This is a genomic window from Nocardioides perillae, from assembly GCF_013409425.1.
Lineage (GTDB): Bacteria > Actinomycetota > Actinomycetes > Propionibacteriales > Nocardioidaceae > Nocardioides > Nocardioides perillae.
Window position 1 is genome coordinate 2,001,174 of sequence record NZ_JACCAC010000001.1, and the last position, 57,671, is coordinate 2,058,844.

A 57,671-nucleotide genomic window follows, 5' to 3' on the forward strand; every position below is an offset into this window, starting at 1 on the left:
GGCCGGCACGGTCGAGGTGGCGCCGCTGGCCTACATGCGCGGACGCACGCTCAACGACGCCTTCATCATCCTCGACGAGGCGCAGAACACCTCGCCGGAGCAGATGAAGATGTTCCTGACCCGCCTCGGCTTCGGCTCCAAGATCGTGGTGACGGGCGACGTCACGCAGGTCGACCTGCCCGGCGGGGTGCGCTCCGGGCTGCGCGTGGTCGAGCAGATCCTCGACGGCGTCGACGACGTCAGCTTCAACCGGCTGACCGCGACCGACGTCGTGCGCCACCGCCTCGTCGGCCGCATCGTCGAGGCCTACGACCAGTTCGACGCGCGAGACGAGCGCGGCGACCGGGGCGGGCACGGCGGTCGCGGCGAGCGCGGCGAGCGGGTCCGCTCGTGAGCATCGAGGTCCTCGACGAGTCCGGCCAGGGCCTCGACGTCGGCCACCTCGCCCGGCTGTCGCGCTTCGTGATGGACCGGATGCGGGTGCACCCGATGGCCGAGCTGTGCCTCAAGGCCGTCGACGAGCAGACGATCGCCGGCCTCAACGAGCAGTGGATGGGCAAGGAGGGGCCGACCGACGTGCTCGCCTTCCCGATGGACGAGCTGCGACCCGGCACCGCCGGCGAGGAGCCCGAGGAGGGGGTGCTGGGCGACCTCGTGCTCTGCCCGGCCGTCGCCGACCGCCAGGGCACCGAGGCCGGCCACGGCCGCGACGCCGAGCTCGAGCTGCTGACCGTGCACGGGATCCTCCACCTGCTGGGCTACGACCACGCGGAGCCCGAGGAGCACCGCGTGATGTTCGGCCTGCAGGACGACCTGCTTGCCGCCTGGCGTGCCGGTGGGTGAGGTCGCGCTGGCGAGCGGCGTCGCGCTGCTCGTGGTGCTGGCCGGGCTGTTCTCGGCCGCCGACGCGGCGCTCGGCGGCTTCTCGGCGGCCCGCGCCTCCGAGCTCGCGGTCGAGGGCCGCGCCGGCGCCCGGCCGCTGGTGCGGCTGCTGGCCGACCGCCCGCGCTACCTCAACACCGCCCTGCTGCTGCGCCTGGCCTGCGAGGTCGGCGCGATCGTGCTCGCGGTGCGCGGCTTCCACGACCTCTACGAGGGCGCGTGGACCCCGACGCTGCTCTCCGCGGTCCCCGTCATGCTGCTGGTCTCCTTCGTCGTCATCGGCGTCGCGCCGCGCACCCTCGGTCGCCAGCACTCCGAGATGGTCGCGCTGGCCTCCGCCGCGCCGGTCTCGGCCATCACCACCGTGCTCGGCCCGCTGCCGCAGCTGCTGATCCTGCTGGGCAACGCCCTCACCCCCGGCCGCGGCTTCCGCGAGGGGCCGTTCTCCACCGAGACCGAGCTGCGCGAGCTCGTCGACCTCGCCGAGGCCAGTGCCGTCATCGAGTCCGGTGAGCGCCGCATGATCCACTCCGTCTTCGAGCTCGGCGACACCATCGTGCGCGAGGTGATGGTGCCGCGCGGCGACGTCGTCTACGTCGAGCGCCACAAGAACCTCCGCCAGGCGCGCTCGCTCTTCCTGCGCAGCGGTTTCAGCCGGGTCCCGGTGATCGGCGAGAACCTCGACGAGGTCGTGGGCTTCGCCTACCTCAAGGACGTCGCGCGGCGCGACTTCGAGGACGCCGACGCCGAGCTCACCGAGCGCATCGACACCGTCATGCGGCCCGCCTACTTCGTGCCCGACTCCAAGCCCGTCGACGGCTTGCTCTCCGAGATGCAGGCGCGCCGGCAGCACGTCGCGGTCGTCGTCGACGAGTACGGCGGGACCGCCGGCCTCGTCACCATCGAGGACGTCCTCGAGGAGATCGTCGGCGAGATCACCGACGAGTACGACGAGGCGGAGGTCGAGGTGGAGCGTCTCGAGGGCGGTGCCGTGCGGGTGTCCTCGCGCTTCCCCGTCGACGACCTCGAGGAGCTGGTGGGCGTCGCGGTGGAGGACGACGACGTCGACAGCGTCGGCGGCCTCATGGCCAAGCACCTCGGGCGGGTCCCCATCCCGGGCTCCCACGTCGAGACCCACGGGCTCCGGCTGGAGGCCGAGCGCCCCACCGGTCGACGCAACCGGATCGCCACCGTGCTGGTGCGCCCGGTCGACCCTGCCCCGGTGGACGCCGGAGCCGACGGCGAGCCGGACGACGTGGTCGTGGGTGACTACGCTGACCGGCATGCCTGATCCCGCCCCCGGAGACTCCCGCGAGCTGTCGGCCGAGGACGCCAAGCTCGTCACCCTTGCCCGGGCCACCCGGGCCCGCACCGGTGCGGCCGAGGGCGCGGCCGTGCGCGACCAGGACGGCCGCACCTACGCCGCGGCCACGGTCGACCTGCCCTCGCTGCAGCTGTCGGCGGTGCACGTCTGCGTCGCGATGGCGGTCGCCAGCGGCTCCCGCGGCCTCGAGGCCGTCGTCGTGCTGACGGAGGCCGACGACCTCGACCCGCGCGACCGTGCCGCGGTGCGCGACCTCGGCGGCGACGACGTCGCGCTCTACCGCGGCGACGTCCGCGGCGCCGTGGTCGTGCCGGGCTGACCGCGACCGGCACACGCGCGCGGGGTCGACCCGGACCTGAGCGGAACCGGGTGATCTTGCGGTTCCTTGAGGATTCCTTGCGGATTCCTCTCAGGCGCCTCGGGGTGGGGCCGATGGAGAGGACATGCGCCGCCCCGCCGACCCCGCAGGCACCCCCGCCGTCCGCGCCCGCCGCGGCCCGCTGCCCGGTCTGCTGCCCCGTCTGCTGCCCCGTCTGCTGGCAGGCCTGCTCGCGCCGCTGCTCGTGCTCGGCCTGCTCGCCCTCGGCACCGGCGCGGCCTCGGCCGCCGGCGGCGCGTCGGCGCAGGCCGCCACGGGCAAGGTGCGTGCGGTGAAGACCACCGCCCGCGCGACGAAGCCGAGGAAGCCCGGCACGACGACCACCCCCACGAGCACCGCTCCCACGACGACCACGTCCACGACGTCCTCCCCGGCCGGCCCGCGCGCGACCTGGGTGTGGGGCCGCCCGTCGACCTCGGCCCTCGTCTCCTTCGCCACCGGCCAGGGCGTGCGCGACCTCTTCGTCTCCGTGCCGTGGCGCGTGACCGGCCAGCCGACGGAGATGACCTGGCTGCGCGACCTGCGCGCGCGGGCCACCGCGGCCGGCATCCGACTCCACGCGCTCGGCAGTGAGACCAGCTGGGTCGACGACCACGCGAGCGCCCTCACCTGGCAGCGCGAAGCGCTCTCCACCGGCCTCTTCGACGGCGTCCACCTCGACGTCGAGCCGTGGCTGCACGCCGACTGGTCGGGCGACCGCACGGCCCTGCTGCGCCGCTACCTCGGCCTGCTCGCGACCCTCGCCGGCGACACGACCGCGCGGGTCGAGGCCGACATCTCCTTCTGGCTCGACCAGCACGTGGTCGACGGGCAGCGGGTCGACGAGGCGGTGCTGGCCCGGGTCGACGCGGTCACCGTCATGACCTACCGCGACACCGTCAGCGGCGAGGACAGCATCACCGCGCTCGGCGAGGCGGCGCTCGCCGCCGCGGACCGGGCCGGCAAGCCCGCGCGGCTCGCGGTCGAGACCCACCACCTCGGCACCGACCCGATCGCGGAGAAGCAGACCTTCGCCGGCGCCACCCGCGCGGTGCTCACCTCGGCGATGGCCGCGGTCGACGCGGCGGTGCGGCACCACCCGTCGTACGCCGGGATCGCGGTGCACGACGTCGCCGGCTGGCAGGCCCTCCGCACCTCCTGAGGCGACCGCGTCGCTAGCCTGGGCCGGTGAGCACCCGCGCCCAGCAGTACGCCGCCACCGTGCTGCGTCGCGAGCAGCTCTCGGAGCACCTCGTGCGCCTCGAGCTCGGCGGGCCCGGGCTGGCCGGGTGGCGCAGCACCGACGTCCCCGACGAGTGGGTGGCGCTCGTCGTGCCCGGGCAGTTCCAGAGCCGCTACTACACCGTGCGCGAGCACGGCCCCGCGAGGCTCGTCGTCGACGTGGTGGTGCACGAGGAGGGGCTGGTCACCGAGTGGGCGCGGCGCGACTGCGTCGGCGAGACCGTGACGGTGAGCGAGCCCAAGGCCTCCTTCGCGCTGCCCGCCGAGGCGGCGTGGCTGCTCCTGGTGGGCGACCTCACCGCCCTGCCCGCGATCGCGCGCATCACCGAGACCGTCGCCGCGGCCCGGCCCGAGGTGGCGGTGCGCTCCTGGGTCGAGGTGTCCGACGACCCCGCGGCCTTCGCCGCCTACCTGCCGGCGGGCGCCGACGTGCGGTGGTCGCCGCCGCCGGCCGACGCTCCGAGTGCGCTGGCCGACGTGGTGGAGGCGATCGAGTGGCCTGCGGGCGAGGGCTACTTCTGGATGGCGGGGGAGTCCGCGCAGATGCGGGCTATCCGCAAGCACCTGATGCGCGAGCGCGGCCTGCCCAGCGCGGCGTACGACGTCATGGGCTACTGGCGCGGCGGGGCCAAGCGGCAGCCGCGGGCCGTCGACCCGGGGCCCATCTGGCGCGCGGGCAAGGCGGCCGGCCACACCGACGAGCAGATCTGGGCGGCCTACGACGCGGCCCGCGAGCAGCAGGAGCAGCGATGACCGGCGCCACCCCCAGCGAGCCGGGCTTCCGCAGCGGCTTCGCCTCCTTCGTCGGGCGGCCCAACGCCGGCAAGTCGACGCTGACCAACGCCCTGGTCGGGCAGAAGGTCGCGATCACCTCCGACAAGCCGCAGACGACCCGCACGGTGGTGCGCGGCATCGTCCACCGCCCCGACGGCCAGCTCGTCCTGGTGGACACCCCGGGCCTGCACCGCCCCCGCACGCTCCTCGGCGAGCGGCTCAACGACCTGGTGACCAGCACCTGGGCCGAGGTCGACGTGGTCGCGGTGTGCTTCCCCTGCGACGAGAAGATCGGGCCCGGCGACCGGTTCATCGTCTCCGAGCTGGCCAAGGTGAAGCGCACCCAGCGCATCGCGGTCGCGACCAAGACCGACCTCGCCTCGCCCGACCGCATCGGCGAGCACCTGCTCGCGATCCACGCGCTGGGCGAGGAGGTGGGCACCCCCTTCGCCGAGATCGTGCCGGTCTCGGCCACGGCCGGCGACCAGGTCGGGCTGCTGGCCGACCTGCTACTCGGGATGCTCCCGGAGGGGCCGGCGCTCTACCCCGACGGGGAGCTCACCGACACCCCGGAGGAGGCGATCGTCGCCGACCTCATCCGCGAGGCGGCGCTCGACGGCGTGCGCGACGAGCTGCCGCACTCGATCGCGGTCGTCGTCGAGGAGATGGGGCTGCGCGAGGGGCGCTCGGCGGACCGACCGCTGCTCGACGTGCACGCCAACCTCTTCGTCGAGCGGTCCTCGCAGAAGGGCATCGTCATCGGCCACCGTGGTGCCCGCCTGCGCGACGTCGGCACCCGCGCCCGGAAGTCCATCGAGGCCATGCTCGGGACCCCGGTCTACCTCGACCTGCACGTCAAGATCGCCAAGGACTGGCAGCGCGACCCACGCCAGCTCCGCCGCCTCGGCTTCTGAGCCCTCAGGCAGGGTCCGGGACCCAGCACAGGCCCCAGGTCGTGCCGGCCTCCCACTGCGCGCGGGTGGGCCACTCCCACCCCCACCGGAAGTCGAGCGGGTCGGCGGCCTCCGCCCGCCCGGCCGCCTCGCAGGGCGCCTGCCCGGCCTCGCGCACCGCGGCCTCGCCGGGGTAGCGCCGGCCGTCGAGCTCGACGACCGACACGGCGCGCCAGCGGTGCGGCCGGGAGCAGACCACGCGCTCGAAGCCGGCGGTGCCCGGCTCCGCGGTCCCGCAGACGGCGTACGCCGCGCCCGCCGGCCGCGCCAGCACGCCCGCGAGGCGCCCCTCGAGGGGGGCCAGCTGCTCGTCCCCGGCCAGGGCCACGACGTCGCAGCGGAACCAGTCGGCGCCGCGGTCGGCCTGCGCCAGGGTCGGGCTGAACCACACCGCGCGCAGCATGCTCAGCCGCAGGTCGTCGCGCGAGCCGCCGAGGAAGTCGGCGACCCGGTCCGGGCAGCGCTGCGCGGGTGCGGCCCGGGCGCGCGCGCTGTCGACCGCGAGCAGGTGGCCGTCGACGACCAGGGGCAGGGCGCCGACCGCGACCGTGCGTGCCGTGTGGTCGCCCCGGCAGGCGACGGGCGCGGCCTCCGTGGTCGCGGCGACGGCCTCGGCGTAGGTCAGGGCGTAGCAGGCGCCGGTCGCGGGGCGGGGCGCGACGGGCGCGTCCCCGGTCGCGGCCGACCCGGCCGCGCCTGCGTCCCCGGCCTCCGGCGAGGCCCCGCTCGGGCTCGCGCCGCTGCCGGCGGACCCGCCGTCGGGGGCGTCGGTGCCGGCGCCGCCGCCCGAGAGCGCGATGGCGCCGAGGACCACTGCGGCGACTGCGGCGACCGCGGCGAGCGCGAGCAGCGCCCGGAGCACGACCGAGCGGCTCGGCCGGGTGCGCGTCGCGACGTCGGCCCGGCGTCGGCCGGGCCGCGACGCGGCGGGGCGCTGCGGGGTGCTCACCGCGGCGTCTTCGCCCAGCAGATGGAGCGTCGGTTGCCGGCCTCCCACTCGCCCTGGCCGAACCAGGTGTAGCCGAAGTCGAAGTCGAGGGGGTAGCCCAGGAAGGCGCCCACCGAGTCGGAGCAGAAGTCGCGGGTGCGCACCTCGACCAGGCGGTCACCGGGGTAGTCGTCGTCGGCGTCGCCCAGCTTCACCGTCGTGACGGCGCGCCAGTCGTGCGGCTCGGAGCAGGCGACCTTCTCCGAGCCCGCGACGACCGGTCCCGCCGCGCACACGGTCCACCGGTCGTCGGGGCGCTGGCCGCGCAGCAGCCCGCGCGCCGTCGTGGGCAGCGGGGCGTAGCGGTCGGTGCCGTCGGGTCCGCCGACGACGTCGCAGCGGTACCACCGCGCGCCGTCCTCCCACGCCTGCGGCGAGGGCCGGAACCACGCCCAGCTCAGCACGGAGCGCAGGACGGCGCTCTCGTCGCCGCCGAGGAAGGCGGTGAAGGCCTTCCCGCAGGTGTCGTAGGCGAACTGCCCGAGCCGCCGGTCGTCGTACGCCGCGTCGGCCAGCGTGCCGGGCAGCGGCCCGACCGCGAAGGTCTCCGCGGTGTGGGTCTCGCTGCACGGCACCGTGCGGGTCGCGTCGGAGGGGCGCTGCACGTCGTCGGGGGTGAGCACGCGGCAGGCGCCCAGCTCCGGCACCTCGACCGCGTCGACCTGCGCGGGGTCGACGTCGGGGTCGGCGGTCTCCTCGCCCGCGCCGGCGAGCGCGCCGCACGCGCTCAGGCCGACGGCGGCCACGGCGCAGGCGAGCAGGAGCGCGGCGGCTCGCACGGTGCGCGCGGTGCGCACGACGAGCGCCCGAGCGGCGCGGAGCCTCACGCGCCCTCCCACGATCAGCCGGTCAGCAGTGCGGCGATCGTACCGCCGAGCTCGTAGGCCCGCTGCGCTTCGGCCTCACCCACCTCGCCGAGCACCTCGACGACCTCCGCGGCCTGCCGCCAGGGGAGGGCCCCGGTGATGGCGAGGACGGCGCGCACCGCGCCGGCGGTGTCGTAGCGCCCGTGCACCAGCAGCCCGAACGGCCGCGCCCGCCCGCCGCCGGACGGCGCCCCGGAGCCGTCACGGCCGAGGGCCCCGCCGACCTCGAGGAAGACGGTGTCGAAGAAGTGCTTGAGCGCGCCCGACATGTAGCCGAAGTTGGCGGGTGTCACCAGGACGAGGCCGTCGGCGGCGAGCACGTCGGCCGCGGTCGCCTCGAGCGCGGGCCGCAGCACGACCTCGACGCCCTCGAGCGCGTCGTCGCGCCCGCCCGACACCACCGCGTCGAGCAGCCGCCTCACGCCCGGTGACGGGGCGTGCCCGACCACCAGCAGCCGCGCGGGAGGGGGCGCTGCGGAAGTGTCCACGCCGCGACCCTAGACCGCCCACCGCGCCGCAGGCTGGTCTACAGTGACCGGGTCATGACGCGCACCCTCCTCCTTCGCTGCCGCAGCGAGGCCTGAAGCCGGTCTCCTCGCTGCGGAGGTCCTGGCGCGCCGGCCCCACCTCGACCCCAGCGGGAGACCACCCATGACCGACCACACCTCGAGCCCCTCCGGCGAGGCCCCGACCACCTCCGGCGAGGCGCGCGCGCTGCGCCTGGCGCCCGGCACGCACGTGCAGCAGCCCTCCGGCATGCCGGTGCAGCGCTACACCCCCTTCGTGCCGATCGACCTGCCCGACCGCACGTGGCCCACCAAGAAGGTCACCCACGCGCCGCGGTGGCTCTCCACCGACCTGCGCGACGGCAACCAGGCGCTCATCGACCCGATGACCCCGGCCCGCAAGCTGACGATGTTCGACCTGCTCGTGCGGATGGGCTACAAGGAGATCGAGGTCGGCTTCCCGAGCGCGAGCCAGACCGACTTCGACTTCGTGCGGCGCCTCGTCGAGGAGGACCGCATCCCCGACGACGTGCGCATCTCGGTGCTGACCCAGGCCCGCGAGGACCTCATCGAGCGCACCGTGCAGAGCCTGGTCGGCGCCGACCGCGCCACCGTGCACCTCTACAACGCCACCGCCCCGCTCTTCCGCCGGGTCGTCTTCGGCGTCACGAAGGACGAGTGCCGCGCCATCGCGACCCGCGGCACCGAGCTGGTCGTGAAGCACGCCGAGGAGCTGCTCGGCGACATGGTCTCCCGCGGCGACTTCGGCTACCAGTACAGCCCCGAGATCTTCACCCAGTCCGAGACCGACTTCGCCCTCGACGTCTGCGAGGCGGTCTCCGACGTGTGGCAGCCGGAGGCGGGCCGCGAGATCGTCCTCAACCTGCCCGCGACCGTCGAGATGTCGACCCCCAACACCTACGCCGACCAGGTCGAGTGGTTCTCGCGCGGGCTGACGCGGCGCGAGCACAGCACCATCAGCCTGCACCCCCACAACGACCGCGGCACCGCGGTGGCGGCGACCGAGCTCGGCCTCATGGCCGGTGCCGACCGCGTCGAGGGCTGCCTCTTCGGCCACGGCGAGCGCACCGGCAACGTCTGCCTGGTCACCCTGGGCATGAACCTCTTCAGCCAGGGCATCGACCCGCAGGTCGACTTCTCCGACATCGACGAGGTGCGCCGCACCGTCGAGTACTGCACCCAGCTGCCGGTGCACCCCCGCCACCCCTACGCCGGCGACCTCGTCTACACCGCCTTCTCCGGCTCCCACCAGGACGCCATCAAGAAGGGCCTCGAGGACCTCGAGCGGCAGGCCGCGGCGCAGGGCGTCGACGTGCGCGAGGTCGCCTGGGAGGCGCCGTACCTCCCGATCGACCCCAAGGACGTCGGGCGCACCTACGAGGCGGTCATCCGCGTCAACAGCCAGTCCGGCAAGGGCGGCGTGGCCTACCTGCTCAAGGCCGAGCACAAGCTCGACCTGCCGCGGCGCGCCCAGATCGAGTTCAGCCGCGTGGTGCAGGAGCGCACCGACGCCGCCGGCGGCGAGATGACGGCCGAGGCGATCTGGGAGGTCTTCTCCTCCGAGTACCTCCACCGCACCGCGCCGCTGCGCCTCGACTCCGTCCACACCTCCTCCGCGGCCGGTGAGCGCGACTCGCTGACCGTCGGGGTCTACGTCGACGGCGAGCTGCGCACGCTGGAGGGCTCGGGCAACGGCCCGATCGCAGCCTTCGTCGACGCGCTCAACGGGCTCGAGCAGGGCTACGACGTGCGCGTCCTGGACTACGCCGAGCACGCCCTCAGCGCGGGCGGCGACGCCATCGCCGCGGCGTACGTCGAGTGCGCGGTCGGCGAGAAGGTCCTGTGGGGCGTCGGCCTCGACGCCAACATCGTCACCGCCTCCCTCAAGGCCGTGACGAGCGCGGTCAACCGCGCCTGAGCGGCGGGCCCCGGAGGCTCAGGCGACCGTCTCGGGCTCGCGCCCGAGGCGGTCGCCGCTGCCGGCGTGCAGCGGCAGCGACACGGTGAAGCGGGTGCCCTCGTCGACCACGGAGTCGACCTCGACGCGGCCGCCGTGCGACTCGAGGATCGAGGCGACGATCGACAGGCCGAGGCCGGTGCCCTGGATGGCCCGCTCCTGGGCGGCGGTCGCGCGGTAGAACTTCGAGAACAGCGACGCCTGCTCGGCGAGCGGCACGCCGATGCCGGTGTCGGAGACGACGAGGCGCGCCTCCGCGTCCACGACCTGCAGCGCGCAGCCGACGGAGCCGCCGTCCTCGGTGAACTTCACGGCGTTGCTCAGCAGGTTGAGCAGCACCCGGTCGAGCTGCGCGACGTCGCCGCGCACGGGCACCGGCTGGTCGGGCACGTCCAAGGCGAGGTCGAGCCAGCGGCCGCTGAGCAGCGGTCGCAGCGCGGTCTCCGCGCTGCGCACGGTGTCGCGGAGGTCGAGCGGGACGAGGTCGACGGCCTGCGTGCCCGACTCGAGGCGGGAGAGGGTCAGCAGGTCGTCGGCGAGGGCGATCAGGCGCTGGCCGTTGCGCTCGATCGCGGCCAGCATCGAGGCCTGCAGCGCGTCGAGCTCGCCGGCGCCACCGTCGCTGAGCATCTCGGCGTAGCCGACGATGCTGGTGACCGGGGTGCGCAGCTCGTGGCTGACGGTGGAGACGAAGTCGTTCTTGGCCGCGTCGAGCTCGCGGAGGCGGTCGGAGGCGTGCCGCTCCTTCTCCAGGGCCGCGACGAGCAGCTCGTGGCTGCGGCGGGAGGCGGTGACGTCGCGGCCGACGCAGAACCACCCGACCTCCTGCGTCGTCGTGTCGCGCACGACGCTGAGCGCCGTCGAGACCGTCGCCGCGGGCCCGTCGCCGAGGCGCCAGGTCCACTCGCGGGTGGCCCCGCAGCCCGCTGCGGCTGCCCACTCGGCGACGGTCTCGAAGCCGGGGGTGCCGCCGCGACCCCGCGCCCAGGTCGCGAGCTCGCCCGCGTCGAGCAGGTCGGTGAAGGCGCGGCCCGCGAGCTCCTCGGCGGGCACGCCGAGCAGCCGGGCCGCGCCGCGGTTGGCCTGCGTCACCACGCCGTCGTGGTCGAGGGCGAGCAGCACGGTCCCGAGGTCGGAGTCCATCACCCGCGACATCAGGCCGGCGGCGGCGCGCTCGGCCGTCACGTCGGCGCCGGTGAGCACGACGTGCGTCGGCCGGTCGTCGGCGTCGCGCACGACGTCGGTGCTCCACGCGACGTGCAGCGTGCGGCCCTCGGCGGTGCGCAGGACGGTCTCCGCCCCGGCGCTCGCCCCGGCGCTCGTCCCGGCGCCCGCTCCGGCCCCTGGTCCGGCCGCGGCCGGGACCGCCGTGCCGTCGCCGCCACCGGCGACCTCACGCAGCCAGGCGTCGGTGCCCGGGAGCGTCAGGTGGGTCCAGACGGGGTGGCCGAGCAGCTCCTCCTCGGGCACGCCGGTGGCGCGCACGGTCGCGGCGTTGACCCGCACGACCGTGCCCTCGGTGTCGGTGACGACGATGAGCGCCCCGGTCGCGGCGAGGGTGGCGCGCAGCAGCTCGCGCTCCGCGCGCAGCCGCTGCCGGCTGCGGTGCTCCTCGGTGACGTCGCGCAGCTGGGCGGCGAAGCAGAGGCCGTCGTCGTCGTCGAGGATCGGGGCGAGGTGCAGGCGCACCCGCCCGCCACCGGGGCTGGTCGTGTCGGACTCCGCCGACCAGCTCGCCAGGTCACCCCGGGCGAGCCGGGGGAGCGCCTCGGCGAGCCGGCCGGTGTCGCGCAGCAGGTCGGGCAGCGCGCGTCCGACGACGCCGGCGGGCCCCGGGGCGCCGAGCATCTGCACGGCGGCGTCGTTGGCCTCGTGCACCGTCAGGCCGCGCTCGTCCTCGCGCAGCAGCACCATGCCGACGACGGCACCCGTGAAGTTGCTGCGGAAGAGCGTCTCGCTCGCCCGCACCTGCTCGAGGAGCCGCCCGCGCTGCGCGACGGTGAGGGCGAGCGGCAGCGCGGTGACGGCCGTGCAGAGCAGGAAGGTCTGCACCAGCGTGCCGGTGAGCGCCGGCGTGAGGTCGGGGTGCCCCTCGTGGGCGACGAAGGGCCCGGCGCCCTGGGCGGTCGCCCAGGTGCTGCCGGCGGCCAGCACCGCGAGCTGCAGGGACGTGACGCGCGTCCCGAGCCGCAGGCCGGCCCAGACCAGCAGCGGCAGCGGGGCGTAGGCGAGGCCGTGGTGCTGGTCCGGCGCGAAGACCAGCGCGGTGACCACGACGAGCGCCGAGGACTGCAGCAGCAGCTCGCCGGCCCGGTCGCGCGGGGGCCAGCGGTGGCGCCAGGTCAGGGCGACCGGCACGAGCACGAGCAGGGCCGCGCTGTGGGCGGCCAGCACCGAGCGCCACGCGGCGACGGGGTCGCCCGGGCCGACGGCGGCGACCGCTGCGGCCACCCCGAGGGCGGTGACCGACACACCGGCGAGGCAGGCCCCGAGCAGGCGGAAGAGGTCGTCGAGGGTCTCGAGTCGGGCCCGGCCGCCGCGGCCGCGGCGCAGCAGCGAGCCCGCGATCAGCGCCTCGGCGCCGTTGCACAGCCCGAAGAGCGAGGCGAGCAGGAGCTCACGTCCCGCGATCGCGTTGGCCGCGCCCGCAGCGACGACGACCCCCAGCACCGCCGGCAGCACCCAGGCGCGCGGCACGACGGCGACCAGCGCGACGGCGATGCCCGCGGCCGGCCACCAGGTGGCGACTGCGCTGCCGGCCGGGGCCCAGTGCACGGCGCTGGCGCCGGTCAGGACGACGGCGACGAGCGCGAGCGCGACTGCGCCTGCGGGCGCGAGCCGCTCCCTCCTCATGCGTCCAGTGTCTGCCCTGAGCCTCCCGCGCGCAGGCGAAGCAGCGATCTTGCAGAAGTCGAGGAGATCTTGAGGAACCCTCCCGACAACGCTGCAGCGCCGCTGGGAGGCTGGGGGCCGTGAGCGCCCCGCACGCGGGTCCGATCCCCGTGCGGGAGGAGACCTACCCCCGCCTGCTGCAGGCCGGCTTCGCCGCCCTGGTCGTGCCCGACCTCCTGGTGCGCCTCCTCGCCGGGCAGGGGTACGCCGTGCAGTCCTGGCCGGCCCTCGGCCTGCTGCTGGTGGCCCTCGCCACGGTCGCCACGGCGGTCGCCTCCTGGGTCCGCCGCTGCGCGCCGTGGCTGCTGGTCGTGCCGCTGCTCGACCTGGCGGGCCTCGGGCTGCTGCGCCTCGACCCCGACGGGAGCGGCCTGCCGGCCCTGGTGGTGCTGCCGGCGCTGTGGCTGGGGCGTCGCCACGGCAGGGGCGGGGCGGTCACGGCCCTCGTGGCCACGGCCGTGCTGGTCTCCGCGCCCTCGCTGCTGGTGCTGGGTGCCGAGCGCCCGGCGGACCTCTCGCGCGCCCTCGTGCTGCCGGTGGTCGCCGGCCTCGCCGCCGCCGCCGTCGCCCTCGCGCTCGAGGCCGTGCGGGCGCGCACGGCGGAGGCGGAGGAGCGCGGCCTGATGCTCGAGGCGGCGCTGGGGGAGCTGCGCCGCGAGGCACGTCGCAGCTCCACGGTCCTCGACGCCGCGGTCGTCGGGATGGTGCTGCTCGACGCAGACGGCACCTACCGTGCGGTCAACCGGCGCCACCGCGAGTTCTTGGCGCTGGCCTATCCCGAGGGCCACGCCGGTCGAGCCGGGCAGGAGGGCGACGTCTTCGGCGCGGACCGCGCGACCCGCCTGCGGCGCGAGGAGCTGCCGTCGTGGCGGGCGAGCCACGGCGAGGAGTTCGACGACCTGCTGGTCTGGGTGGGACGCGACCCCGCCCGCCGTCGCGCCCTGTCGGTGACCGCCCGCGCGGTGCGCGACGCCGGCGGCGGCCTCGACGGCTCGGTGGTGTCCTACCTCGACGTCACCGACCTGGTGCGCGCGTTGGAGGTGAAGGACGACTTCGTCGCGACGGTGTCGCACGAGCTGCGCACGCCGCTCACGTCGATCATCGGCTACCTCGACGTCGTGCAGGACCGGCCCGACCTCGACGACCAGGTGCGCTCGCACCTCGACGTGGTCGGGCGCAACGCCACCCGGCTCCTCACGCTGGTGACCGAGCTGCTCCACCCCGCGGCGCAGGGCGCTGACGGTGTGGTGCTGCGCCGGCTGCCCGAAGACGTCGCGGCCCTCGCCCGCGACGCGGTGCGGGCCGCGGGCCGCGCTGCGCGGGAGGCCGGGCTGCACCTGGAGGCGCGCTGCTCCGAGCCCGTGGTGGCGCTGGTCGACCGCGAGCGGCTCCTCGAGGTGCTCGGCCACCTCGTCGGCAACGCCGTGCGCTACAACCGCCAGGGTGGCAGCGTCGTCGTGTCGGTCAGGGCCGCAGAGGCGGGGTCCGACGCGCCCCGGGAGGCGGTGGTCGAGGTCCGGGACACGGGGGTGGGCATCCCGGCCGCCGAGCGCGACCAGGTGTTCGAGCCCTTCGTGCGGGGCGAGCACGCCCGCGAGCAGGCGGTGCAGGGGGTGGGGCTCGGACTGACCATCTCCCGCTCGGTCGTCGCGGCCCACGGCGGTCGCATCACCGTGCACAGCGTCGCCGGCGAGGGCACCACCGTGCGCGCCCACCTGCCCGTGCCCGGGCTCGACCGCGCGCCCGAGGTCCACCCCGCCGCCCCCGTGGCGGGCTAGCCTCGGCCCATGCTGGTCTCCGAGCGCGTCGGTCAGGTCTTCGTCGAGGACGCCGCTGGCCACCGCGAGCGGCTGGAGTTCACCGAGCACGGCAGCGGCGAGGCCTGGGTGGTGCTGCTGCCGGCGCCCCTGCTGTCGCGCCGCTCGCTCGAGCCGCTCGCCCGGCACCTCGCCGCCGGCGGCCTCCACGTCGTCACCCTCGACCCGCTGGGGCAGGGCCGCTCCGACCGACCGGCCGACCCGCTCGCCTACTCCGTGGCGGCCGCCGCCCGCCACGTGGTGTCGCTGCTCGACCACCTCGGCGCCGGGCAGGCCGTCGTGGGCGGCACGTCGCTCGGCTCCGCGGTGGCCCTCACCGTGGCGGCCGAGGCACCGGAGCGCGTGCGCGGGCTGGTCCTCGACGCGCCGCTGCTCGACAACGGCTTCGCCGCCGCCCTGGTCACGCTGGGCCCGCTCATGCTGACGGCGCGCCACGCGCCCCTGCCGCTGACCCTCCTGCGGCTCGTCACCCGCCCGGTGCCGCGCGGCCCGCTGCCGCACTGGCTGGGCGTGGCCCTCGACGGTGCCGACCAGCGCCCCCGCGCCCTCGCCGCGATGCTCCACGGCGTGCTCGCCACCGGTCTCGCGCCCGACCCGGGCCGCCGGCGCCGCGTCACCGCGCCGACCCTGGTCGTCGCCCACCCCGGCGACCCGTGGCACCGCACGTCCGACGCGCGGCTCCTCGGCGAGGAGCTGCCCCACGCGACGGTGACCACGGCCGGCCGGCGGGTGCCACGCCGCGGCGGCACCGACCCGGCCGCGATGGAGGTGCTCGACTTCTGCCGCCGCTCGTGGAAGGTCTCGCGCCGCCGGCGCCGCGCCGGCGCCTGACCAGCACGCGCCGGCGGCCCGCTGCCGCCGTGGGCGCACCCACGACGGCACAATGGGGGAGTGCTCTACCGGGACGAGGCCGTCGTGCTCCGCACGCACAAGCTGGGCGAGGCGGACCGCATCGTCACGCTGCTGACGCGTCAGCACGGGCTCGTGCGCGCGGTCGCGCGCGGCGTGCGTCGCACGTCCTCGCGCTGGGGCTCGCGCCTCGAGCCCTTCACCCACGTCGACCTGCAGCTGGCCGAGGGCCGCAGCCTCGACGTCGTGACCCAGGCCGAGACGCTGACGCCCTTCTCGGCCCACCTCGGCGCCGACTACGAGCGCTACACCGCCGGCACCGTGATGCTCGAGACCGCCGAGCGGCTCGTGGTCGAGGAGCGCGAGCCGGCCGTGCAGCAGTTCTTGCTGCTGGTGGGCGGGCTGCGGGCCATGGCCGGCGGTCACCGGGGGCCGACGCAGGTGCTCGACTCCTACCTGCTGCGCAGCCTCGCCGTCGCCGGGTACGCCGCGTCCTTCGACGCGTGCGCCCGCTGCGGGCTCGAGGGTCCCCACCGCTGGTTCAACCCCGCCTCGGGCGGCATGCTCTGCAGCACCTGCCGGCTGCCGGGCTCGGCCTCGCCGGCGCCGCAGACCGTCACCGTGCTGGGTGCGCTGCTGGCCGGTGACTGGGAGTGCGTCGAGGCGGCCGACCCCCGCCACCTGCGCGAGGCCGGGACGCTGGTCGCGGCGTACCTCGCCTGGCACGTGGAGCGCAGCCTGCGCTCCCTGCCCTACGTGGAGCGCTCGAGCTAGTCGCCCGCCGGGCTGGGCGGGGCGCTGTCCTCGATCCAGCGGGTGACGGTGGTGTTGAAGCGGGTGAGGGCGCGCAGGAACTCCTCACGCTCGTCCTCGGACCAGGCGCCCAGCAGCAGGTCGAGCATCTCGCGGCGGTGGGCGCGAGCGGTGCGGACGGCGTCGCGGCCCTCCGGCGTCAGGTCGAGCAGCGCGGCGCGCCGGTCCTGCGGGTCCTGCGAGCGCGCGGCGAGCCCGAGGCGCTCGACGGCCTGGACCTGGCGGGTGATCGTCGAGGGGTCCAGGTTGAAGGTCGTGGCGATCTGCCCCAACCGCATGGGGCCCTCGTCGTCGAGCAGGCACAGGATGCCGTAGCTCGAGCGCTCGAGCTCGTAGTCGCCGTGGGCGGTCGAGACGTGGATCGCGTTGGTGCGGCGCAGCATCGTGAACAGCTGCTGCTCGATCGCGTGGTTGGTGGAGGACACGCCCCGACCCTAGTGGCCGCCCGCAGGCGCGGTCGGCACGCCCACCGACGGCGCGGGCGCGCCCGTCCGCTGTGCGAGGGTGAGCGGCGTGAAGTCGACGTCCCGGTCGCGCACCGACGTGCGCGCCCCGCGCCCGCACCCCTCCGGGGCCCGCCCGCCCGCGCTGCCGCCCGAGCTGGTGCCGCACCACGTCGCCGTCGTCATGGACGGCAACGGCCGGTGGGCCAAGGAGCGCGGGCTGCCCCGCACCCGCGGCCACGAGGCGGGGGAGTCCTCGCTCTTCGACGTCGTGGAGGGCGCGATCGAGCTGGGGGTGAAGGCGGTCTCGGCCTACGCCTTCTCCACCGAGAACTGGTCGCGCTCGCCCGACGAGGTCAAGTTCCTCATGGGCTTCAACCGCGACGTCATCCGACGCCGCCGCGACGAGATGCACGCGCTCGGCGTGCGGGTGCGGTGGGCCGGCCGCGCCCCGCGGCTGTGGCGCTCGGTGGTGAGCGAGCTGCAGCGGGCGGAGGAGCTGACCCGAGACAACGACGTCCTCACCCTCACGATGTGCGTCAACTACGGCGGTCGCGCGGAGCTGGCCGACGCGGCGCGCGCGATCGCCCGCGAGGTGGCGGCCGGTCGGCTCGACCCGGAGAAGGTCACCGAGAAGGTCTTCGCCCGCCACCTCTACGTGCCGGAGCTGCCCGACGCCGACCTGGTGTGGCGCACCTCGGGCGAGCAGCGGCTCTCCAACTTCGTGCTGTGGCAGGCGGCCTACTCCGAGATGGTCTTCACCGACGTGCTGTGGCCCGACGTCGACCGCCGCCACCTGTGGCAGGCCGTCGAGACCTACGCCCGGCGCGACCGCCGCTACGGCTCCGCCTGAGGCTCACCCGAGGGCGCCGGCCACGGGCCACAGCGCCAGCGCGCAGCCGAAGGCGGCGAGGCCGAGCGTGGTCTCCATGACCGTCCAGGTCTTGAGCGTGGTCGCCTCGTCCATGCCGAAGAACCGGCTGACCAGCCAGAAGCCGGAGTCGTTGACGTGCGAGAGCACCGTCGCGCCGGCCGCGATCGCGACGACCAGGAGCACCAGCTGCAGCTCGCCCAGGCTCGCGGCCGCCGCCGCGGGGGCCAGCAGGCCGCTGGCCGTGGTGAGCGCGACGGTGGCCGAGCCCTGCGCGACGCGCAGCAGCGTCGAGACCACGAAGGCCTGGAGCACGAGCGACATGCCGAGGTCGGAGAGCGACCCGCTGAGCGCCTCGCCGATGCCGCTGAGCTCCAGCACGCCGCCGAACATGCCGCCGGCGCCGGTGATGAGGATGATCGAGCAGATCGGCGCCAGCGCCTTGTCGAGGATGGTGCCGACGTCGGAGAGCGAGCGGCCGCGCGTGCCGAGGGTGAAGATCGCGACCAGCGTGGTCAGCAGCAGCGCCACCGTGGTGTTGCCCAGCAGCCGCAGCGACGCCACCCACGTCGCCTCCTCGTCCACGACCCCGGCGGAGGCGAGGGTGGCGAGCACGGTGTCGAAGGCGATCAGCACGAAGGGCAGCAGCAGCAGGCCCACGACGGTGGCGAACGACGGGGCCGACGTCTCGCGCACCGCGGTCGCGGACCGCGCGCCGGTGCCTGCGGCGTCCTGGCCGCGCCCGGGCGAGGCTCCCCCGGTGGGCGCGGGCGAGGTGTCGGCCGGGTCGACCGCCTCGCCGAAGAGCAGCTCGGGCACGTCGACGTGGACGCGCCTGCCCAGCACCCGCGAGACCAGCATGACGCCGACGTACCAGGACACGACCGCGACCGGGGCGCCGACCAGCAGGGTCAGGCCGATGTCGGCCTCCAGCGCCTCGGCCGCCGCGACGGGCCCCGGGTGGGGCGGCACCAGCGCGTGCATGGCCGCGAAGGCGCCGGCGGCCGGCAGGGCGTAGAGCAGCAGCGAACCCCCGAAGCGGCGGGCGACGGTCAGGATGATCGGCAGGAAGACGACGAGGCCCGCGTCGAAGAAGATCGGGAAGCCGAAGAGGAGGGCGGCGACGCCGAGGGCGAGCGGCGCGCGCCGCTCGCCGAAGCGGCTGATCAGCGTGTCCGCCAGCACCTGGGCCCCGCCGGTCACCTCCAGCAGGCGTCCGATCATCACGCCGAAGCCGACGAGCAGCGCGACCGACCCGATGGTGTCGGCGAAGCCGTAGAGCAGCGCGTCGGGCACGTCGGCCACGGGGATGCCGGCGGCGACGGCGGTCAGCACGCTGACGAGGACGAGCGCCACGAAGGCGTGCAGCCTGACCACCATGATGAGCACGAGCAGCAAGGCGACGGCGGCGGCGGCGATGAGCAGCAGCGTCGCCGTGCCGTACGCCGGGGCGATGGCGTCCACGGGTCCCTCCTGAGGGGTGAGGTGTCAGGCCTCGGTGCCCACGGTGCCGTCCGTCACACCCCTGCGGGCGGTCCCCCCGCTCGGCGCCGCACCGCCGCGAGCGCGAGCTCCACGACCTCTTCCAGGGTGCCGGACACGTCGACGACGGAGCCGTCCTCGTCGGGCTCGAGCGGCTCGAGGGTGGCGAACTGCGAGCGCAGCAGCCCGGTCGGCATGAAGTGGCGCTGCCGGCGGGCCATCCGCGGCTTCAGCACCGCGTAGGGCGCGTGCAGGTGGACGAAGTGCATCGCGGGGACGCCGTCCTCCAGCCGGTCGCGGTAGGCGCGGCGCAGGGCCGAGCAGGTGATGACCGAGCTCGCGCCGGCGCGGGCCCGCTCGCGGGCGCGCGCGTTGACGAGGTCGAGCCAGGGCTCGCGGTCGGTGTCGCTGAGGGGCACGCCCTCGCGCATCTTCTCGACGTTGGCCGGGGGGTGGAGGTCGTCGCCCTCGACGAATTCCCAGCCGAGCCGCTCGGCCAGCAGCAGGGCGACGCTCGACTTGCCCGTGGCGGACACGCCCATCACCACGACCTGGAGGGGGCTCGGCCGTGCGTCGCCGGCCGAGGCGTCAGTGCTCGTCATAGTGCTCCTCGTGCGGCGCGTGGCGGTGCCCGTCGTGCACGTAGTCGACGTGGTCGCCGTGGCGGATCGCGGGGTGGCCGCAGTCGGGTCCGTGCTGGTGCGGGTGCGCCGAGGCCGCCACGACCACCTCCTCCTCGCCCGGCACCTCGGGGAAGGGGCTGCGGGCGCGCTCGCGGTGCCGCAGCCAGCTGCCGATCGGCCAGGTGAGGGCGAAGCAGGCGAGTGCCAGGAGCACGATGGTCGGTCCGGTGGCGACGGTCAGGTCCGCGGCCACCGAGAGGTAGGCCGCCAGCAGCAGGCCGCCGACGGAGGCCCCCACGCCGAGGGCGACCGCGAGGGCCATGGTGCGGCGGAAGGTGCGCATGACCTGCTGCGAGGTCGCGACCGGCACGACCATGAGGGCGGAGACGAGCAGCAGCCCCACGGTGCGCATCGCCACGGTCACGGTCACCGCGGCGAGCACGGCGACCAGCAGGTTGTAGCCGCGCACGCGCAGGCCCGCCACTCGGGCGAAGTCCTGGTCCTGGGCGACGGTGAAGAGCTGGGGCGCCAGCCCCACACCGAGCACGACGACGACCGCGGCGAGCGCGATGGTGAACCACACGTCGCCGACCGCCAGCGTGGTGAGCGAGCCGAAGAGGTACTGGTTGAGCGTGGTCGCGCTCTGCCCGGCCAGGCCGGTGATGAGGATGCCGCCGGCGATGCCACCGTAGAAGAGCAGGGCGAGCGCGACGTCGCCGCTGGTGTGGCCGCGCTCGCGGATGACCTCGATGAGCACCGCGCCGACGACCGCCACCAGCACGGCGGTCCAGGTGGGGGCGGCGCCGGTCCACAGCCCGAGCGCTACCCCGGTGACGGCGACGTGGCCGAGCCCGTCACCCATGAGCGCGAGGCGGCGCTGGACCAGGTAGGTGCCGACGACCGGGGCCGCCAGACCGGTGAACAGGGCCGCGATCAACGCTCGCTGCATGAAGGGCAGCGCGAGCAGGTCGGTCACGGTGCCTCCAGGGGAGCCGCGACGTGCGGGGCGTGGTCGTGGGCGAAGCGGCGGTCGCGCGGGTCGTCGCCCGGCAGCCCGAGGTCGTGGCAGTGCGACCCGTGCGCCTCGTGCAGCGCGACGGCCTCGTCGGCGGCCAGCGGTGCGCCGTCGTGCACCACGCGACCGCCGCGCAGCACGACGGTGCGCTGGACCAGGGGGGCCAGGGGACCGAGCTCGTGGGCCACCAGCACCACGGTCGAGCCGCGGGCGGCGAGCGCGGCGAGGGTGTCGGCCAGCGCCTGCTGGCTGCCGAGGTCGACCCCGGCGGTCGGCTCGTCGAGGAAGAACAGCTCGGGCTCCCCGGCCAGTGCCCGGGCGATGAGCACCCGTTGCTGCTGACCGCCGGAGAGGGTGGAGACCGCGTCGCGGGCGCGGTCGGCGAGGCCGACGGTCTCGAGGGCGTCGTGCACCGCGCGGCGGTCGGTCCGGCTGGCAGGCCGCAGCACCCGGCGTCGGGTCAGGCGCCCGGAGGCGACCACCTCGGCGACCGAGGCGGGCACGCCGCTCGTGGCGCCCGCGCGCTGCGGCACGAAGCCCACGCGGTGCCGGTCGGCGAAGCGCTCCACGGGGGAGCCGAAGAGGGTCGCGCGGCCCCGCGCGAGCGGGAGCAGGCCGGTCATCGCCCGCACCAGCGTCGACTTGCCGGAGCCGTTCGCGCCCATGAGCGCCACGAACTGCCCGGCCGGCACCGCGAGGTCGATGCCGCGGAGCACGGGGCGGCCGCCGAGGACGACGGCGCCGTCGTGCACCTCGGCGACCGGCGCGGTCGGGGTCGTGGGGGCTGCCGGGCTCAACAGCCGTTCGCCGCCTGGAGGGCCGAGAGGTTCGCGCGCATGAGGGAAAGGTAGTCCTCCCCGGCCGTCTCGTCGGTCAGCCCCTCGAGCGGGTCGAGCACGTCGGCCTCGATGCCCAGGTCGGAGGCGAGCGTCTCGGCGGTCTTCGGGCTGACCAGGCGCTCGCTGAAGACGGTGGTGACGCCCTCGTCGGCGATGACGTCCTGCAGCCGGGCGAGGTCGCCCGGGGTGGGCTCGCTGTCGGGGGAGAGGCCGGCGATCGGCTCGAAGTCCAGGCCGTAGCGCTCGAGGTAGGCGAAGGCGTCGTGGTTGACGACGACGGTGTCGCGCGCGCAGGAGGCCAGCCCCTCGGCGTACTCGGCGTCGAGCTGCTCGAGGCGGGTGCGCAGGTCGGCGGCGGCCGCCTCGTAGTCGGCGGCACCGTCGGGATCGACCGCGGCCAGCTCGTCCGCGACGGCGTCGCCCAGGTCGGCCATCCGCTGCGGGTCCAGCCAGAAGTGCGGGTCGAGGTCGCTGTCGCCGTGGTCGTGCCCGTCGCCCTCGGTGTGCCCGTCGCCCTCGGTGTGCTCCTCGCCCTCGTGCTCGGCGTGGTCCTCGGCGCTCTCGCCCGCGTGCTCGCCCTCGTGCTCGGCGTGGTCCTCGGCGCTCTCGCCCGCGTGCTCGCCCTCGTGCTCGCCCTCGTGGTCGTGCGGGTCGTCGGCGACGCGGAGGTCGACGACGTCGGCGGCGTCCAGCACCGAGCCCTCGGCGGACTCGGCGGCCGCCTCGTCGACGGCAGGCTGGAAGCCGTCGAGCAGCAGCACCACGTCGGCGCCGGCCACCGTCGCGGTCTCGCCGACGCCGAGCTCGAGGTCGTGCGGCTCGGCTCCGGGGGAGGTCAGCAGCTCGACCTCGGCCCGGTCGCCCGCGACCTGCTCGGCGACCCATCCCAGGGGGTAGAACGCGGCGGCCACGGTCGGGGCGTCGCCGCCGGACCCACCGGCAGCGGCGTCCCCGTCGGCGCCGAGCGCGGCGCAGGAGGAGAGGGCGAGGGCGAGGGCGGGGACGAGGGCGGAGGCACGTCGCAAACTCATGAGAACGATTCTCGTCTTCGTTCCGGACGGGTGTCAAACCGATCGGGTGCGTAGGGTGCGCCGAGTGATCGTGGTGAACCGCTTCCGGGTGCCCGTGACCGAGGCCGCGGCGTTCCGCGCCGACGTCGAGCGCGCCGCGGCGCTGCTCGCCGGCCGGCCGGGCCACCTCGGCGGCGAGGTGGGGCGCAACGTCGACGACCCCGAGCTGTGGGTGCTCACGACGCGCTGGGAGCACGTGGGCGCCTACCGGCGCGCGCTGTCGTCCTACGACGTGAAGGTCGGGGCGGTCCCGCTGCTGTCCCGGGCCCTCGACGAGCCCAGCGCCTACGAGCGCGTGGAGCCCGGTGCCGCCCTCAACGACCACGCAGCGCGGTCGCTAGGCTGACGCCTTCGTCGGGCCGGCAGCCGGTCGGTCCGCGGACCAGCCTGGAGGAGCTCCACCGTGGCCAAGCCGCCGCCGTCCACCGTCGACCACGTCGTCTCGCTCGCGAAGCGCCGCGGCTTCGTCTACCCGTGCGGCGAGATCTACGGCGGCACCCGGTCGGCGTGGGACTACGGCCCGCTCGGCGTGGAGCTCAAGGACAACATCAAGCGCCAGTGGTGGAAGGCGATGGTGCAGGCCCGCGAGGACGTCGTCGGCCTGGACTCCTCGGTGATCCTGCCGCGCGAGACCTGGGTCGCCAGCGGCCACGTCGACACCTTCAACGACCCGCTGACCGAGTGCCAGTCGTGCCACAAGCGCTACCGCGCCGACCACCTGCAGGAGGAGTACGCCGAGAAGAAGGGTCTCGACGACCCCGACGCGGTCGACCTGGCCGACGTGGCCTGCGCCAACTGCGGCACCCGCGGGGCCTGGACCGAGCCGCGGCAGTTCTCCGGCATGCTCAAGACCCACCTCGGCGTGGTCGAGGACGAGTCCGGCCTGCACTACCTGCGCCCCGAGACCGCGCAGGGCATCTTCCTCAACTTCGCCAACGTCGTGACCTCGAGCCGCCGCAAGCCGCCCTTCGGCATCGCCCAGATCGGCAAGAGCTTCCGCAACGAGATCACGCCGGGCAACTTCATCTTCCGCACCCGCGAGTTCGAGCAGATGGAGATGGAGTTCTTCGTCAAGCCGGGCGAGGACGAGGAGTGGCACCAGTACTGGATCGACGAGCGCACCCGGTGGTACACCGACCTCGGCATCGACCCCGACAACCTGCGCCACTTCGAGCACCCGCAGGAGAAGCTCAGCCACTACTCCAAGCGCACCGTCGACATCGAGTACCGCTTCCGCTTCGCCGGCTCGGAGTGGGGCGAGCTCGAGGGCGTCGCGAACCGCACCGACTTCGATCTCTCCACGCACGCGCAGCACTCCGGCCAGGACCTCAGCTACTACGACCAGGCCGCGGGGGAGCGCTACACCCCCTACGTCATCGAGCCGGCAGCCGGTCTCTCGCGCTCGCTCATGACCTTCCTGGTCGACGCGTTCACCGAGGACGAGGCGCCCAACACCAAGGGCGGCGTCGACAAGCGCACGGTGCTGCGCCTCGACCCGCGCCTCGCGCCGGTCAAGGCGGCCGTCCTGCCGCTGTCGCGCAACGCCGACCTCACACCCAAGGCGAAGGCGCTCGCCGCCGAGCTGCGCCAGCACTGGAACGTGGAGTTCGACGACTCCGGCGCCATCGGCCGCCGCTACCGGCGCCAGGACGAGATCGGCACGCCCTTCTGCGTCACCGTCGACTTCGACACCCTCGAGGACGACGCGGTCACCGTGCGCGAGCGCGACGCCATGACGCAGGAGCGCATCCCGCTCGCCGGCATCAGCCGCTGGTTCGGCGAGCGCCTGGTCGGCTGCTGAGGAGTCGGTGACCGGGCACCCGCTGGTGCAGAATGGCCCGGTGAGTTCTCCGGGGAGGGGCCTGTTCACCGTGCCGCGCGTCACGGTGGTCCTGGCCGTCCTGCTGCTGGCGGTCTCGCTGACCCTCGCGCTGCGCAGCGGGGGCGGCGAGCCGGAGGGGTCCGGCGCGGCTGCGCCCGACCCGGCCGTGTCGAGCCCCTCGTCGACGGCCACCGCGAGCCCGTCGCCCAGCCCGACGGAGACGGCGTACGCCGAGGTCCCCGGCGTGAGCCTCACCGAGCCCGGCACGGCACTGGCCTTCGGTGACGCCGCCACCGTCGCGTGGGAGCCCGACCAGAAGGTGCTGGGCGCCCTCGACGTGGAGGTGCGGGCCGTCGAGCGGGCGCCGCTGCGGGTCTTCCGCGGCTGGCAGCTGCCGCCGGAGGCCGAGTCGTCGGCCGCCTACTTCGTGCGCGCCCGGGTCGAGAACGTCGGCCGCACCGACCTGTCCGGCCGTCGCGCGCCGCTCTACCTCGTCGACGAGACCAGCACCCTGATCCAGCACTCGACCTTCGCCGACCGCTTCCGGGCCTGCCCGAGCACGCCCTTCCCGGCGAAGTTCCGTCCCGGCCGGGCGGTGGACGTCTGCCTGGTCTACCTCGTGCCCGACAAGGGCGACGCCACGGCCGTGAGCTTCCGCCCGACCCAGGACTTCGACCCGATCACGTGGACCGGTGAGGAGACGACCTACCGCCCCGGCGCAAAGCGGCGCGGTCGCGGTGCGCGCGGCCCGGGCGGGACTCAGGGCGGGGCGCAGGGCGGGGCCCAGGGCGAGCAGGGGACCGACGCCTCGTGACGACCACCCTGCTGCCCGACGGCCTGCGCCTCGGGGGGCTGCACGTCGAGACCCCCGTCGTGCTCGCCCCCATGGCAGGCATCACCAACGCGGCCTTCCGCCGGCTGTGCGCCGAGCAGGGGGCCGGGCTCTACGTCTGCGAGATGATCACCTCGCGTGGCCTGGTCGAGGGCGACCAGCACACCCGCGACATGCTCGTCTTCGACGAGGCCGAGCGGGTGCGCTCGGTCCAGCTCTACGGCACCGACCCGGTCTACGTCGGCAAGGCCGTCGAGATCCTCTGCGCCGAGCACGGGGTGGCGCACGTCGACCTCAACTTCGGCTGCCCGGTGCCCAAGGTGACCCGCAAGGGCGGCGGCGGTGCCCTGCCCTGGAAGCGGACGCTGCTGGCCGCGATCCTCGAGCACGCCGTGCGCGCCGCGACGCCCTACGGCGTGCCGGTGACCATGAAGACCCGCAAGGGCATCGACGACGACCACCTCACGTTCCTCGACGCCGGGCGCATCGCGCAGGAGAGCGGGTGCGCGGCGATCGCGCTGCACGGCCGCACGGTGGTGCAGGCCTACAGCGGCCGGGCCGACTGGGAGGCGATCGGCGAGCTGGTCGCCGCGGTCGACATCCCGGTGCTCGGCAACGGCGACGTGTGGGAGGCCGCCGACGCCGTGCGGATGGTCGAGCAGACCGGCGCCGCGGGCGTCGTCGTCGGGCGCGGGTGCCTCGGTCGGCCTTGGCTCTTCCGCGACCTCGCGGCGGCCTTCGCCGGCGAGCAGGTCGCGACGCTGCCCACGCTCGGCGAGGTGCGCGTGATGATGCGCCGCCACGCCGAGCTGCTGGCGACGCACATGGGGGAGGAGCGCGGCTGCCGCGAGTTCCGCAAGCACGTCTCGTGGTACCTCAAGGGCTTCTCCGCCGGCGGCCGGCTGCGCCACGCGCTCGCCCTCGTCGACACGCTGGCGGAGCTCGACGCGCTGCTGGCCGAGCTCGACCCGGCCGAGCCCTTCCCCGTGGGCGAGCTCGGCGCGCCGCGCGGTCGCCAGGGCTCCCCGCGCGCCAGGGTCGCGCTCCCCGACGGCTGGCTCGACAGCCGCGACGGCGTGGTCGCGGTGGCGGCCGAGGGCGCCGCGGAGCAGACCGGCGGCTGAGCCGGTGGCCCGGGGTCGGAGAGGCCCCCGCACGGGTGGGGCCGAGGGTCCCGGGTGAGCACCGACACGTCCGATCCGGGTGGCCGCGGCTAGGACTCTCCTTGCGGGTGTGTTTCACTCGTGACTTCGCGCCGAGGCCGCACCTTCCCCCCGAGGTGGCCCCGGCGTTCCCCTGAACGCGAGACGAAGGACCGACGCAGTGGCAGACATCCGCCACGAGCGGGACACCGCCGCCCGCCACGAGGACCACCCGACCGCCCCCGCCGCCGGCACCACGCCGGGCTCCGGCCGCCGGTTCCGCCGCCCCTCCCGCGCCGCCCTGGTCGCCGCGCCCGTCGCCGTCGTGGCGACCGCCGCGACCGTGGCCGTCGGCGTGGTGGGGTCCGGATCCGCCACGCCCCTGCCCGTCGCGGCCCAGGACTCCGTCGTGGTCGGCGAGCCCCTGGAGCGGGTCGTGCCCGTGAGCCGTGCCGGCCAGCGCCAGCCCGGCCTGCAGCGGGCCTACGACCGCAACGCGCGCCGGGTCGCGCGGGCCGAGGCCCGCGAGGCCGCTGCCCGGGCGACCCGCAAGGCGGTCGCCGCGGCCGACACCCGGCTGTGGACCACCGCGCCGCTCAACCTCTGGACGCTGCCGGGCGGCGACGCCCGCAAGGTGGGCACCCTCGCCGAGGGCCGCAAGGTGCTCGTGACCGGGCGCGCCGCCCAGGGTCGCGAGGAGGTCGTGGTGAAGGGGCTCTCCCGCTGGGTCACCGCGGGCTACCTGACGTCGGAGGAGCCGGCGCCGCCCGTCGAGGAGGTCGCCGCGCGCGCCGCCGCCGGCGACGCCACCTGCAGCAACGGCACGTCGGTCTCCCCGGGCGTCAGCCCCAACGTGGCCAAGGTGCACGCCGCGACCTGCGCGGCCTTCCCGCAGATCACGTCGTACGGCGACTTCCGCAGCGACGGCGAGCACAGCCAGGGCATCGCGCTCGACATCATGGTGAGCGGCGACCTCGGCTGGCAGGTCGCGGAGTACCTCCGCGCCAACCACGCCGAGCTCGGCATCAGCTATCTCATCTACGCCCAGAAGATCTGGTCGGTGGAGCGCAGCGGCGAGGGCTGGCGCGGCATGGAGGACCGCGGGTCCACCACCGCCAACCACTACGACCACGTGCACGTCACCACCTACTGACCGGCTACCGACCGGCTACTGACCGGGCGCGGAGTCGACAGGCCACGACCGTCGGGGGCGACCGCTAGGGTCGCCCCCGATGTCGTCCCCGCCCCCGTCCGCCCGCACCCGCGGCTCCCTGCCCGCCGGTGACGACGGCTACGCCCCGGCTGACCGGCAGCGCTTCGTCCCGGAGCCGCCGAAGCGGGTCGCCGCCCCCGAGCGCACGGCCTTCGAGCGCGACCGCGCGCGGGTCGTGCACGCCGCCGCCTCCCGTCGGCTGGCGGCCAAGACGCAGGTGGTCGGCCCCCAGAGCGACGACTTCGTGCGCAACCGGCTGACGCACAGCCTCGAGGTGGCCCAGGTCGCGCGCGACCTGGCGCGGGCGCTCGGCTGCAGCCCCGACGTCACCGAGACCGCGGCGCTGGCCCACGACCTGGGCCACCCGCCGTTCGGGCACAACGGCGAGCGGCTGCTCGACGAGCTGTCGCAGCCGTGCGGTGGCTTCGAGGGCAACGCGCAGACGCTGCGCATCCTCACGCGGCTGGAGGCCAAGACCTTCCAGGGCGCCCCGGGGCAGCCGGGCGGCGACGTGTCGCGCGGGCTCAACCTCACCCGGGCCACGCTCGACGCCTGCACGAAGTACCCCTGGCCCCGCGCGGTCGCGGAGCCCCCGGGCGGTGTCCACGCCGACGGCACCCGCCGCACGACGGTCAAGTTCGGCGTCTACGACGACGACCGCGAGGTCTTCGACTGGATGCGGGCCGACGTCGCGGGCAGCCGGCAGTGCGTCGAGGCGCAGGTCATGGACCTCGCCGACGACGTGGCCTACTCGGTGCACGACGTCGAGGACGGCGTCGTGGCCGGGCGCATCGACCTCACCCGGCTGCGGGACGCCGGTGAGCGGCTTGCGGTGTGGGCGACCGTGCGCGAGTGGTACCTCCCCGGCGCCGACGACGCGGCCCTGGAGGCGGCCTGGGCCGGTCTGGCCGCCGTGCCGAGCTGGCCGCAGGCGGCCTACGACGGGTCGCGGCGCGCGCTGGCCGGCCTCAAGGACGTCACCTCCGACCTGATCGGCCGCTTCTGCGGCGCCGTGCAGATGGCCACCCTCGCGGCGCACGACGGCCCGGCGGTGCGGCACCGCGCCGACCTCGTGGTCCCGACCTCGACGCTGCTCGAGGTCGCGCTGCTCAAGGGGGTGGCGGCGCACTACGTCATGCAGGCCGACGACCGGGTCGCGGCCATGCGCCGCCAGCGCGAGCTGCTGGCGGAGCTCGTCGACGCCGTGGCCGCGGGCGCGCCGGGCACGCTGGACCCCGCCTTCCGCGCCGACCACGCCGGCGCTGGCGACGACGCGGCCGCGCTGCGCGTCGTCGTCGACCAGGTCGCCTCCCTCACCGACGCCTCCGCGGTCGGCTGGCACGCGCGGCTGTGCACAGGTCGACCGGCGCCCGGCCCGGGAGACCGCGGCGGCCCGTAGACTCCGCGACGTGGCGGGCCGGATCAGGGACGAGGACATCGCGGAGGTCCGCGAGAAGGCCCGGATCGAAGAAGTCGTCTCCGACTACGTCACCCTCCGCAACGCCGGAGGCGGCTCCCGCAAGGGCCTGTGCCCCTTCCACGACGAGAAGTCCCCCTCCTTCCACGTCACCCCCAGTCGAGGGTTCTTCCACTGCTTCGGCTGCCAGGAAGGCGGCGACGTCATCGCCTTCCTGCAGAAGATCGACGGGTTGGGGTTCGTCGAGGCGGTGGAGCGCCTCGCCGAGAAGTACGACGTGCCCCTGCGCCGCGAGGACGGCGACGCCCCGCAGCGACCCAGCGGACCGCAGCGCGGGCGGCTGGTCGAGGCGCACAAGGTCGCGCAGGAGTTCTACGCCGAGCAGCTCGGCACCCCCGGGGACGCGTTGACCGCCCGGCAGTTCCTCGGCTCGCGAGGCTTCGACCAGGCCGCCGCCGAGCACTTCGGCGTGGGCTTCGCACCGCGCGACGGAGAGGCGCTGCACCGCCACCTGCGCGGGCGCGGCTTCTCTTTGGAGGAGGTCACCGTCGCCGGACTGGTGGCAGTCGGCCGGTCGCCCTACGACAAGTTCCGCGGCCGGCTGCTGTGGCCGATCCGCGACGCGAGCGGCGACACGATCGGCTTCGGCGCCCGGCGCATCTTCGACGACGACCGGATCGAGGCGAAGTACCTCAACACCTCCGACACCCCGATCTACAAGAAGAGCACCGTGCTCTACGGCCTCGACCTCGCGCGGCGCGAGATCGCGCGCTCGAGCCAGGCGGTCGTGGTCGAGGGCTACACCGACGTGATGGCCTGCCACCTGGCCGGCGTCGGCACCGCCGTCGCCACCTGCGGCACGGCCTTCGGCGACGACCACGCCCGGGTGCTGCGGCGCTTCCTGCACGACCACGAGGAGTTCCGCGGCGAGGTGATCTTCACCTTCGACGGCGACGCCGCCGGCCAGAAGGCCGCGCTGCGCGCCTTCGGCGGCGACCAGAACTTCGTGTCGCAGACCTACGTCGCGGTCGAGCCGAGCGGCAAGGACCCCTGCGACCTGCGCTTGGCCGACGGCGACGCCGCCGTGCGCGAGCTCGTGGCGCGGCGGGTCCCGCTCTACCGCTTCGTGCTCGGCAACGTGCTCGAGCGCTACGACCTCGACCGCGCCGACGGCCGCGTCGACGCGCTGCGGGAGGCGGCACGCCTGGTCTCCAGCGTGCGCGACCGCTCGAAGGTGGACGCCTTCGCCCGCGAGATCGCCGGCATGGTGGGCGTCGACGTCGAGGACGCGCGCGCCGAGGTGCGGCGCGCGGTCAACCGCGGCCCGGCCCCGGCGCGGGGGCGCCAGGAGGCGCCGCGAGACGCTGCACCAGCGGCCCCGGCCGAGCAGGCGGCGCCGCGCCGCGCGCTGCCGCCCCTCGACGACCCGCGGTTCGCCATCGAGCGCGAGACCCTCAAGCTCGTGCTCCAGCACCCCGGCGCCGTCGGACGCACCGCCGCCGACGTCGGGCCCGACGACTTCACCCACCCCACCTACCGCGCGGTCTGGGAGGCCGTCGCCGCCAGCGGCGGCCCGGCGCAGGGAGCGGTCGACCCGGCATGGGTGTCGCGGGTGAGCCAGGCGGCGGCCGCCGCGGCCTCGACTCCCGAGAGCGCCGGCGCAGTCAGTGCGCTCGCCGTCGAGCCGCTGCGCACGCTGCGCGAGCCCGACGCCACCTACGTCTCGACGCACGTCCACCGCCTGCTCGAGCTGACCGCCCAGCGCCGCATCGCGGACGTCAAGTCGCGCCTGCAGCGCACCAACCCCGTCGAGCAGGCCGCCGACTACAACCGGATGTTCGGCGAGCTCGTCGCGCTCGAGCAGCACCGACGCACCCTGCGCGAGCAGGTCGTGGGGCCGGCGTGAGGCTCCCGACGCGCCGTCGACCGCCCGCCGGCCTGCGCGGCTCGCCCGGGGAGCGGCTGCTGGCCTGGGCCTCCGCCTCGGACGGCTCCGGCGCGGCCGTCGGCGGCACCCGCGACGCGGTGCTGGTGCTGCCCGGCGAGGGCGACGACGTCGTCCGGGTGCCCTGGGAGGCCGTCGAGGCGGCCGACTGGGACGCCGACGAGGGTCGTCTGCGCGTCAGCGAGGTGGGTTCGTGGGGTGAGGTGCGCCCGGTCCACGTCGTCGCGCTCGACGACCCCGACCGCCTGCTGCAGCTCGTGCGCGAGCGCGTGACCGCCAGCGTCGTGCTCCAGCGCCACGTGCGCCTCGCGGGCCGCCGCGGCGTCCGCGTGATCGCCCGTCGTGCGCCTGCCGGCGGGCCGCTGCGCTGGCTCTACGAGTACGACGAGGGCGTCGACCCCGACGACCCCGACGTGCGTGCGCGCGCCGAGGCGGCGCTCGCCGCGGCGCTCGAGGAGGCGGGCGAGGCGGGGCGCCTCGGCCCCCCTGCGGCTGGGCCCACCTGATTTCGCGCGCGCGCGACGCTGTTGCTAGTGTGAGCGCCGCGCGACAGCGGTCCCCTGTAGCTCAATTGGCAGAGCATTCGACTGTTAATCGGAGGGTTGTTGGTTCGAGTCCAACCGGGGGAGCCCTCGAGGGCCCGGCAGCGGAGAGATCCGCGGCCGGGCCCTCTGCTGTCCGCCCTGCGGACCGCCGGTGGGCGAGCGCCGGGTCGTCCTCGCGCCACGCCTCAGTCGGTCGCCAGGCACGCGACGAGTGCCGCGATGCGGCCCGCCCGCTCAAGGGCCTCCCGCACGTCGTCGGGCACCGGCACCACGTCGGGGTCCACCGGGCGCAGCCGGACCCGCACGGCCTTGCCGAGCGGGACGCCGAGCCTGCGGCGCAGGGCCGGGGCGGCGTAGAAGAACGCCCACGGCACGACGTCGGCCCGCGCGATCCCGACGTTGACGGCGACGTCCTCCACGAAGCCCGCGACCCGGCGCGTGCCCGCCGCCGCCGCGGCGGCGACCACGCGCTGGTCGATCTCGACGACGGTGTAGGTGCTCGCTCCCCAGACCAGGGGCCGCAGCGCGGTGTCGTAGGCGACCCACCTCTCGGACGCCTCCGGGCGCTCGGCCGTCACGCCCACCGGCGCACCTCCTCCCGCTGGGGAACGCTGCCGGGGTCAGGCGGGACCAAGGTCCCGACCTCGCCCGCGACCGGGCACGTTCGCCGCACGCTTCTGCAAGGTCCCCTCAAGACGGGCGTACGCTCGCCCGGTCGGGCCGCACGGACGCGGCCCACGAGGGAGGACCGCCATGATGGCTCGCACGACCGCTCGCCGCAGCACCCTGGTCGCCTCGGCACTGGCCAAGGTCGGCGTCGCCGCGCTCCTCGCCGCTGCCGTGCTGGCCGACCCGGTGCCGACCTCCGACGCGCCGCTCCAGGCGCCCACCAGCTCCGCGACCTCGTTCAACGCCCAGCGCTGACCCACGGGTCGGGCCGACCGCCCAGCGCCGGTCACTCGCCCCAGCCCATCGGGAACACCTCGAACGCCGCCGCGAGCGGCGCCCCGAGCCGCTGCCCGGTCGGACGGGCCATGCCCTCGAGGAACTCGCGAGCGTCGAAGTCCTCCCAGCCCAGCCCGGCCACGTAGGCCGCGTGCGCCTCGAGGGAGGCCACGCCCGCGTCGAAGGTGTCCGTCGTGTCGACGGCGTGCGTGGACTGCGGCGAGCCGAACGCCCACACCTCCCGCACGCCGCCCCACGGCTCGAGCGTCCCGGGGCCACCCGCGTCCCCCTCGCCGAGCTGCTCGGGGAAGACCCACCGGTTGCCCGCGTCGCGCACGGCGTCGACGACCGCGCGGCCCACGGCCACGTGGTCGGCCTGGTTGAGCGAGCGACCGCCCCACGTCTCGCGGAAGTTGCCGGTCAGCACGACGTCGGGTCGGTGGTGCCGCACGACCGCGGCGATGCTGCGGCGCAGGGACACGCCGTACTCCAGCGTGCCGTCGGGCAGGCCGAGGAACTCGACGACGTCGACGCCGACCAGCCGGGCGCTCTCGACCTGCTCGCGCTCGCGCACGGTGCGGGCCTCGTCGGGGTGCAGGCCGTCGATGCCGGCCTCGCCGCTGGTGACCATGCAGTAGACGACGTCCTTGCCCTGCCCGGTCCAGCGGGCGACGGCCGCGGCCGCGCCGAACTCGAGGTCGTCGGGGTGGGCCACCACGCAGAGGAGCCGCTGCCACGACTCGTCGAGGGGCTCCAGCGGGTCGGGGGTGCGGTCGGTGCTGTCAGGGGCGCTCACGCCTCGAGCATGCCACCGCGGGCGCGCCGGCCGGCGCCCGTCGGGTGCGCGCCGAGGCGTGCGTCAGGGCAGGATGCCGCCGAGCGTGCCGGCGACCGTGTCCTCGACCAGCGTCACGCCGCCGTCGACGACGTCGCCGACGGGGGAGGGGAGCGCGTCGCGCACCGGCGCCACGGCCGTCTCCACCGGGTCGAGCACGCCCGCGTCGCCGGGCTCGTCGGCCGCGCCGCCGCCACCCGCTGCGTCGCGGCCGTCGCCGCCGTCGGTGCCGTCGGTGCCGTCAGTGCCCACGGTTCCCCCGCGGCTGCCGCTGCCACCGCGGCCGGTGCCGTCGCGACCGCCGGTGCTGCCGGGCTGCGTCGCGGGCTGCGACCCGTCGGCCGCGGACTGCGACCCGTCGGAGGCGGCGCCGTCACCCGGTGCCCCGTCGTCGTCGCGACGCAGCCGCACGCCCGCGACGTACGCCGGCTGGGTGCGGGAGTCGCGCGCCTCGAGGTCGGTCGGGGCCACCGGCCACAGCGTGCGGCCGGCGACGAGCTGCACCGCGGGGACGGCGTCGGCGACCGGGGCGGCCGCCGTCCCGGGTGCGGTGCCCGGGGTGCCTGCCTCGGGGCCGGTCAGCTGCGGGAGCGCGAGGCCGGCGCCGATCGCAGCGGCGGCGAGCCCCACCCCGGCCACCGCCGCGCGGCGCGGCGCGAGCGCCGGCAGACCCTGCACCGGGGCCTCGCGCACGGCGCGGGCCAGTGCGGTCGCGCGGTGGCGACCCGGGCGTGCCGCGCGGTGGCCGGGCGCGGGGTCGGCGCCGACGTCGGCGTGGCGGGTGCGGGGGAGGTCCATGGGTCTGCTCCTGGGGGTGGGCCCGGTCGGACTGCTCCGTGCCCCCTACCCGCGGTGAACCGACGGCGAACGTGACGTGGCTCACCCGTGGGCCGGCCCCGGTCGACGCGCGGGACGGGCGCTGTGGGGCGGGTGGGGCTCGAACCCACGACCCAGGGATTATGAGTCCCCTGCTCTGACCGGCTGAGCTACCGCCCCGGGTGCCGCAGAACCTACCGCGCGTCGCCGCAGCGCGGGCGCGGGGTGGGCCGCGGCCGGGTCACGCCGTGATGGCGTCGTCCGTGCCGGCGAGGGCCTCGCCGGGGCCGCCCAGCAGGCGGTCGCGCAGCGCGACCAGCTCGCCGACCGCGTCCAGGAAGCGCACCGTGCTGTCGCCGACCTGCAGGTCGTCGAAGTAGTGGTGGCGCATCGCGACGCGGGCGAGGTGGTGCTCGTCGTGCTCGAGGCGGGCCGTCAGGAGCGCGGTGAGGTCAGGGAGCACGGTGGCGTCGACGACGTCGGCGCAGCGGCTGACCGGCACCTCCTGGCGCAGCCGCTCGGCGTCGTGGTGGCGGTCGGTGAGGAAGATCGGCTTGTCGGTGCGCAGGTAGAGCCAGTCGAGCCCGACCGAGGAGACGTCGGTGACCATCGCGTCGCAGTCGGGGATGACCGCGAGGATGTCGCCGACCGTGACCGCCTGGTGGCCCGCCGCCGGGTCGCGCCGGTCGGCCTCGGCCAGCAGCGCGAGGACCTGCTGGTGCGCCTCCCGCACCGCCGGTGTCCGGCTGGTGGTCACCTTCGGGTGCGGCTTGTAGACCAGGCGAGCGTCGGGCACGTCGAGCACCGCGCGCGCGATCGCCGGGCCGAAGACGTCGACGGAGGTGTAGTCGTTGTACTCCGCGTCGCCCTCCCACGTGGGGGCGTAGAGCACGGTGCGGCGCGGGCTCGGCGCCAGCACCGGTGCCGGGCGCAGGTCGAGCTGTGGCCGGCCGACGCGCACGAGCCGGTCGGTGTCGAAGAGCAGCAGACCGGCCGCGTGGCGCTGCACGGCCGCCTCGCCGGCGACGAAGACGCGGTCGTAGGCCTTGGCGTTGTTGCTCGCCATCGACTGCTTGTCGCTCTCACCGTGGTTGACGTGCACGTGGAGCTTGCGCCCGTCGAGGAGCGACTGGAAGTTGAGCACCGAGTTGTTGCAGTAGAGCACGACGCGGGCGTCGAGCGCGGCGTACAGCTCGGTCAGCTCCGGGAAGCTCGGAGCCACGAGGACCGGCAGGTCGGTGCGGGTGCGCACGAGCGCGGCCGACTCCGGGTCGCGCAGCACCAGGCCGACCGGGTGCTGGGCGTCCAGCAGCTCCAGGACCGGCAGCCACTGGACCAGCTGGTAGGTCCGGGTGACGTCGTCGGCGAAGTAGGCGATGACGGAGACCTCGTGCACCAGCGGATCGTACGGCCCGCGGGCCCTGCGGGACGAACGGGCGGTGCGGGGTGCCCGGCTAGCCTCGCCGCATGGAGCAGACCCTGAGCCGCCTCGCCGCCGCCGGCACCGCCGGGTACGCCGTCTACGCCCTCGCCGCGCCCGGCCACCTGGCCGACGCGCTCGAGGCGAGCGGATCCGAGCGCGACGCCTACGACCTGCTCGCGCAGGCCTTCGGGGTGCGCGACCTCGCGATCAGCGGCCTGGCGCTGCTCGGCCGCAGCGCGCGCACGGTGCGCACCGCCCAGAAGGCCCGCATCGCGTGCGACCTCGGCGACGCCGTGCTGCTCTCACGTCGCGTCGACGACCCCGACCTGCGCCGCAAGGTGCTCGCGGTGACCGTCGGCTGGGCGTCGCTCAACGCCCTCGCGCTCGTGCTCGACGGTCGGCGCTCCGCCGCCTGACCGGCCTCAGGGCGCGAGCGGCACCGTCGCGCCGCGCTCGACCGTGCGCACCTGCGTGCCGAGGTCGCGGGCGCGGCACGCCGCGAGGAAGTCCGACAGCGGCGAGCGGAAGACCGTGTAGTCGTCGTGGTGCACCGGCACGGCCACGCCCGGGCGCAGCAGCTCCAGGAGGTCCGCGCCCTGCTCGCCGTCCATGGTGACGAGCACGCCGAAGGCACGCGTGCCCCCGAGGTGCAGCACGGCCGCGTCGAGGGGACCGCACCGCTCGACCACCTCGGCGAGCCAGGGCCGGCACAGGGTGTCGCCCGACAGGTAGGTGCGGAACGGGCGCTCGCCGCCGGTGTCGAGCTCGAGCACCGTGCCCATGACGGGCGGCAGCACACGGCGCAGCGGGCCCGGGGCGTGGACGCCGGGTGCGGCGGTGAGCCGCAGGCGGGCGCCGTCGCGCTCCAGGTCGACGTGGTCCCACGTGTCCAGGCCCGACGCGGCGGCGAAGCCCCACCGGCGCAGGGTGCGCGCCGACGCCGGGGTGGTGTGCACCGGCAGCGAGCGGTCCAGCCGGTCGCGGGCTACCCGGTCGAAGTGGTCGCCGTGCAGGTGGGAGAGGACCACCGCGTCGAGGGGCGGCAGGTCCTCGGGCTGCAGGGACGGCTCGGTCAACCGCTTGGAGGACAGGCCCTTGCCGAGGTAGGCGCGCTGCCCCCGGTGCAGGAAGTTCGGGTCGGTCAGCAGCGTGAACGGCCCGAGCCGCAGCACGGTGGTGGCGGTCCCGACGAACTCGAGGGTCGGGGACGGGGTGGGTGACGGGGCGGGCGGCATGGCGGGAGGTACCCCGGGGCGGGACCGGTGATCGGGGACCTCTGACCCCGATCGCGCCGTTCGCCTGCGGGCGCTGGTCCAGACCCCTACGATCGAGCGCCGTGACCCCCCGCACGCCTGTCCCGCCTGCCCGCACCACGCGTCGCGTGGTGACCGGTCGGTGGTCGGCCCGGGTGGTGGCGGCGCTCCTCGGCCTCCTCGGCGGTCTGTTGGCCGGGCCGATGGCGACCGAGGCCGCGCGCGCCGCCGACGCGTCCCCGGTCCCGACGACGGTGCGCGGCTGGTCGACCTCGACGTGGTCGGTGCCGCAGGGCCGGGTCGCGCGGGTGGCCGTGCGGGTGCGCACCGGGGACCGCTGGGCCACGCGCCGCGCGGTGCTGCAGTTCCGGCCCACCGGGGGTCGCTGGACCCGGGTCGACGCCGAGCGCACGCAGCGCGACGGTCGCGTGGTCCTCGGCTGGACGGTGCAGGGCTCGGGCGCCGTGCGGGTGCGGGTGCCGGCGACCCGCACCGCCCGCGCCGTCACCACCCGCGGCCGCCGGGTCGAGGCGGCCGGTGCCCGGTCCTCCTCGACCGGCCTCGACGGGCGTGCCGACCGGTTCGAGTCGGCCGTCTTCCGGCTCGTCAACGAGCTGCGTGCCCAGGGCACCCGCTGCGGCAGCGCCTGGATGGCGCCCGTGCCGCCCGTCGTGCGGCACGCCCGCCTCGACGAGGCGGCCTCGGCCTACGCTGCCCGCCTGGCCCGCGAGGACTACTTCTCCCACGTCGACCCCCAAGGACGCGACGCGGGTGACCGCGCCGAGGCCGCCGGCTACCGGTGGAGCCGCGTCGGCGAGAACCTCGCCGCCGGCCAGGACACGCCCGGCGACGTCGTGCAGGCGTGGCGGGGCAGCCCCGGTCACTGCCGCGTGATGATGGGCGAGTGGGTGCACCTCGGTCTGGGCTTCGCCCACGACGAGGCCTCGACCTACGGCGAGCACTGGGTGCAGGTGTTCGGCGTGCCCCAGCGCTGAGGCCGGGGCCCCGAGGCGACGCGCGGGCCTCAGCCCTCGTCGGCGATGAGCAGCTCGCCGTCGACCTGCGCGAGCGTGAGCCGCACCTGGTCGGTCGTGCGGCCGCCGCGCTCGGTGCGGTACTCCACGGTGTAGTCCACCGTGAGGGTCGCGGGGTCGGCGGTGACCTCGCGCAGTCGCGCGTCGCGCACCGTCGACCAGAAGCCCTCGTAGTCGCCGAAGCCGCCGCTGGCGTCCTGGAAGGCGGGCGTGAGCCGCTCCCAGGTCGAGGCGGGGTCCTCGGTGACCGTGTCGAGGTAGTCCTCGACGAACTCCTCCATCTCCTCCGCCGTCGGCGGCGGGGGCTCCGGTGAGCCCGAGGGCTCCGGTGTCGGGGACCCGTCCCCACCACCGGCCGGTCCGCTGCTCGGTGACGCGGCCGGGGTGCCCTCGCCGCCGCCGTCGAGGAGCGCGACGAGCCCGGCGCCGAGCAGCACCACCACGAGCGCGGCCAGCACGAGCAGGACGGGGCGGCGGCTCGCGGCGGCCGCGCCGGGCGGCTGCTCCGCCGTGGCGGTCGGCGCCGCGGCCGTCGTGGTGCCCGGTGACGCCGCCGGGACCGGAGGTCGCGCCAGGACCGCCGTCGCAGGGGCCTCCGCGGCGGCCCGGCCCGCCAGCGCGGCGGGACCGCCGAGCAGCACCTCGCGCACCCGGGCCGCGGACCAGCGCTGCGCCGGGTCGGTGGCCATCGTGGCCTCCAGCACCGGGGCCAGCCATCCGGCGCGGGCCGGGTCGAGCCGCGGCGGGTCCTCGTGCACGATGCGGTAGAGGGCGCCGACGACGTTGTCGCCCACGTCGTATGGCGGGTGCCCGGCGAGGGCGTGGAAGAGCGTCGCGCCGAGCGACCACACGTCGCTGGCCGGCGTCGCGGCCCGGCCCGACGCGGCCTCCGGGGCCAGGTAGGCGGGCGACCCGGTCACCAGGCCGGTCGCGGTGAGGGAGGCGTCGGCCTGGGCCCGGGCGATGCCGAAGTCGGTGATCTTGACGTGGTCGTCGTCGGTCACCAGCAGGTTCGAGGGCTTGACGTCGCGGTGGACGATGCCGGCCTCGTGGGCCACGGCGAGGGCGTCGGCCACCTGGGCCAGCAGCGCCGCGGACCGCGCCGGCCCCAGCGGCCCGTCGCGGTGCACCAGCCCGGCGAGCGTGAGGGAGGGGACGTGCTCCATGACCAGCCACTGCTGGTCGTCCTCCACGACGAGGTCGAAGACGGCGACGACGTGCGGGTGGTTGAGCATCGCGGCGAGGCGCGCCTCGCGCTCGGCCCGGGCCAGGTCGACCCCCGTCGCCCCTGCCGCTGCCCCGGAGGGCGGGGCCAGGCCGAGCCGCTTCACCGCCACGGCGCGCCCGAGCACCTCGTCGCGGGCCAGCCACACCGCGCCCATGCCGCCCCGCCCGACCTCGCGCTCGAGGCGGTAGCGGCCGGCCACCACGCTCACCACGACCGCTCCCGGTGCCGGGCGTGCACCGCGTGCGGGGACACCGCGTGCAGGGACAGGGCCCCGGGGCGGCGCGGGGGGAGGGGCGGGCGGGACGCGACGGGTCGGCTCATCGCTGCCGATCGTAGGTCGCGACCCGCCCGCTCCCACCTCCCGGCCGGTCACGCCCCCGGCGGGCGCAGCGGGTTGGGCAGCTCGCCGGCCAGCACCAGGGCGCTGGCGGGGTCGCCCAGGTCGACCATCTCGGTGTGGTCGCGCAGCTGGAGGCGGTTGAGGCACAGCCGGCGGAAGGTCGGGGCGAGCACCCCTGTGCCGGCCAGCCGCTGCCGGGCCCCGGGATGCTCCTCGACGTGGTCCTCGACGCTGGCACGGACCTCCTCCCAGAAGACGTCCGCCCGCACCACCCCGTCCTCGTCCAGGACGGCGGCCAGGAAGCGCAGGAAGCCGTCGAGCACGTCGGCGTGGACGGCGAGCGCCTCCTGCTCGACCGGCACGGAGTCGACCACGACCCGGCGCACCTCGGGCGGCAGCGTCGCGCGCACCTCGTCGGGGGTCCGACCGCCCCGCGGGAAGAGCGCGACCTCCTCTCCGACGTCCTTGAAGACCGCCCGCACCGGCACGTGGTCGCGCCACACCAGCAGCACGTTCTCGCCGTGCGGCATGAAGACGAGGCCGTGCTGGGCGAAGCAGTGCACCACCGGCACGAGGTAGGCGCGCAGGTAGGCGCGCAGCCACGCGCGAGGCGCGAGGCCGGAGGCCCGGATCCTCGCGGCCGCGAGCGAGCGGCCCCCGCCGTCGACGTGCAGCAGGGCGGCCATGGTCGTCGCGGCCTCACCGGGCCCCAGGCGGGTCGCGACGCTCTCGCGCCACAGCGCCGCGAGCGCCTTGCGGCCGTGGCTGCCCTCCACCCGGCGGTGGTGCGGGTGGCGGTAGCCCACGGCCGCGACCTCGCGCAGCACGGAGAAGCCGAGGTCCTGCAGGACCGGGTCGGCCCTGACGAGGTCGTCGACCCAGGTGTTGATCGCCGGTGTCACCGCCACGTAGTCGGCCGACAACCCCCGCACGAACCCCATGTTGACCACCGAGAGCGCCGTCTTGACGTAGCAGCGCTCCGGTCGCGTGACGTTGGCGAAGGTCCGGATCGACTGCTGCGGCTGCAGCTCGTCGCGACCCTCGCCGAGGTCGACGAGGGCCCCCGCCGCGACCTCGGGGGCGAAGGTCACCGCCACCTTGTGGCGCCACTGCCAGGGGTGGCACGGCACCAGCCAGTACGCCGCGGGGTCGAGGCCCCGCGCCTCGAGCCGTCCGCGCAGCGCGCCGAGCTCGTCGTCGTCGAGCTCGGTGGCCAGCAGCGCGTCCTGGTCCTCGAGGCCGGGCACCCCGGCGTAGACCGCGCGGTCGCGGCGGACCGCGAGCCACCGCAGCCGGACCCGGCTGCCGGTCTCCGGGGCGTAGGCGGCGTGGTCGTCGACCGAGAAGCCGGTGCGGCCGTTGTTGGCCCAGAAGGAGGGGTGGCCCTCCGTCATCGCCGCCTCGGTCTGCTGCAGGCCCGCGGCGAGCAGGTCCTCGGCCGTGGGGGCCGTCGCGCGCAGCTTCCAGGCCCGGCCCGCGAGGGTGGCCGCGACCTCCTCCAGGTAGGTCGCGAGCATCGGCTCGGGGATGCCCAGGGTGCGCTGCAGGTCGAGCACGAGCTGCTCGGCGTCGGGCGCTGTGGTGCACACGGTGCCGTCGGGCCGCTCCTCGACCCGCACGACGCTGTGGGCGTCGACCACCCAGTGGTCGAGGGGCAGCAGCCGTGCGCGGAAGCGCCACGCGACCGTCGGGTCGTCGCCGGCGACCTCCCAGCCGTCGCCGGCGGGCACGGGGCGCAGCACCTGCTCGTGCGCCAGCTCCGAGAGCCCCTTCGCCACCTGCTCGCGCTGGGCGCGGGCCATCCGCCCGGGCGTGAGGTGCCCGGCCTCGCCCGGCACCCGCGTCGCCGCCTCGAAGGCCGCGCGGGTGCACGTCGACAGCAGTGCGGTCTTGGTCGGCAGCGCCACCTCGCCGACCACCTCGAAGCCGACGGCGGCGTTCAGCCGGTGCACCGCGACGTTGCGCACGTCGGGCTCGACGACGACGCGGCGCACGGTGGGGTCGGTGAAGCAGTGCGCGAGCACCTCCGTGATCGCCGCGCGGGTGAAGCCGGGCACGTGCCGCTCGGGGGGCGCGCACAGCAGGTGCATGCCCCGGTCACCAGGCCGCACCTCGAAGGACTTCGCCAGCGGGTGGGAGGAGGGGTCGTAGGTCTCCAGCAGGAAGGCGGGCTCGCCGTCGAGCAGCCCGAGCCGTGCGTGGGAGCCGGGGGTCGCCAGCACCGCGGCGTACTCCCGGCCGACGTCGTCCGGCGTGGCGCCGGTCATCTCCCAGAAGCGCGCGTGGGGCGAGGTCACCCAGCGGTGCAGGAGCGCGACGTCGTCGGGCAGCCGCACGGGGCGCGTCGTCATCCGGGCCCGCAGCGCGGCGGCCTCGGCCTGCGGGGTCCGCGTGCTCACGCGACCACCCCGCTCGGCGCGGGTGCGGGCTCGGCGCAGGCCGGCACCCCGAACTCCTGGAAGGCCACCCGCTGCTCAACGGGGTACGGCGCGTGCCCGAGCACCCGCTCCAGGATCACCGAGCTGCGCCACGGTCCCATCCCGAGGTCGGGGGCGTTGATGCCGTGCGTGTGCAGCTCGGCGTTCTGCACGAAGACGCGGTGCTCGTCGTCGACGGTGAAGTCGTCGGCCACGTCGTAGCGGCCCTCGCTGTCCCACCGCAGGCGGTCGGCGACGGGGGCCAGGAAGGCCGGCACCTCGTAGCGGTAGCCGGTGGCCAGCAGCAGGGCGTCGGTCGTCGTCGACCACCGCTGACCGCTCTCGGTCTGCTGCAGGGAGAGGCGGTGCCCGCCCGTGGCGGTGGGCTCGAGCCCGGTCACCTCGGTGGCGGCCACGAGCAGCGGCGCGGTGGCGCGGCCCGCGGCCACGTCGAGGGAGCGCACGTAGAGCTGCTCGTGCAGCCGGTCGACGAGGTCGGCGCTGATCCCCTTGTGGAGCGGGGCGTGCGAGGCGAGCAGTGCCCGGCGCCGCCCGGGCGGGAGCGACCGGACGTGGGCGCTGTGCTCGGGCGAGGTCAGCTCGAGCGTCAGCTTGGTGTACTCCATCGGGTAGAAGCGCGGTGACCGGGTCAGCCACCGCAGCTGCGCCTCGGGTCGCATGCGCACGAGCAGGTCGCTCACCACCTCCGCAGCGCTCTGCCCGCTGCCCACGACCGTCACGTCGTCGTGTGTGAGCAGCTGCTCACGCGCCGCGAGGTAGTCCGCGCTGTGCCACGACGGCCCGGCGGCGGCCGCGAGGGGTGCGGGCACGTGCGGCACGGTGCCTACGCCGAGCACGAGGTGGCGCCCGCGGTGCTCGGTGACCGAGCCGTCGCGGGGGTCCACCGCCCGCACGACGTACGTCGTGTCCCCGGCTCCGTCGACCTCGTGGCGGACCTCCTCGGCCCGCTGGTGGAACCGCAGGGAGGTCAGGCGACCGGCCGCCCACCGGCAGTAGGCGTCGTACTCCCGTCGCAGCGGGTAGAACGACTCGCGCACGTAGAACGGGTAGAGCCGCCCCGTGTCCTTGAGGAAGGCGAGGAAGGAGAACGGGCTGGTCGGGTCGGCCATGGTGACGAGGTCGGCCAGGAAGGGCACCTGCAGCGTCGACTCCTCCAGCAGCATGCCGGGGTGCCAGGCGAGCTCGCCGCGCGCCTCGAGGAAGACGCAGTCGAGGTCGGGCAGCGGCTCGGCCAGGCAGGCCAGGCCGAGGTTGAAGGGGCCGACGCCGACGCCGACGACGTCGTGCACGCCGGCGCTCACGCGACCACCCCCAGGTCGGCGGTGCCACGGGCCGTCTCGGCGTGGAGGGCCGTCGCGGCGTGGTCGCGCACCAGGTCGACGACGTGGCGCACGTCGGCGAGGGTGGTGGCGGGGTTCAGCAGGGTCAGCTTGAGCCAGGTGCGCCCCCGGTAGGTCGTGCGGGCGACCGCGGCCAGGCCGGAGGCCACGAGCTCGTCGCGCGCGGCGGTGTTGACCCGGTCGAGCACGAGCGGGTCGACGCCCGGTGCCTCCCACCGGAAGACCACCGTGCTCAACGGTGTGCCGTCGACGACCTCGAAGTCCGGGTCGGCCACGAGCGCGGTGCGCGCCTCGGCGGCCAGGTCGACGGTGGCGTCGAGCAGCTCGCCCAGCCGGTCCGCGCCGAGCACGCGCAGGGTGCACCACAGCTTGAGCGCGTCGAAGCGGCGCGTGGTCTGCAGGCTCTTGTCGACCTGGTTCGGCAGCTGCGAGACCGACTCGGCCTCGGGGTTCAGGTAGGCCGCGTGGTGCGTCGCGTGCCGCAGCGTGCGGCGGTCGGCCACCAGCAGCGCGCTCGCGGCGACCGGCTGGAAGAAGGTCTTGTGGAAGTCGACGGTGACCGAGTCGGCGCGCTCGGTGCCCGTGAGCAGGTGGCGCCGCCGGCGCGAGGTGAGCAGCCCTCCGCCGTACGCCGCGTCGACGTGCAGCCACACGCCGTGGCGGCGGCACGTGCGCCCCACCGACGGCAGCGGGTCGACCACGCCGAGGTCCGTCGTGCCCGCGGTCGCGACCACCGCGGCGACGGTGCGACCGGCCGCGGTGAGGTCGGCGAGGAGCCGGTCGAGGTCGCCGGTGTGCATCCGGTCGTGCTCGTCGACCTCGGTCTCGACGACCGCGTCGGGCACGAGGCCGAGCAGCCCGGCGGCCGTGCGCGCGCTGAAGTGCGCGTGGGGTGAGGTGACCACGACGAGGTCCTCGAGGCGCGCCCCGCGGGCCCGCGCCTCGTCGCGGGCGAGGAGCAGGGCCTGCAGGTTGCTCTGGGTGCCGCCGGAGGTGAACACCCCGTCGGCCCCCGAGGGCAGGCCGAGGCGCCGCGCCGTCCAGTCGACGAGGTGGCGCTCCATCGCCGTCGCCGCTCCGCTCTGGTCCCACGTGTCCATCGAGGAGTTCACCGCGCTCGCGACCACGTCGGCCATGACGGCCGGGAGCGCGACCGGGCAGTTGAGGTGGGCCTGGTAGTGCGGGTGGTGGAACCACACCGCGTGGTCGAGGTAGAGCGCCGAGACCTCGGCGAGGGTCGCAGCCGGGTCGCCGAGCGGGGCGTCGAGGTCGACGCCGCGGACCGCGGTGGCCGCTGCGGTGGGCGTCGTGCCCGAGAACGGCCGGTCGGCCGCGGCGAAGGCCCGCACGACCGCGTCGCGGGCCAGGTCGAGGTGGGTGACGAGGTCGTCGAGTGCGCCTGCGTCCAGCAGGGCCGGCGGGGGAGTGGCTTCCGAGAACATGCACGCTCCTGTCAGGTTAGGTGAGGCAAACCTAACCTAACCGGTGCGGCGCGGTCGCGGCAGCGTGCGGCAGACTGGCGCCCGCACGCCCGACCCACGACAGGAGCACCCCTCGTGACCGCCCCCACCGTCCTCGACGACCTCGAGTGGCGCGGCCTGGTCGCCCACTCGACCGACACCGACGCGCTGCGCGCCGCGCTGGCGGAGGGGAGCGTGCGGTTCTACGTGGGGTTCGACCCGACCGCGCCCAGCCTGCACATGGGCCACCTCGTGCAGATCCTCACCGCGCGGCGGCTGCAGGACGCCGGGCACGCGCCGTACGCGCTGGTGGGCGGCGCGACCGGCATGATCGGCGACCCCAAGGAGTCCGGCGAGCGGGTGATGAACTCCCCGGAGACCGTCGCCGAGTGGGTCGAGCGCGTGCGGCGCCAGATCGAGCCGTTCCTCTCCTTCGAGGGCGACAACGGCGCGCAGATGGTCAACAACCTCGACTGGACGCAGGAGGTCTCGACGATCGAGTTCCTGCGCGACGTCGGCAAGCACTTCCCCGTCAACCGCATGCTCGCCCGCGACGTCGTGCGCTCGCGCCTCGAGAGCGGCATCAGCTTCACCGAGTTCGCCTACGTGCTGCTGCAGTCGATGGACTTCCTCACCCTCCACCGCCGCCACGGCGTCACGCTGCAGATCGGCGGCTCCGACCAGTGGGGCAACCTCACCGCCGGCGTGGAGCTGATCCGGCGCGCCGACGGCGCGAAGGCGCACGCGTTCGTGACGCCGCTGCTGACCAGGTCCGACGGCACCAAGTACGGCAAGACCGAGGGGGGAGCGCTCTGGCTCGACCCCGAGATGCTCTCGCCGTGGTCCTTCTACCAGTTCTGGCTCAACGTCGAGGACGAGAAGGTGCCCGAGCTGCTGCGGGTCTTCAGCTTCCGCAGCCGCGAGGAGATCGAGGCGCTCGAGGCCGAGCACGCGGAGAAGCCCTTCCTGCGCGCAGGCCAGCGGGCGCTCGCCGAGGAGGTGACCTCGCTGGTGCACGGCGCCGAGGAGACCGCCCGCATCCAGGCCGCCGCGGCCGCGCTCTTCGGCGGCGGCGACCTGCGCGGCCTGGGCGGCTCGACCCTCGGCGCCGCGCTCCGCGAGGCCGGGTCGGTGCAGGTCGAGGGCCCGCTGCCGGGCGTCGTCGACCTGCTGGTGCGGACCGGGCTCGCCGCCAGCAAGGGCGAGGCGCGCCGCACGGTCGCCGAGGGCGGGGCCTACCTCAACAACGAGCGCGTCGAGGACCCCGACCTCGTCCCGGGGTCCGAGGACCTGGTCGACGGCTGGCTCGTGCTGCGCCGGGGCAAGAAGAAGCTGGCCGGCGTCGAGGTCGTCGGCGCGGGCTGAGCGTGCCGCACGAGGGCGCGGGGCAGCCGCTGGACGCCGCCCGCTGGGTCGACGAGCTGGCCCGGCGGGCGCGCACCGCGCTCCCGCCCGAGGTCGTCGAGTACGTCCTGCAGGGCGCCCGCGACGGCGTGACCGCGGCGGAGGCGGTCGACTCCTGGCGGCGCGTGCGGCTCGTGCCGCGCGTCCTGCGCGGTGTCGACCGGGTCGACCTGACCACCCCGCTGCTCGGCGCCCGTGTCCGCGCGCCCCTGGGGGTCGCGCCGACGACGCTCCAGCGGGCCGTCCACCCCGAGGGCGAGGCGGCCGTGGCGCAGGCCGCCGCCGCAGCCGGGGTCCCCGTGGTCGTCTCCAGCAACGCCGGCACCCCGTTCGCCGACGTCGGCGCGACCGGTGCGCGCTGGTGGGTGCAGGTCTACGTGCCCCAGGACCGCGCGCTCGCAGAGCCCCTGCTCGACCGCGCGGTCGCCGCCGGCGCCGAGGCGGTCGTCCTCACGGTGGACACCCCCGTCGTCGGCACCAAGTACGCCGCGGGCGAGCGGCGGGTCTGGGACGTCGTCGACCCCGCCTGGCTGCGGGTCAACCTGGACCCCGGTCAGGAAGGCGCGCCGGGCTCGGAGAAGGCGCGCGACCTCGGGCCCGCCGACGTGGCCTGGCTGGGGGAGCGCACCGGCTTGCCCGTGGTGGTGAAGGGGGTGCTGCACCCCGACGACGCACGCGTGGCGCTGGCGGCCGGCGCCGCCGGGGTCTGGGTGTCCAACCACGGCGGACGCCAGCTCGACCGGGCCGTCGCCACCGTCGACGCGCTCCCGACCGTCGCGGCGGCCGCGCGGGCCGCGGCGCCGGGTGCCCTGGTCCTGGTGGACGGTGGCGTGCGCGGCGGCCTCGACGCGCTGGCGGCCCTCGCCCTGGGAGCCGACCTCGTGATGCTCGGCCGTGCCCCGTTGCTGGCACTGCTGGACGGGGCGGACGGGGTGGCCCGGCTGCTGTCGCTGGTCGCCGACGAGCTCGCGGACGCCTTGCTGCTGGCGGGGTGTGCCACCCCGGCCGAGGCCGCGGCGCTGCTCGCGGCCGGGCCCGGGTCGACCTCGTGACCGGGGTCACCCCGGACCGATTTGACCGCCACCCCCGCCCGGCATAGTGTTCTACCTGTCGCCGGGAGCGACGGGGAGCAAGGCCGGTCTGGTCGGGCTCCCGGCCCCGAGTAGACCGCCCCTCACCGGGCAGCGCACACCGAGCTCGACTCGCACGCGCTGCACCACCGAGGGACCGGAACCGAAACGCTGCCGGTTTGGCAGCGCGGACAACGCCCGGTAAAGTACGACGCCGATGCCCCGGGACGGGGCGGGGAGCGAGTCCCCGTTTTCCGCCCGAGCGCGTGTGATTCTTGAGAACTCAACAGTGTGTCATTGATAGTCGACGAATTATTTTTGCCCGTCCGGCTCTCATCGTGTGGCTGGCTGCTCTTCGTGGGTGGTTGGTTGGTGGGGGTTGTACGGATTCCTTTGTGGATGATGATTCTGGCAATGAAGATTGTCAGGGTTTGTTCTGCTTGGGTTTGCTCTTTTGTTTTTCAACGGAGAGTTTGATCCTGGCTCAGGACGAACGCTGGCGGCGTGCTTAACACATGCAAGTCGAGCGGTAAGGCCACTTCGGTGGTACACGAGCGGCGAACGGGTGAGTAACACGTGAGTAATCTGCCCTTCACTTCGGGATAAGCCTCGGAAACGGGGTCTAATACCGGATATGACTCAAGGCTGCATGGTCTTGGGTGGAAAGTTCCGGCGGTGGAGGATGAGCTCGCGGCCTATCAGCTTGTTGGTGGGGTGATGGCCTACCAAGGCTTCGACGGGTAGCCGGCCTGAGAGGGTGACCGGCCACACTGGGACTGAGACACGGCCCAGACTCCTACGGGAGGCAGCAGTGGGGAATATTGGACAATGGGCGGAAGCCTGATCCAGCAACGCCGCGTGAGGGATGACGGCCTTCGGGTTGTAAACCTCTTTCGCCTGTGACGAAGCGCAAGTGACTTTAGCAGGTAAAGAAGCACCGGCCAACTACGTGCCAGCAGCCGCGGTAATACGTAGGGTGCGAGCGTTGTCCGGAATTATTGGGCGTAAAGGGCTCGTAGGCGGTTTGTCGCGTCGGGAGTGAAAACCAGGTGCTCAACACCTGGCCTGCTTCCGATACGGGCAGACTAGAGGTATGCAGGGGAGAACGGAATTCCTGGTGTAGCGGTGAAATGCGCAGATATCAGGAGGAACACCGGTGGCGAAGGCGGTTCTCTGGGCATGACCTGACGCTGAGGAGCGAAAGTGTGGGGAGCGAACAGGATTAGATACCCTGGTAGTCCACACCGTAAACGTTGGGCGCTAGGTGTGGGATCCATTCCACGGGTTCCGTGCCGCAGCTAACGCATTAAGCGCCCCGCCTGGGGAGTACGGCCGCAAGGCTAAAACTCAAAGGAATTGACGGGGGCCCGCACAAGCGGCGGAGCATGCGGATTAATTCGATGCAACGCGAAGAACCTTACCTGGGTTTGACATACGCCGGAAACACCTAGAGATAGGTGCCCTTTTTGTCGGTGTACAGGTGGTGCATGGCTGTCGTCAGCTCGTGTCGTGAGATGTTGGGTTAAGTCCCGCAACGAGCGCAACCCTCGTCCTATGTTGCCAGCACGTCGTGGTGGGGACTCATAGGAGACTGCCGGGGTCAACTCGGAGGAAGGTGGGGATGACGTCAAGTCATCATGCCCCTTATGTCCAGGGCTTCACGCATGCTACAATGGCCGGTACAAAGGGCTGCGATCCCGTGAGGGGGAGCGAATCCCAAAAAGCCGGTCTCAGTTCGGATTGGGGTCTGCAACTCGACCCCATGAAGTCGGAGTCGCTAGTAATCGCAGATCAGCAACGCTGCGGTGAATACGTTCCCGGGCCTTGTACACACCGCCCGTCACGTCACGAAAGTCGGCAACACCCGAAGCCGGTGGCCCAACCCGCAAGGGGGGGAGCCGTCGAAGGTGGGGCTGGCGATTGGGACGAAGTCGTAACAAGGTAGCCGTACCGGAAGGTGCGGCTGGATCACCTCCTTTCTAAGGAGCACGCACCGTGACTCCTCTGCCGTCTGGGTGGGGGAGCGTTGAGTGGTGTTCGCTAGTGGAATCGTCGGTGAATGGCTGGCCTGTCTGTGTGGCTGCTGTCCTCAGTACTACCTGCTGCTCGTCTCTCCTTGTGGGGGGTGGGTGTGGGTGCGGAACCTGGGTGGTGGTCGTGTGGGTGGGGTGGTCGGTTTTGGCACACTGTTGGGTCCTGAGGGATCACGCGTCGCCCCTGTAGGTGTGGGGGTGGGTGGGGTTGCTCTGGTTCCCGGGCTCATGCCCCGCCGGTTGGTGGTGTGTGTGGGTGGGCCGGGTTGTTGTTTGAGAACTGCACAGTGGACGCGAGCATCTTTGTAGCAATTGTTGTGTCGAGTTTGTTCGATGCGAGACAAGCTGTGAAGGGCACATGGTGGATGCCTTGGCACCAAGAGCCGATGAAGGACGTAGGAGCCTGCGATAAGCCCTGGGGAGTTGGCAACCGAGCGTTGATCCGGGGGTGTCCGAATGGGGAAACCCAGCTGGAGTCATGTCCAGTTACCCGCGCCTGAACACATAGGGCGTGTGGAGGGAACACCGGGAAGTGAAACATCTCAGTACCGGTAGGAAGAGAAAACAACAGTGATTCCGAGAGTAGTGGCGAGCGAAATCGGATGAGGCTAAACCTCATGCGTGTGATAGCCGGCAGGCGTTGCGTGTGGGGGGTCGTGGGACGCATTTTTGTCAGTGCTGCCGTACTGGCGCAGAGTAAGAAACCAGCCGTGAAGTTGAAGCCCACTGGAAAGTGGCGCCGGAGAGGGTGAGAGCCCCGTACGCGTAAGTGGCTGGCTCTGTGAGTGTGTTCCCAAGTAGCACGGAACCCCTGAAATTCCGTGTGAATCTGGCGGGACCACCCGTTAAGCCTAAATACTCCTTGGTGACCGATAGCGGACAAGTACCGTGAGGGAAAGGTGAAAAGTACCCCTGGCGGGGAGTGAAATAGTACCTGAAACCATGTGCCTACAATCCGTCGGAGCATCTCCTTGTGGGGTGTGACGGCGTGCCTTTTGAAGAATGAGCCTGCGAGTTTGCGTTGTGTTGCGAGGTTAACCCGTGTGGGGAAGCCGTAGCGAAAGCGAGTCCGAACAGGGCGTTTGAGTAGCGCGATCAAGACCCGAAGCGGAGTGATCTATCCATGGGCAGGTTGAAGCGCGGGTAAGACCGCGTGGAGGACCGAACCCACTTAGGTTGAAAACTGAGGGGATGACCTGTGGATAGGGGTGAAAGGCCAATCAAACTCCGTGATAGCTGGTTCTCCCCGAAATGCATTTAGGTGCAGCGTTGCGTGTTTCTTGCCGGAGGTAGAGCACTGGATAGCCGATGGGCCCTACCAGGTTACTGACGTTAGCCAAACTCCGAATGCCGGTAAGTGAGAGCGCAGCAGTGAGACTGCGGGGGATAAGCTCCGTAGTCGAGAGGGAAACAGCCCAGACCATCAGCTAAGGCCCCTAAGCGGTGACTAAGTGGAAAAGGATGTGGAGTCGCAGTGACAACCAGGAGGTTGGCTTGGAAGCAGCCACCCTTGAAAGAGTGCGTAATAGCTCACTGGTCAAGTGATTCCGCGCCGACAATGTAGCGGGGCTCAAGTCATCCGCCGAAGCTATGGCATTCACACATATAGCTAAGCCTTCGTGGTTCAGGTGTGTGGATGGGTAGGGGAGCGTCGTGTCGGGAGTGAAGCTGCCGAGTGATCGAGTGGTGGATCCGACACGAGTGAGAATGCAGGCATGAGTAGCGAATCACGTGTGAGAAACACGTGCGCCGAATGATCAAGGGTTCCAGGGTCAAGCTAATCTGCCCTGGGTAAGTCGGGACCTAAGGCGAGGCCGACAGGCGTAGTCGATGGACAACGGGTTGATATTCCCGTACCGGCAAAGTAGCGCCCATGACGAACCCGGTGATGCTAAGTGCCCGAAACCCATCGGATCGGACCCTTCGGGGCGAGACTGGTGGGCGTAGCGCACGACCCGATCTGGTAGTAGTCAAGCGATGGGGTGACGCAGGAAGGTAGTCGGACCGTGGCGATGGTTGTCCACGGCCAAGGGTGTAGGACTCCACGTAGGCAAATCCGCGTGGTGCATGTCTGAGACCTGATGGGGACCCGTATGGGGAAGTCGATGATCCTATGCTGTCGAGAAAAACCTCTAGCGAGCTATGCGCCGCCCGTACCCCAAACCGACTCAGGTGATCAGGTAGAGAATACCAAGGCGATCGAGTGAACCATGGTTAAGGAACTCGGCAAAATGCCCCCGTAACTTCGGGAGAAGGGGGGCCGGATCCGTGACACACCTTGCGTGTGGAAGCGGTGATGGCCGCAGAGACCAGGCCCAAGCGACTGTTTACTAAAAACACAGGTCCGTGCGAAGTTGTAAGACGATGTATACGGACTGACTCCTGCCCGGTGCTGGAAGGTTAAGGGGACGAGTCAGCACACCTTGTGTGTGCGAAGCTCAGAACTTAAGCCCCAGTAAACGGCGGTGGTAACTATAACCATCCTAAGGTAGCGAAATTCCTTGTCGGGTAAGTTCCGACCTGCACGAATGGAGTAACGACTTGGGCGCTGTCTCAACCATGGACTCGGCGAAATTGCACTACGAGTAAAGATGCTCGTTACGCGCGGCAGGACGGAAAGACCCCGGGACCTTTACTATAGTTTGGTATTGGTGTTTGGTTCGGCTTGTGTAGGATAGGTGGGAGACTGTGAAACCTCGACGCCAGTTGGGGTGGAGTCATCGTTGAAATACCACTCTGGTCGTACTAGATGTCTAACCTAGGTCCGTGATCCGGATCAGGGACAGTGCCTGATGGGTAGTTTAACTGGGGCGGTTGCCTCCTAAAATGTAACGGAGGCGCTCAAAGGTTCCCTCAGCCTGGTTGGCAATCAGGTGGCGAGTGTAAGTGCACAAGGGAGCTTGACTGTGAGACAGACATGTCGAGCAGGGACGAAAGTCGGAACTAGTGATCCGGCGCTGGCATGTGGAAGCGGCGTCGCTCAACGGATAAAAGGTACCCCGGGGATAACAGGCTGATCTTCCCCAAGAGTCCATATCGACGGGATGGTTTGGCACCTCGATGTCGGCTCGTCGCATCCTGGGGCTGGAGCAGGTCCCAAGGGTTGGGCTGTTCGCCCATTAAAGCGGCACGCGAGCTGGGTTTAGAACGTCGTGAGACAGTTCGGTCCCTATCCGCCGCGCGCGTAGGAAACTTGAGAAAGGCTGTCCCTAGTACGAGAGGACCGGGATGGACGAACCTCTGGTGTGCCAGTTGTTCCGCCAGGAGCACGGCTGGTTGGCTACGTTCGGAAGTGATAACCGCTGAATGCATCTAAGCGGGAAGCACGTTTCAAGATGAGGTTTCCCACCCGCTTGACGGGGTAAGGCCCCCAGAAGATCACTGGGTTGATAGGCCGGAGGTGTACAGCAGTGATGCCCAGCCGACCGGTACTAATAGGCCGAGGGCTTGTCCCACACACCATCGACCACTCTCTCGACACCTGCGAGAGCTATGTGATGTCACGCGTCCACTGTGCGGTTCCCGAACCACAACCCACCCACGGGAGAAACAACTCCACAAAGGGTGGACCACCACCACACCCCCCGAGCCGCCACACACGTGTGTGGCAGCACGGGACAACCGGTGAGGTGGGGGTTCGACAAGTGTTACGGCGGCCATAGCGAAACGGGAAACACCCGGTCCCATTCCGAACCCGGAAGTTAAGCCTTTCAGCGCCGATGGTACTGCAACCGCGAGGTTGTGGGAGAGTAGGACGCCGCCGGACAACCCCTTACGAGGAGGCCACCCCAGTCTGGGGTGGCCTTCTCGCATTCCAGGGCCGACGCCGGTGCGCGGGCCCCACGAGACGACGAGGACGACACATGGCGGATCAGCGACGACCGAGCAGCGGCAGCGGCGGCGGCGACCGCCGGCGCGAGGGCCAGGGTCGGGGCCGGCCCGCGGGTGCGTCGAGCGGCTCGAGCGCCGGTCGGGGGCGCGCCGACGACCGGCGCGGTGCGCGCGGCGAGGACCGGAAGGGCCCCCGCGGCGACGACCGCAAGGGCCCGCGCGCCGACGACCGCAGGGGCCCCCGCGCCGACGACCGGCGCGGCGCACGCAGCGACGACCGGCGGGGCGGCGACCGCCGCGCTCCCCGCACCGAGCGGGAGCGCCCGGTGGACCAGGCGACCTACGACGGTCCGCCGCTGCCCGAGGACGTCACGGGCAAGGAGCTCGACCGCTCGGTCGCGGCCCAGCTGCGTGGTCTGCCGGAGAAGCTGGCGGCCCGCGTCGCGCGCCACCTGGCGGCGGCCGGCATGCTGATCGACGAGGACCCGGAGACCGCCTACCGCCACACGCTCGCCGCCCGGGCGCGGGCGTCGCGCATCGCGGTCGTGCGTGAGGCCACCGGCGAGGCGGCGTACGCCGCGGGTCACTACGCCGAGGCGCTGGCGGAGCTGCGCGCGGCGAAGCGGATGAACGGCGCCACGGCCTACCTGCCGATCATGGCCGACTGCCACCGCGCCCTCGGTCAGCCCGAGCAGGCGATCAAGCTGGCGAAGAGCCCGTCGGTGGCCAACTTCGCCCCCGAGCCCAAGGCCGAGATGACGATCGTCGAGGCAGGCGCACGACGTGACCTGGGCCAGCTCGACGCCGCGCTGCGCACGCTCGAGCTCGCGCCCCTCAACAACAAGTCGCGCGGGTCCTGGGTGGTGCGGTTGCGCTACGCCTACGCCGACACCCTCGAGGCCGCCGGTCGCGCCACCGACGCGCTCGAGTGGTTCCACCGCACCCACGCCATCGACGCCGACGAGCTCACGGACGCGGCCGACCGGGCCGCCGCGCTCGAGGCGCGGTCGCAGGGCTGACCGAGGTGACCCGGGTCAGCGCTCGGTGATGACGACCTCCACGGTGCGCCCGGCCTGCTGCTCGCCCCACTGCCACCCGTCGCGGTAGGCGACCCGGAGGCCCTCGAGCACGAGGCGGCCCGGCTCCTCGGCGACCACCTCGAGCACGAGCTGGTCACCGGGTCGCAGCGTCGTGCCCTCGGCCGGCACCACCGAGGTGCAGAAGGCGGACGGGTCGCGGGTGGCCGAGACGGAGCCGCCGCGGCACACGTGTGCCGTCAGCTCGTCGCCGGCGCCGAGGGCGGACCGGTCCCAGCCGACCTCCCGCAGCTCGACCGCGCGGTCGTCGACGCTCAGCACGCCGAGCGTCACCGGGGTCCCGGCCGCGGTCTGCGCGGCGACGCTCCCGTCGCTGGGCAGCGGGGCCGGGTGTGCGGCGTACCAGCCTGCAGCCGCGACCAGCCCCGCCGCGAAGAGTGCCCACCACGACCGCGACCGGATCCGGGTGCCGCCCGTCAGGGGCAGGTCGCCGGGGGAGCCGGGCTCGACTGCGGTGGTCACCGGGCGAGCGTGCCACACCCGCGCCGCGCCGGGTGCCCGTCAGCACTGGCGCGTCGCGTCCTCGTGCGCCACAATGGTGCTACAACGACACACGTGTCACACGACTGCACTCATCTCCTCGACGAGACCGCTGGGGAAGGCGTACCTCGACGCCGGAGATGGAGGAGGTCACCGTGACCACACGCACCAGCACCCGTGCTGCGACGAGAGGCGTCCTGTACGTCCACTCGACGCCGTCCGCACTGTGCCCTCACATCGAGTGGGCCGTGGGCGGCGTCCTCGGCGCGCCCGTGGACCTCGCCTGGACGCCGCAGCCGGCGCAGGCGGGCACCTACCGCGCCGAGCTGTCCTGGACCGGCGACGTCGGCTCCGCGGCCGCCATCACCTCTGCGCTGCGGGGGTGGAACCACCTGCGCTTCGAGGTCACCGAGGAGCCCACGTCCGGTTCGGAGGGGGTGCGCTTCTCCTGCACGCCCGACCTCGGCGTCTTCCACGCCGTGACCGGGCTCCACGGCGACCTGATGATCCCCGAGGACCGGCTGAAGGCAGCGGTGGTCAAGGCCGCGCTCGGTGACACCACGCTGCTGCTCGAGGTCGACAAGCTGCTGGGCAAGCCCTGGGACGACGAGCTCGAGACGTTCCGGCACGCGGGCGACGGCGCCCCCGTGCGCTGGCTGCACCAGGTCGTCTGAGCGCCGGGCGCGAGGCACGAGGGCGCGACGGCCGCGTCGCGACCTGTGGAGCGTGACGAGGGGCCGGCACCACCCCGGTGGTGCCGGCCCCTCGAGCGCTGCTCAGAGCGGGATGTTGCCGTGGTGGCCGCGCCGCACCCCGTGGGTGTCGACGGCCTCCGCGATCGCGCGGGCCAGGGCCGTGCGCGTCGCCGACGGCGCGACGACCTCGTCGACCACCCCGATCTCGACGGCCTTGTCGACCCCGCCGGCGATGCGCTCGTGCTCGGCGGCGAGCTCGGCCTCGACCTGGGGCCGGATGTCGGGTGCCACCTCGGCCAGGCGGCGGCGGTGCAGGATGCGCACCGCCGCGACCGCCCCCATGACGGCCACCTCGGCGCCCGGCCAGGCGAAGACCTTGGTGGCGCCGAGCGAGCGGGCGTTCATGGCGATGTAGGCGCCGCCGTAGGTCTTGCGGGTCACGAGCGTCACGCGCGGCACGACGCACTCGCCGAAGGCGTGCAGCAGCTTCGCGCCGCGGCGGACGACGCCGTCCCACTCCTGCCCGACGCCGGGCAGGTAGCCCGGCACGTCGACCAGCACGAGGAGCGGCACCCCGAAGGCGTCGCACATCCGCACGAAGCGCGACGCCTTCTCCGCGGAGGCGCTGTCGAGGCAGCCGCCGAGGCGCAGCGGGTTGTTGGCCACCACGCCGACGGTGCGGCCGCCCAGCCGCCCGAGGGCGACCACGACGTTGGGTGCCCAGCGGGTGTGCAGCTCGGTGACGGTGCCGGTGTCCAGCAGCTCCTCGACCAGGGGGTGCACGTCGTAGGCGCGCTTGGGCGAGTCCGGCAGCACGGCGGCGAGGTCGCGGTCCTCGACGGCGGCCACGTCGAGCAGCCCTTGGTCGCCGAGCAGCGCGGCGACCGCGCGGGCCCTGTCGAGGGCCTCGCGCTCGCTGTCGGTGAGGATGTGGACCACGCCCGAGCGGCGGCCGTGGGGCTCGGGCCCCCCGAGCCGCAGCATGTCGACGTCCTCGCCGGTGACCGACCGCACGACGTCGGGTCCGGTGACGAAGATGCGGCCCTCGGGGCCCAGCACCACGACGTCGGTCAGGGCCGGGCCGTACGCCGCGCCGCCGGCTGCCGGTCCGAGCACGACCGACACCTGGGGGACCACGCCGGAGGCCTGCGTCATGACCTGGAAGATCCGGCCCACGGCGTGCAGGGAGAGCACGCCCTCGGCCAGCCGCGCGCCGCCGGAGTGCCACAGCCCGATGATCGGCAGGCCGTCGGTGATGGCGCGGTGGTAGGCGTCGACCACGACCTGGCAGCCCTTCTCGCCCATCGCGCCACCCATGACGGTCGCGTCGGAGCAGAAGGCCACGACGCGGGTCCCCTCGACGGTGCCGACCGCGGCGAGCATGCCGGAGTCGTCGTCGGGGGTGAGCAGCGACAGGCTGCCCTCGTCGAGGAGCGCGGTGAGCCGGTGGACGGGGTTGCGCGGGTCCTCCTCGCGCGGCAGCTTGACGCGCGCGGCCGGGGCGGCGGCGGGGGCGCTCACCCGGCGCTCCGGAAGGCGAGGGCGACGTTGTGACCGCCGAAGCCGAAGGAGTTGTTCAGCGCGGCGAGGTCACCGCTCGGCAGCTGCCGCACCTCGGCGGCGAGGTCGAGGCCGACGTCCTCGGGGTCCTCGAGGTTGATCGTGGCGGGGACGGTGCGGTGGTGCAGGGCGAGCACGGTCGCGACCGACTCGAGCGCGCCTGCCGCACCCAGCAGGTGGCCGGTCATCGACTTGGTCGACGTCACGACCGCGCCGGCAGCGGCGTCGTCGCCCAGCGCCTGGCGGATGGCCAGCGCCTCGGCGACGTCGCCCTGCGGGGTCGAGGTGGCGTGGGCGTTGATGTGGGCCACGTCGGCGGGGGAGAGGTCGGCCTCGCGCAGGGCGCGGACCATCGCCCGGGTGGCGCCGAGGCCGGCCGGGTCGGGCTGGGCGATGTCGTGGGAGTCGGCGGTGATGCCGGCGCCGGCCGCCTCGGCGTAGACCCGTGCGCCGCGCGACTCGGCGTGCTCGGCGGACTCGAGCACGAGCACGGCCGCGCCCTCGCCCAGGACGAAGCCGTCGCGGCCGGTGTCCCAGGGGCGCGACGCGGCGGCAGGGTCGTCGTTGCGCTTCGACAGCGCCATCATCTGGCCGAAGGCCGCCATGGGCAGCGGGTGCACGGCGGCCTCGGTGCCGCCGACCACGACGACGTCTGCGCGGCCGAGGCGGATCAGGTCGATGCCGAGGGCGATCGACTCGTTGCCCGAGGCGCAGGCCGACACCGGGGTGTGGACGCCGGCCTTAGCCCCGACGGTGAGACCGACGGCGGCGGCCGGCCCGTTGGGCATCAGCATGGGGATGGCGAGGGGCGAGACGCGCCGCGGGCCCTTCTCGAGCAGCGCGTCGTAGTTGGACAGCAGGGTGGTCACGCCGCCGATGCCGGAGGCG

49 protein-coding genes, 2 tRNA genes and 3 rRNA genes (2 of these 54 cut by a window edge) are annotated in these 57,671 nt (G+C 73.8%); 31 read left to right on the forward strand and 23 right to left on the reverse strand.

Annotation, left to right across the window (positions count from 1 at the left end):
* The 7 genes from BJ989_RS09265 to era all read left to right on the forward strand — a co-directional run.
* Positions 1-394, forward strand: partial view of a PhoH family protein gene (locus tag BJ989_RS09265; protein ID WP_218848787.1) — the end only. The gene continues 668 nt to the left of window position 1, outside the view; only the last 394 of its 1,062 coding nucleotides appear in the window; its start codon lies off the left edge, out of view; it ends in the stop codon at positions 392-394.
* Entirely contained in the window at positions 391-843 is a 453-nt protein-coding gene (gene ybeY, locus BJ989_RS09270; RefSeq protein ID WP_179517961.1) for an rRNA maturation RNase YbeY, read from the forward strand. Before BJ989_RS09265 ends, ybeY begins: the two co-directional genes overlap by 4 nt.
* Positions 836-2,173, forward strand: coding sequence for a CNNM domain-containing protein (locus BJ989_RS09275; RefSeq protein WP_179517962.1), 1,338 nt, complete (start codon positions 836-838; stop codon positions 2,171-2,173). Before ybeY ends, BJ989_RS09275 begins: the two co-directional genes overlap by 8 nt.
* Entirely contained in the window at positions 2,166-2,525 is a 360-nt protein-coding gene (locus BJ989_RS09280; protein ID WP_179517963.1) for a cytidine deaminase, read from the forward strand. Before BJ989_RS09275 ends, BJ989_RS09280 begins: the two co-directional genes overlap by 8 nt.
* 124 nt (positions 2,526-2,649) lie before the next feature.
* Positions 2,650-3,726 (forward strand): hypothetical protein, encoded by a 1,077-nt coding sequence (locus tag BJ989_RS09285; RefSeq protein ID WP_179517964.1) that lies wholly within the window; start codon positions 2,650-2,652, stop codon positions 3,724-3,726.
* Between the two features lie 26 nt (positions 3,727-3,752).
* Positions 3,753-4,559 (forward strand): SIP domain-containing protein, encoded by an 807-nt coding sequence (locus tag BJ989_RS09290; protein WP_179517965.1) that lies wholly within the window; start codon positions 3,753-3,755, stop codon positions 4,557-4,559.
* Complete coding sequence (gene era, locus BJ989_RS09295; RefSeq protein ID WP_179517966.1) at positions 4,556-5,494, forward strand: GTPase Era; 939 nt, start codon at positions 4,556-4,558, stop codon at positions 5,492-5,494. Before BJ989_RS09290 ends, era begins: the two co-directional genes overlap by 4 nt.
* Positions 5,495-5,498: 4 nt before the next feature.
* On the opposite strand, the gene BJ989_RS09300 is transcribed toward era, so the two are convergent.
* From BJ989_RS09300 to BJ989_RS09310, 3 genes are read right to left on the reverse strand one after another with little or no spacing between them, the layout of a single operon-like run.
* On the reverse strand, positions 5,499-6,482 hold the full coding sequence (locus tag BJ989_RS09300; RefSeq protein WP_179517967.1) for a septum formation family protein: 984 nt from the start codon (positions 6,480-6,482) through the stop codon (positions 5,499-5,501).
* The gene (locus BJ989_RS09305) at positions 6,479-7,348 is read right to left on the reverse strand and encodes a septum formation family protein (protein WP_343049223.1); all 870 of its coding nucleotides are present in this window, start codon (positions 7,346-7,348) and stop codon (positions 6,479-6,481) included. The genes BJ989_RS09300 and BJ989_RS09305 overlap by 4 nt, the downstream gene beginning before the upstream one ends.
* 14 nt (positions 7,349-7,362) lie before the next feature.
* Positions 7,363-7,875, reverse strand: coding sequence for a flavodoxin family protein (locus tag BJ989_RS09310; RefSeq protein ID WP_343049224.1), 513 nt, complete (start codon positions 7,873-7,875; stop codon positions 7,363-7,365).
* 268 nt (positions 7,876-8,143) lie between these two features.
* Here BJ989_RS09310 and leuA point away from each other — a divergent pair, with 268 nt between their 5' ends.
* On the forward strand, positions 8,144-9,832 hold the full coding sequence (leuA, locus tag BJ989_RS09315; RefSeq protein ID WP_179519513.1) for a 2-isopropylmalate synthase: 1,689 nt from the start codon (positions 8,144-8,146) through the stop codon (positions 9,830-9,832).
* 18 nt (positions 9,833-9,850) lie between these two features.
* Here the strand turns inward: leuA and BJ989_RS09320 are convergent, their stop codons facing one another.
* Positions 9,851-12,724, reverse strand: coding sequence for an ATP-binding protein (locus BJ989_RS09320; RefSeq protein WP_179517968.1), 2,874 nt, complete (start codon positions 12,722-12,724; stop codon positions 9,851-9,853).
* 119 nt (positions 12,725-12,843) lie between these two features.
* On the opposite strand from BJ989_RS09320, the gene BJ989_RS17660 reads away from it, so the two are divergent.
* Genes BJ989_RS17660 through recO form a run of 3 tightly spaced genes read left to right on the forward strand, consistent with a single transcriptional unit; the run spans position 12,844 to position 16,203 of the window.
* A complete protein-coding gene (locus BJ989_RS17660) occupies positions 12,844-14,541 on the forward strand; it encodes an ATP-binding protein (protein ID WP_179517969.1) in 1,698 nt (565 codons plus the stop codon).
* A gap of 9 nt (positions 14,542-14,550) precedes the next feature.
* Complete coding sequence (locus tag BJ989_RS09330) at positions 14,551-15,411, forward strand: alpha/beta fold hydrolase (RefSeq protein WP_179517970.1); 861 nt, start codon at positions 14,551-14,553, stop codon at positions 15,409-15,411.
* Between the two features lie 60 nt (positions 15,412-15,471).
* The gene (gene recO, locus BJ989_RS09335) at positions 15,472-16,203 is read left to right on the forward strand and encodes a DNA repair protein RecO (protein ID WP_179517971.1); all 732 of its coding nucleotides are present in this window, start codon (positions 15,472-15,474) and stop codon (positions 16,201-16,203) included.
* Here recO and BJ989_RS09340 read toward each other — a convergent pair.
* The gene (locus tag BJ989_RS09340; RefSeq protein WP_179517972.1) at positions 16,200-16,667 is read right to left on the reverse strand and encodes a MarR family transcriptional regulator; all 468 of its coding nucleotides are present in this window, start codon (positions 16,665-16,667) and stop codon (positions 16,200-16,202) included. The genes recO and BJ989_RS09340 overlap by 4 nt on opposite strands.
* 88 nt (positions 16,668-16,755) lie before the next feature.
* Between BJ989_RS09340 and BJ989_RS09345 the strand changes: the two genes are divergently transcribed.
* On the forward strand, positions 16,756-17,538 hold the full coding sequence (locus tag BJ989_RS09345; RefSeq protein WP_343049225.1) for an isoprenyl transferase: 783 nt from the start codon (positions 16,756-16,758) through the stop codon (positions 17,536-17,538).
* 3 nt (positions 17,539-17,541) lie between these two features.
* Here BJ989_RS09345 and BJ989_RS09350 read toward each other — a convergent pair whose 3' ends face one another.
* The 5 genes from BJ989_RS09350 to BJ989_RS09370 are packed head-to-tail and all read right to left on the reverse strand — an operon-like array spanning position 17,542 to position 22,546.
* Entirely contained in the window at positions 17,542-19,020 is a 1,479-nt protein-coding gene (locus tag BJ989_RS09350; protein WP_179517973.1) for a GntT/GntP/DsdX family permease, read from the reverse strand.
* 53 nt (positions 19,021-19,073) lie between these two features.
* Positions 19,074-19,640, reverse strand: a complete 567-nt coding sequence (locus BJ989_RS09355; protein WP_179517974.1) for a gluconokinase — start codon at positions 19,638-19,640, stop codon at positions 19,074-19,076.
* On the reverse strand, positions 19,627-20,637 hold the full coding sequence (locus BJ989_RS09360) for a metal ABC transporter permease (RefSeq protein WP_343049226.1): 1,011 nt from the start codon (positions 20,635-20,637) through the stop codon (positions 19,627-19,629). The genes BJ989_RS09355 and BJ989_RS09360 overlap by 14 nt, the downstream gene beginning before the upstream one ends.
* Positions 20,634-21,473, reverse strand: a complete 840-nt coding sequence (locus BJ989_RS09365) for a metal ABC transporter ATP-binding protein (protein WP_179517975.1) — start codon at positions 21,471-21,473, stop codon at positions 20,634-20,636. The genes BJ989_RS09360 and BJ989_RS09365 overlap by 4 nt, the downstream gene beginning before the upstream one ends.
* A complete protein-coding gene (locus BJ989_RS09370) occupies positions 21,470-22,546 on the reverse strand; it encodes a metal ABC transporter substrate-binding protein (protein ID WP_179517976.1) in 1,077 nt (358 codons plus the stop codon). The genes BJ989_RS09365 and BJ989_RS09370 overlap by 4 nt, the downstream gene beginning before the upstream one ends.
* 64 nt (positions 22,547-22,610) lie before the next feature.
* Between BJ989_RS09370 and BJ989_RS09375 the strand changes: the two genes are divergently transcribed.
* The 9 genes from BJ989_RS09375 (at position 22,611) to BJ989_RS09415 (ending at position 31,585) form a co-directional block, all read left to right on the forward strand.
* Positions 22,611-22,931, forward strand: coding sequence for an antibiotic biosynthesis monooxygenase (locus BJ989_RS09375; RefSeq protein WP_179517977.1), 321 nt, complete (start codon positions 22,611-22,613; stop codon positions 22,929-22,931).
* 57 nt (positions 22,932-22,988) lie between these two features.
* A complete protein-coding gene (locus tag BJ989_RS09380; protein WP_179517978.1) occupies positions 22,989-24,386 on the forward strand; it encodes a glycine--tRNA ligase in 1,398 nt (465 codons plus the stop codon).
* Between the two features lie 40 nt (positions 24,387-24,426).
* The gene (locus BJ989_RS09385; RefSeq protein WP_179517979.1) at positions 24,427-25,221 is read left to right on the forward strand and encodes a hypothetical protein; all 795 of its coding nucleotides are present in this window, start codon (positions 24,427-24,429) and stop codon (positions 25,219-25,221) included.
* The gene (dusB, locus tag BJ989_RS09390) at positions 25,218-26,363 is read left to right on the forward strand and encodes a tRNA dihydrouridine synthase DusB (RefSeq protein WP_179517980.1); all 1,146 of its coding nucleotides are present in this window, start codon (positions 25,218-25,220) and stop codon (positions 26,361-26,363) included. The genes BJ989_RS09385 and dusB overlap by 4 nt, the downstream gene beginning before the upstream one ends.
* A gap of 199 nt (positions 26,364-26,562) precedes the next feature.
* Entirely contained in the window at positions 26,563-27,534 is a 972-nt protein-coding gene (locus BJ989_RS09395) for a VldE C-terminal domain-containing protein (protein WP_179517981.1), read from the forward strand.
* Positions 27,535-27,613: 79 nt separating this feature from the next.
* The gene (locus BJ989_RS09400) at positions 27,614-28,993 is read left to right on the forward strand and encodes a deoxyguanosinetriphosphate triphosphohydrolase (RefSeq protein WP_179517982.1); all 1,380 of its coding nucleotides are present in this window, start codon (positions 27,614-27,616) and stop codon (positions 28,991-28,993) included.
* Positions 28,994-29,003: 10 nt separating this feature from the next.
* Positions 29,004-30,917: a DNA primase gene (gene dnaG / locus BJ989_RS09405; RefSeq protein WP_179517983.1), complete on the forward strand. Its 1,914-nt coding sequence runs from the start codon at positions 29,004-29,006 to the stop codon at positions 30,915-30,917.
* Positions 30,914-31,462, forward strand: coding sequence for a hypothetical protein (locus tag BJ989_RS09410; RefSeq protein ID WP_179517984.1), 549 nt, complete (start codon positions 30,914-30,916; stop codon positions 31,460-31,462). The genes dnaG and BJ989_RS09410 overlap by 4 nt, the downstream gene beginning before the upstream one ends.
* 50 nt (positions 31,463-31,512) lie before the next feature.
* Positions 31,513-31,585, forward strand: a tRNA-Asn gene (locus BJ989_RS09415).
* 101 nt (positions 31,586-31,686) lie between these two features.
* On the opposite strand, the gene BJ989_RS09420 is transcribed toward BJ989_RS09415, so the two are convergent.
* A complete protein-coding gene (locus BJ989_RS09420; protein WP_179517985.1) occupies positions 31,687-32,085 on the reverse strand; it encodes a hypothetical protein in 399 nt (132 codons plus the stop codon).
* Positions 32,086-32,257: 172 nt separating this feature from the next.
* Between BJ989_RS09420 and BJ989_RS09425 the strand changes: the two genes are divergently transcribed.
* Positions 32,258-32,425 carry a hypothetical protein gene (locus BJ989_RS09425; RefSeq protein WP_179517986.1) on the forward strand — a complete coding sequence of 56 codons (168 nt, stop codon included), beginning with the start codon at positions 32,258-32,260 and terminating at the stop codon, positions 32,423-32,425.
* Positions 32,426-32,456: 31 nt separating this feature from the next.
* Here BJ989_RS09425 and BJ989_RS09430 read toward each other — a convergent pair whose 3' ends face one another.
* The 4 genes from BJ989_RS09430 to BJ989_RS09445 all read right to left on the reverse strand — a co-directional run bounded on the left by BJ989_RS09430 (position 32,457) and on the right by BJ989_RS09445 (position 35,493).
* On the reverse strand, positions 32,457-33,242 hold the full coding sequence (locus BJ989_RS09430; RefSeq protein WP_179517987.1) for a PIG-L family deacetylase: 786 nt from the start codon (positions 33,240-33,242) through the stop codon (positions 32,457-32,459).
* Between the two features lie 63 nt (positions 33,243-33,305).
* Entirely contained in the window at positions 33,306-34,079 is a 774-nt protein-coding gene (locus BJ989_RS09435) for a hypothetical protein (RefSeq protein ID WP_179517988.1), read from the reverse strand.
* A gap of 124 nt (positions 34,080-34,203) precedes the next feature.
* Positions 34,204-34,277: transfer RNA gene (locus tag BJ989_RS09440), tRNA-Ile, on the reverse strand.
* A 61-nt stretch (positions 34,278-34,338) separates the two neighbouring features.
* Positions 34,339-35,493 (reverse strand): CDP-glycerol glycerophosphotransferase family protein, encoded by a 1,155-nt coding sequence (locus BJ989_RS09445; protein ID WP_179517989.1) that lies wholly within the window; start codon positions 35,491-35,493, stop codon positions 34,339-34,341.
* A 71-nt stretch (positions 35,494-35,564) separates the two neighbouring features.
* Between BJ989_RS09445 and BJ989_RS09450 the strand changes: the two genes are divergently transcribed.
* Positions 35,565-35,936, forward strand: a complete 372-nt coding sequence (locus BJ989_RS09450; protein ID WP_179517990.1) for a hypothetical protein — start codon at positions 35,565-35,567, stop codon at positions 35,934-35,936.
* Positions 35,937-35,942: 6 nt separating this feature from the next.
* Here the strand turns inward: BJ989_RS09450 and BJ989_RS09455 are convergent, their stop codons facing one another.
* Positions 35,943-36,755, reverse strand: a complete 813-nt coding sequence (locus tag BJ989_RS09455) for an MBL fold metallo-hydrolase (protein WP_179517991.1) — start codon at positions 36,753-36,755, stop codon at positions 35,943-35,945.
* A 101-nt stretch (positions 36,756-36,856) separates the two neighbouring features.
* On the opposite strand from BJ989_RS09455, the gene BJ989_RS18250 reads away from it, so the two are divergent.
* Entirely contained in the window at positions 36,857-37,768 is a 912-nt protein-coding gene (locus BJ989_RS18250) for a CAP domain-containing protein (RefSeq protein ID WP_179517992.1), read from the forward strand.
* Positions 37,769-37,797: 29 nt separating this feature from the next.
* On the opposite strand, the gene BJ989_RS09465 is transcribed toward BJ989_RS18250, so the two are convergent.
* The 4 genes from BJ989_RS09465 to BJ989_RS09480 all read right to left on the reverse strand — a co-directional run bounded on the left by BJ989_RS09465 (position 37,798) and on the right by BJ989_RS09480 (position 44,595).
* Positions 37,798-39,243 (reverse strand): protein kinase domain-containing protein, encoded by a 1,446-nt coding sequence (locus BJ989_RS09465; RefSeq protein ID WP_179517993.1) that lies wholly within the window; start codon positions 39,241-39,243, stop codon positions 37,798-37,800.
* A 161-nt stretch (positions 39,244-39,404) separates the two neighbouring features.
* Positions 39,405-41,774 (reverse strand): GNAT family N-acetyltransferase, encoded by a 2,370-nt coding sequence (locus tag BJ989_RS09470; protein WP_343049227.1) that lies wholly within the window; start codon positions 41,772-41,774, stop codon positions 39,405-39,407.
* Entirely contained in the window at positions 41,771-43,114 is a 1,344-nt protein-coding gene (locus BJ989_RS09475) for a SidA/IucD/PvdA family monooxygenase (RefSeq protein ID WP_179517994.1), read from the reverse strand. Before BJ989_RS09475 ends, BJ989_RS09470 begins: the two co-directional genes overlap by 4 nt.
* Positions 43,111-44,595, reverse strand: coding sequence for a pyridoxal phosphate-dependent decarboxylase family protein (locus BJ989_RS09480; protein WP_179517995.1), 1,485 nt, complete (start codon positions 44,593-44,595; stop codon positions 43,111-43,113). The genes BJ989_RS09475 and BJ989_RS09480 overlap by 4 nt, the downstream gene beginning before the upstream one ends.
* Before the next feature lie 114 nt (positions 44,596-44,709).
* Between BJ989_RS09480 and tyrS the strand changes: the two genes are divergently transcribed.
* The 6 genes from tyrS (at position 44,710) to BJ989_RS09510 (ending at position 53,970) form a co-directional block, all read left to right on the forward strand.
* Positions 44,710-45,978: a tyrosine--tRNA ligase gene (gene tyrS / locus BJ989_RS09485; RefSeq protein ID WP_179517996.1), complete on the forward strand. Its 1,269-nt coding sequence runs from the start codon at positions 44,710-44,712 to the stop codon at positions 45,976-45,978.
* 2 nt (positions 45,979-45,980) lie between these two features.
* Positions 45,981-47,069 carry an alpha-hydroxy-acid oxidizing protein gene (locus BJ989_RS09490; protein ID WP_218848789.1) on the forward strand — a complete coding sequence of 363 codons (1,089 nt, stop codon included), beginning with the start codon at positions 45,981-45,983 and terminating at the stop codon, positions 47,067-47,069.
* Between the two features lie 479 nt (positions 47,070-47,548).
* A 16S ribosomal RNA gene (locus tag BJ989_RS09495) occupies positions 47,549-49,066 on the forward strand.
* Positions 49,067-49,458: 392 nt separating this feature from the next.
* Positions 49,459-52,575, forward strand: a 23S ribosomal RNA gene (locus BJ989_RS09500).
* A 193-nt stretch (positions 52,576-52,768) separates the two neighbouring features.
* Positions 52,769-52,886: ribosomal RNA gene (rrf, locus tag BJ989_RS09505) — 5S ribosomal RNA — on the forward strand.
* The 16S, 23S and 5S rRNA genes sit together here, the layout of an rRNA operon.
* Before the next feature lie 97 nt (positions 52,887-52,983).
* The gene (locus BJ989_RS09510) at positions 52,984-53,970 is read left to right on the forward strand and encodes a tetratricopeptide repeat protein (protein WP_179517997.1); all 987 of its coding nucleotides are present in this window, start codon (positions 52,984-52,986) and stop codon (positions 53,968-53,970) included.
* Positions 53,971-53,985: 15 nt separating this feature from the next.
* On the opposite strand, the gene BJ989_RS09515 is transcribed toward BJ989_RS09510, so the two are convergent.
* The gene (locus BJ989_RS09515; protein ID WP_179517998.1) at positions 53,986-54,510 is read right to left on the reverse strand and encodes a hypothetical protein; all 525 of its coding nucleotides are present in this window, start codon (positions 54,508-54,510) and stop codon (positions 53,986-53,988) included.
* A 173-nt stretch (positions 54,511-54,683) separates the two neighbouring features.
* Here BJ989_RS09515 and BJ989_RS09520 point away from each other — a divergent pair, with 173 nt between their 5' ends.
* The gene (locus tag BJ989_RS09520) at positions 54,684-55,202 is read left to right on the forward strand and encodes a DUF3145 domain-containing protein (protein ID WP_425489988.1); all 519 of its coding nucleotides are present in this window, start codon (positions 54,684-54,686) and stop codon (positions 55,200-55,202) included.
* A gap of 102 nt (positions 55,203-55,304) precedes the next feature.
* Here BJ989_RS09520 and BJ989_RS09525 read toward each other — a convergent pair whose 3' ends face one another.
* Both BJ989_RS09525 and BJ989_RS09530 read right to left on the reverse strand, forming a co-directional pair.
* A complete protein-coding gene (locus BJ989_RS09525) occupies positions 55,305-56,744 on the reverse strand; it encodes an acyl-CoA carboxylase subunit beta (RefSeq protein WP_179518000.1) in 1,440 nt (479 codons plus the stop codon).
* Positions 56,741-57,671: the 3' portion of a beta-ketoacyl-[acyl-carrier-protein] synthase family protein gene (locus tag BJ989_RS09530; RefSeq protein ID WP_179518001.1), read on the reverse strand. The gene runs 365 nt beyond the window's last position; only the last 931 of its 1,296 coding nucleotides appear in the window; the start codon falls outside the window, past its right edge; it ends in the stop codon at positions 56,741-56,743. The genes BJ989_RS09525 and BJ989_RS09530 overlap by 4 nt, the downstream gene beginning before the upstream one ends.

Excerpts from the sequence above, each read along its gene's own strand:
- BJ989_RS09280 (WP_179517963.1), top strand. The coding sequence starts at position 2,166 with ATGCCTGATCCCGCCCCCGGAGACTCCCGCGAGCTGTCGGCCGAGGAC.
- BJ989_RS09285 (WP_179517964.1), top strand. The coding sequence starts at position 2,650 with ATGCGCCGCCCCGCCGACCCCGCAGGCACCCCCGCCGTCCGCGCCCGC.
- era (WP_179517966.1), top strand. The coding sequence starts at position 4,556 with ATGACCGGCGCCACCCCCAGCGAGCCGGGCTTCCGCAGCGGCTTCGCC.
- leuA (WP_179519513.1), top strand. The coding sequence starts at position 8,144 with ATGCCGGTGCAGCGCTACACCCCCTTCGTGCCGATCGACCTGCCCGAC.
- BJ989_RS09320 (WP_179517968.1), bottom strand. The coding sequence starts at position 12,724 with ATGAGGAGGGAGCGGCTCGCGCCCGCAGGCGCAGTCGCGCTCGCGCTC.
- BJ989_RS09330 (WP_179517970.1), top strand. The coding sequence starts at position 14,551 with ATGCTGGTCTCCGAGCGCGTCGGTCAGGTCTTCGTCGAGGACGCCGCT.
- BJ989_RS09355 (WP_179517974.1), bottom strand. The coding sequence starts at position 19,640 with ATGACGAGCACTGACGCCTCGGCCGGCGACGCACGGCCGAGCCCCCTC.
- BJ989_RS09370 (WP_179517976.1), bottom strand. The coding sequence starts at position 22,546 with ATGAGTTTGCGACGTGCCTCCGCCCTCGTCCCCGCCCTCGCCCTCGCC.
- BJ989_RS09400 (WP_179517982.1), top strand. The coding sequence starts at position 27,614 with ATGTCGTCCCCGCCCCCGTCCGCCCGCACCCGCGGCTCCCTGCCCGCC.
- BJ989_RS09425 (WP_179517986.1), top strand. The coding sequence starts at position 32,258 with ATGGCTCGCACGACCGCTCGCCGCAGCACCCTGGTCGCCTCGGCACTG.
- BJ989_RS09435 (WP_179517988.1), bottom strand. The coding sequence starts at position 34,079 with ATGGACCTCCCCCGCACCCGCCACGCCGACGTCGGCGCCGACCCCGCG.
- BJ989_RS09450 (WP_179517990.1), top strand. The coding sequence starts at position 35,565 with ATGGAGCAGACCCTGAGCCGCCTCGCCGCCGCCGGCACCGCCGGGTAC.
- BJ989_RS09455 (WP_179517991.1), bottom strand. The coding sequence starts at position 36,755 with ATGCCGCCCGCCCCGTCACCCACCCCGTCCCCGACCCTCGAGTTCGTC.
- BJ989_RS09480 (WP_179517995.1), bottom strand. The coding sequence starts at position 44,595 with ATGTTCTCGGAAGCCACTCCCCCGCCGGCCCTGCTGGACGCAGGCGCA.
- BJ989_RS09510 (WP_179517997.1), top strand. The coding sequence starts at position 52,984 with ATGGCGGATCAGCGACGACCGAGCAGCGGCAGCGGCGGCGGCGACCGC.